Here is a 51,003-nt window from a genome sequence, read left to right on the forward strand (position 1 = left end):
GGTTTGGCGGCAAGGATGGACGCCGATGGCATGAGCAAATAGATCAGGCTCGATGGCGGGCGCAGGAAACTCAACCGCCTCACCCAGGTTTGGAGCGCGGGGTTAACAATGAGGTCTGGCCGGGTCAGAGTAGCGTGTAATAGATTGGTTGTGTGCGTGACCCCGGCCTGCCGCAGAGCCTTCAGCACGTCAAAGGGAGTCAAATAATGGATGTGATGAACGAAGTAGTATGGATCGCGCCCCAGACAGCGCAACAGTTGCTGGCCGATCCACTTGGGCGTGTAAGGCGCCCACGGCAGATGATAATGCGGCTCCATCGGCCAGAGATAATTCGGGCAATTGATCAGGCACAAGCCGCCTGGCTTCAGCACCCGGATCATTTCGCCGACGACCCGTTCCAGATCGTCCACATGCTCGACGACAAAATTTGAGCAGACCAGATCGAAGCTATTGTCTCTGAAGGGAAGCTGTTCGCCTACTGCCTGGTTGACCCGGAATCGTTTCGAGTAACGACCGCCTCTTGCCGCCGCAACCGTCAGCCACGCCTGATCCGGGTCAATCCCTGTCACCTGCGCCGCGCCGGCCTCAAGCAGACTCAGCATCATATCGCCAAAGCCGCATCCCACATCCAGAATATGTTTTCCTCTCAGGTCAACGAAACTCGCCAATCGCTTGACTTGCCCCTCCAGCCCGGTCTGCAAACGCCGCGCAACCGCCGCTTCCCAATCCGGCAGGCCGAGAGTGTCACGATAGTAGGCTTCAAGGATGACCTGCATTGAAGCGTGAATGTCTGTCGTCATATTGCAATCCATTATGGCGCAAACCGGAGCACAAGCGACTGCTCCGGGCCGGGGCCGCTGTCTTTCTGCAAATCAACTCTGAGCGGGTCAGTCCAGGCGGCTGGCAGAGTCAGAGTGCCCTGCCACGACTCGGAGTCGTTCAGGATAATGGGCGTTGTGACCCGGTGGACGCGGTAGGTCGTCGTCTGCCCTTCGTGATTGATCAGGCGCAGGCCGATGCAGATATTCGAGTCACAGGAGGCGACGCTTTCCACGTAGAACTCTGTATAAGGTTCAGCCGCCGCCTGCCTGGATAGCCGATCGGCCAACGGCCCATAACCCAACATCAACACACTCGTCAGCAGGATGATCAACATGATCTTGTTGCTCGCCGACTGCCGCCAAAGACGCCACAGGCTCAACCCGGCCAGTCCGGCTAGCGTCAGCGGTGCCAGCCACCCGGGCGAAGGCGCGCCCAGCAGATTGGCCAGCAGGTATTCCACAAAGACAAGCAGAAGCGCTAACGCGACACCCAGGCCAAGCCCGGCTTCAACGTCGGCTCGCGCCAAAACCGTCAGCCCGGCCCCGCACAGAATCAAAAGAACGATCTGGCCGGTTGCCAACAGCCAGGGCAACACTTGATCGCCGGCGTTGAAAACGGGCAGCGAATCAGAAGCAGAAAGCAGATCGCGCATTTGAAATCCGCGCGACACACTTAACGGCGGGGCGTAAACTTCGGCCCAGCCCGCATCGTAAATGCGGCCTAGCTTGCCAGCCGTGAACGACTCCAGAGAAATGTTGGAAGCGAACTGATACTGATCGCGCTCGCCGACTATCAGGGAGGCCGAGGGCGACGGTATCGCCGGCTCCAGATCGCAGTGCGCGCATCCCGGGTTGTTGCCGGTGAGCGGGCGGATCAGGCGGTAGAGGCCGAGTCCGGCGAAGATGTCGGCCTCGGGGCGGAGTTGCAGAATCAGATCGTATTCCTGCCGCAACAGCAGAGAGCGCGTCTCGCCCTGCGCGAGGTCGGGTTGGCGTTGCGAGTAGAGGTGGGCAGGCACGCGATACAGACTGTTTAGCCCATAGACGACGAACACCAGCCCCAGCGGCCACGACAGCCACCGCCGTCCTTGAAATGAAATCAGCACCGTATAAGCGGCGGCGGGCAACAAAAAGGCATAGCTCAAAATCTCAAAGCGGCTGGGGAGCGAACTGGTTCCCTGAACTCTGCCGAGTGTAACCAGCACACTCCCCAGACCCATCATCCCGCCCCACAACACAAAGATTGTGTGCCAGACTCGCCGGCTTTTGCCGGAAGTGAACGATCCGGCCAGAGCCAGCAGGCCGAACAGGGCAGTGGTCAGCATTTGCAGGTACAACAAAATTGTGTAGCGCGCCGTCTGCGGCAGTTTTAGCGCCGCCACTTCCGGCCCGGCGGTGGCGTCCTGAAACAGCGACTCGGCCAGCCTCAGTGGCGTGTATCGCAGATAAAGCCAGTACATGGAGAGAGCCACAAAAATGAAGAGCCACAGGGTGAAATTGATCTGGCCCACGCTGGAGAAATGGAGTCGATCTTTCAACCAGGAGAGGCGCGCCCCGTAATGCGCCACCAGCGCCAACAGCACAAACATCAACAGCGCCAACGCCATGAGGTGGTGCGCAAAAATAACGCCAACGCTGAGGGCCATTGCCGCCAGCCGGTAAAAACGCCCCGCCGTCTCCTGCGACTTCACAATCGAATAGATGGCCGCCAGAAATAGAGCGAAGGCCAGCGTCTCGCGCACGTAGAGCGAGTGAAACATGAGGTACATGTACGTCAGGCCAAAGCCCAGCGCGCCCAACAGCGCAACCCGTTTCGACTGATAGACTTCCAGGCTGATCGCATAAACCAACTGCAGAGAGATTAGACTGAGGAAGGGCATTGACCAGCGCGCCCAGGTCATCAGCGATAGCTGGACGGGGCCGGTGAGTGACAGGCTGATGGCGGAGAGAAAAGGGTAACTGGTTTGATGCGGCCACAACGACAGCCCTTCATTCCACGGGGAAAGCGCCAACCAGCCCGAGCGCCCGATCTCGGACGTGGCGGCGTAATCGTGGTAGGCATCCGAACCGAAAAAGGGGACGGTTGCCGGGGCAAAGATGGTTTTGAACAGCCAGACCAGAGTCATAATTGCCCACAAGGCCCAGATGAGCGATGGCGCTTCATCGTGGCTAATCAAAATCCACACGACCAGCGCCGTGATCGCCAGCGCACTGCCGCCCCAAAACAGGCTCACGGGCAAATACAGTCCGGCCCGAACGGCGATCAGATAAGCCAGCAAAACGATCAAACTGATCCCAAACAAACTCTGGCAGACCCGTATCGGCAAGCGTGGCGCAATCCCGGTTGAGTTTACGTTCATCTTAGAACCGCATCCGGGCGCGCTTGTGGTTGGCGGCGGGCCAGCGCCTCTTCGCAGATTTGAATCAACTGCGCTCCTGTCGCTTCAACGCTGTAGGCCTGCATGGCCTGACTACGCCGTTCACGCGCCATCTCAGAGTCCGATTCACGGGTGATGAAGTCAATGAGAGCTTCAGCCAGCGCTTCTTCGGCGGCAGGCACGATGCGCCCCATCTCCGGCGAAGCGGAGAGCACCTGCCGCGCATCGCCGATGTCGGTGCTCACGACCGGCGTGCCGCAAGCCAACGCCTCTTTGATCACCGTCGGGCTTCCCTCTTCGAGCGAACACAGGGCCAGCACGTCCGCCGCCGCGTAATAGTGGGCAACTTGATCCGGCAGAACTTCGCCGACGAACGTGATCCGGTCGCTGCATTGGGCCGCCAGCGATTTTAGCATCGCCCCGCTTTCTCCGTGGCCGGCAAGCCAGAGCCGGGCCTCAGGCACTTTTTGGGCTACGAGGGCGAAGGCGCGCAAGAGAAGAGGAATGTTTTTGACGGGGGCCAACCGGCCCATGAATAAAACAAGGCGAGCTTCGGGAGGCAGGTTGAGGGCCGCCCGCGCTTCGCTCTGGCGCAAGCGATGCATGTGGCTAAGATCAACCGCCGATGGCACGCAGGCGGTGAGGCGCGCCTGAGGATAGCGCCGGGTGTAGTACAGGCGCGTCGCCGGGTCCACCGGCACAATCGCGTCACAGCCGTTGACGCAAATGCGTTCGGCCAGCCGGTATAGCCAGCCAAACAACGCAAACAAGTTCGGAAAACTCAAACGCAAAAAGTGGGCGGGAGTCGCGCTGATCATGACTTTGGGCTGGCCGGGCTTAAACAGCACAAAGGCCAACATGCAATCCATGCGGTGGGTGACGACAACGGCGTCCGCCGGAATTTGTAGGAAGGGTAAGCGCAAATAGAGGTTTAGCAAATAGCCCGCCCATCCTGTCCAGTGGGCGGCCTCGTGGCTGATGGCAATGTGAGTCCACGAAGCGGCGGGGTTGGGCGCTCCGGCTTGCGCTCCGATCGCGGTGACACCCCAGCCATGATCGAGCAGGACCCGCAACAAATTCATCAGGTAGCGAATGCCACCGCCGCTGGCCGGGTGAAACGAGTCCATCGGATGGGCGATCACCGCCTGCTTGAGAGTTTGGGTCATGATCCGGTTTGCCGTTTTCTAATCAGAAGCAAATAGGCCGCCGCCGCCGATTGGGCAACTCCCCACACAATGCCCACCATGAACAGCCCGCGCTGAAGACTTAGTTGGGCCAGCAGTAGACTCACCAGCGCGATCAAGCCAAAGGCGATGTTGATCGAGCCTAGCTGTTTGCGAATGCGTTGCGTTGCCGTCAACAAGTACACCAGCGCCGCCGGCAGGGTGGCGACGGCCAGCCACCGCAACGCCGCCGCGCCGCCGGCGGCATAAGCCGGGCCGAAAATGCCCAACAACAAATCGGCGGCCACCATCACGGCCAGGGCCATCGCCGCCGTAATTCCCAATGCTACACCCAATGCCCGTGTTCGCAACTGCGCCAACCGGCCCGCCTCGCGCGATCCCTCCACAAAAAGCGACAGCGAGACCGAAGCCGAAACGGTCGTCAACATACTGAAGATGTTCCAGGCGATGTAAAAGTAGGCGGCGCTCGCCGCGCCAAGTTGATTGGCGATCAGGTGGGGCAACGCTTGATAAGGAAGATCGTGCAGTAGGTTGCCCGCGTAGCTGTTGGCCGAATACCCGCTCACCTGCCGCAATCGCGCTACGTGAAAAGCGGGGCGGGGGGCGTAGCCGGCGATCTGCCGGGGCAGGACGAGAAGGGTCGTCGCCGCAACCGCCAAAACCAGAGGCAGGGCAAAGGCTATCATCACCATCGTCGGCGAGGGCCGAACCGAGGCCAACGCCAACAGCCCGACCCGCCCGAGTCCGGTCAACATATTTTTCCAGAGCAGAACGCGGCTGGCGCGAAGGGCGGTCAGCATTTGATCGAGCAACTGAAACAGGGCCAGCGACACCGTCATCAGGATGAACATGACTCCATAGCCGCCAGACTGTGAGAGCCGCCCCAGCTCTGGCGAGAGATGCGGCCCGGCGACGAGGGCGAGCGCCGCCAGAGTCAAGGCCAACCCGCCGGCGACGGTCAGGACCGAGTTCAACAACATCGCCGCCTCGGCTCCGGCCTCCGGCAGGAATCGGATCACTCCGTAGCCCAGCCCCATCTGCGCCGCCGTCGTGATCAATTGAACAGTGGAGATCGCCACGACCGCCAGACCGATGCTTTCGGGCGGATACAGGCGAGCCGCGCTCCACCAGAACAGCACCCCCAATCCCGTCACGGCAAAAGTGTTGGCGGCGAGATACGAAGAACCGGCGATCAAATGGTCGCTCCGAATCCGGCGATACCAAGCTTGCACAAAGGTGAGCATTGAAGAACTCATGAAATGTTCAGGCGGTTGATCAGGACTCGCGGCGGCTCGTCGGGACGCAATTTGCTCAGGCCGGCTCTGCTGTCCAGAACGTAGATGTCGAGCGGGAAGCGTCGAAAGGTGGCCCGCGTCCGTTCGCGCAAGACCAACAGACAGGCGCGCAGTGCATTCATCACGCCGGGTTGGCGAACCAGCCTTACATCCAAATCCGAGGCCGGAGTCCATTTGCCCCGCGCCGGACTGCCGTACACGGCCAGGTAGGCGATGCTGAGTTCGGCTTGCGCCCGCGCAGTCAAAGCGGCGATGTAGTCTTCGAACTCCTCGCGGCTGTGCCGCACCCGGCCAAAGTGTTTGAGGACGACCCAGGGTTGCCCGTTCAACAAAAAGTTGAACGTGTGCGCCAGGCCGACGGCCAGAACGCACGCCCACGGCCAGCGCCCGCTCCACCCCAACATGATCGGGAACAAGGCAACGGCCAATAGCAAATCAATCCCCAGCTTGAAAAGCCGCTCGGTGCGATCCATGTACGTCATGCCCTGAAAGACCCAGTGAACACTCAGCGCCACAACTGGATTGCTCAATAAAGGTTGGAGCCAAGGCGATCTGGAAACCGCGTATGATTTTCTCTTGTTACCGGAAACGCGCATGACAACTTGTCGGATCTGTTCGCTCACTTCTTCCAAAAGTTGATCACTGCGAATGACAGGCATACCAAGATCGGCGGCCAATTGCCGATACACTTCCAGCCGGGTTTCCAACCGGCGATCCGTTCGCAGGTCTGGCCGCCGCTCGCGGATAGTGGCCGCATCCAAATCCAGAGCCACAATCGCCGCGCCCGTCGGGAGGAGGCGTGGATAAAGTTTCCCCGGCAAACGGCGGCTCAACCCGGGATCGTCAAACGCCACTGCCAGATCGGCAAGCATGTCCAACACAAACCGTTCGCACACAATCGTCTTGCCTAACCAGAGCGGCAAATAGATATTGATCACCGCCGCCAGCGTCGCATCAATCAACAACAGCCAGGGCAACGTTAAACGCAACAGCCGCGAATTGCGAAAATCCCAGTAGCCATGCCGGACGCCGCCCGCGTCTTCATACCAACTGTGTCCGCGCCAGCGGGCATACAACAACACCGGCAAGCTCAACAGGAATGGAAAGCGCAGCCATAAATGCCGGGGCTTGACGTCCGAGGCAGTGAGGCGCGCCAGCAATGCTTTGGCCTGCGTGGATTTGCCCGTGCCATCGCAACCGGTGAGGTAAATAAAGTGCGGCCAGCCTTCATTCATAACTGTTGCAGAAGATACGCCCACCGCGAACCTACCTGCTCCCAGCTCGGCCACTGCGCCCCGAACGCCCGCGCCCACGCGGCCATTTGTTCCCGCCGCTCACGATTCGTCGCCAGAGACACCAACGCATTTGCCAGCGCCGCAACATCTGCCGGCGGCACACAAACGCCGCAATCCGCCGGAACCATCTCCGGCAGGCAAGCCGCCGTCGTCGTCACCACCGGTTTGCCCAGGGCCAGCGCTTCCAAAACGCTCAAGGGCATGTCGGACGGCACCAACTCAAACGGCAGGGCCACGATATCTGAAGCGGCCAGATAACATTTGACGCTTGAACGATCTAGGAAACCGGAGACGACGGTTGCAACTTGAAGCAACCCTTGTTGAGCGATCAAGTTCCGGACGCGCAACTCTGCCGCCGCCATCTCCTCATTGTGACGGCGCGAGAGGATCAACAGTTTGAGCCGGGGCGCGTTCTCTCGCGCCCGCGCCACTGCCCTGACCAGCGCATCAATTCCTCGCAACCGCATTGGCGCTCCGGCGTATGCCACCACTACATCATCCGGCGCAAAGCCCAACTGTTGCCGCGCCGCTGGCAGTTGATCTGCCGGAAACGATTCTTGCCATTCGGCCTCAAGGCCGGGCGGGATACAGGCAACGTGATTCGCCGGCGCCCCTCGCCCGATCAACCGTTGCCTGGCAGTTTCGCTCAACGTGACCAGGCGGCGCAAACCGCTTTGTGCGCTCCGACGGATGGCGATGCCCGGCACGAGCCGCCCCACAAAATGGGCGATGGAGAGTTCCTTCTCCGCAACCAGCGATGGCAGGCCGGGGCGCAACAATTCCCGGAGATCATAAACCGGGCTGGTGAAGACGCCAATGGAGGGCGCAGAGAATCGGCCTGCAATATCAAAATGAAAAAAACTCGTCAGGCCGAGATGCCAGATCAACAACTCCGGCTCAAGCCGGCGAATGGCATTTGCGAGAGCAGGATTGGCTTGCCACCACACCGGGCGAACATCGGGCAGGCGGTGGATATTAACGCCCGCCAGTGACTCTTCGACGGGGCCGCCGTCTTCTGAGGTGGAGAGGATCGTCACCAAATGCCCCGACTGGCCGAGGCCACGCGCCGTCTCGATCAAATATCGCCAGGGTTGCAGTCGCCATCGAGCCGCCGTCAACCCGGCGGCGACTATACAGACCTTCATCCTAACCCGCCCCGAGCAACTGCCGATAAATTTGCAGATAACGCCCGCCGACCTTCTCCCACGAATACCGCGCTTCAATCGTCTGCCGGGCGGCGCGGCCCAAACGTTGGCCTAATGCCGGGTCGGCCAGCAAACGGGCGACAGTCCCGGCCAGCGCCGCCGGGTCTTTGGGCGGAGTCAGCAATCCGTTTTCTTCCGGCTCGACGACATCGAGCGCGCCGCTCACGGCGGTGGCAACCACCGGGCGGCCACAGGCCATCGCTTCCAGCAACACGGTGGGCAGTCCTTCGTAATGCGCCGGATGAACAAAGACCGCCGCCCCCCGGTACAGCGCCGCCATCCGTTGCCGGTCGGCGATGTGGCCGAGCAGTTCAACCCGGCCACTCAACCCGGCTTTCTCAATTTGGGTTCGCAGTGATTGTTCGAGCGGGCCGCTTCCGGCAATCAAGAAGCGAACATCTGAAATTTGCTCAGTCACGATTCGGGCGCACTCGATCAGGTCTTCAAAACCTTTGCGTAATCCCAGTCGCCCGGCGGCCAACACGTAAGGCGCGGCGGTCTGCTCAACCTCAGCGGGCGAAAACATTGTCGTATCCACGCCGTTGCCCAGCACGGCCACCGTTTCGGGTTTCAGTCCATATTCGGCCAATTCGCTGGCCACGCTCCGGGCCACCGCCGCAACTCGCGTTGCCCCCTTGAGCAACTGCTGTTCCACCCGGTAGCTCACTGGAGCCTGCAACCTGACGAGGAGCGCTTGAACGTTGCGAAGCGGGATCGAACGCGCGTCGGCCCGCATCGGCGTGTGGACGGTCAACAGGATTGGACGGCGGGTTTTAATAACAGGCGGCAGGGGCGAGTGCGCGTGGAAAACGTCAACGTCCGAGAGGGAGCGCGATATGAGTTGATTGACGAACAGGCTGTGCAGATGAACGTGCCAGGGGTAGACGGGCGCGAAGGTGGGCCGCCAGATGATGATCCCCTCGCGCTCTTCTCGTTGCGTTCGGCCCCAACTGCCCCGGGTGATGATCTGGACGGTATGCCCTTGCCGCAACAGGAAACGGGACAAATTCCAAACGTAATGCCCAATGCCTTCTTGGGGCGGCACCGGCGTGGATGCAATCAGGCAAATGTTCACGAAGTATTCAAGATCATCAGCGCCTGCTCCACTTCCATTTGATCCAACTGGGCCTTGAGCGCCGTTATCAATTGGCTCTTGTTAGAAGAAGCAACGACTTTGAGCTGCCGCGCCTGATTAATCGCCGCCGCCAATTGATCCATATCCTTTACCATAACCGCTCGCCCGGATTCCTGCAAGGCCGCCGCCAGTTCAAGCTGATGATCGTCAATGATTTCGCCATATTTCTTCAGGCGCGGCGCCAGCACCAGAGGCTTGCCATATTTTTGCGCCAACAGAATTGAACCGGCCCCGGCGTGCGAGACGATGACGCTGGCCGTCTCATACCAATGCTCCATCTCGCTCTGCGGCGCAAACGAGAAAACGTCGGCGTGGGCGGGAGTGTAAACTGTCGAGCCGAGTTGTATCATCACCGTTTCCCCGGCGGTCCCGGCCAATTCATCCATGGCCTTTACCAATCGCAGGAATCCGATCGAGTGTGTGCCGACGGTGACGAAAATCATAGCAAGCCTCCTGCGAACCGCGCTTTCGGGCCGTACACTGGAGCCAACGCCGGCCACTGCACAAAAAATTCGGTGGCGATGGGGTAAACCAGCCGCCCCGTTTGCGAAGGCGTGCTGAGGCGGCACACACTCTCGACGAAGATCGTCTTGATCCCCAACAGCCACGCCAGATAAAAGAATGGTAGCGCAATTTCGGAGCCGGTGCTGACCAGCAGATCGGGGCGCTCACGGTGGAAGATACGGATGGCGATCCATGTCGCCCGGAGCAGCCGCCACGGGCTGACGCCGATATTCTGAAGCTGATAGACTTGTTCCTGCTGGGCCAGAGTCTCCGCCCGCTCAGAAACATAAGTGACGTAGAAAACGCCATGCCCGGCAAAGGCCTCTCGCAACTCCAGCATCTCCGTCAGATGCCCGCCGTGAGAACAGACCAACCCGATTTTCACGATCTGATTTCCTTTCTACCACCACACGACAGCCAGCGTCGCCGCTTTCAACAGAGCGAATAGCGGGCCGAAGGTCAATTTCGCCACCAACGCCACCGGGCCTTTCGCGGCCTGGGCAAAATCAATTGTGAAACCCGCCTGGCGCAGAATTGCCCGGTCGGAGACTTTGCGAAGTTTCTGAGTGGTCTGCCGTTTTCTCAGGATGTGTTGCCAATTCGCGCCGAGCCACTGATAGGCCAGCAATTTATTTTTGATGTTGCGCCGATCAGCCAGCAACACAAATCCCCAGGTGATCACTTCGGCCAGCAGGAGCGCGGGCAGAAGCGCGAACAACGTGGGCCAGCGCAGGTTCTTCAGGAGCATCAAGTAGCGGTTGCGCTCCTGGAAGAACACTTTGAGCGGGGTGATCTTCAGTGTGTAGCTGTGGCGGATGACGCTGTCTGGCGTGTACCAGTTTCGCCAGCCAGCCAGCCGGGCGCGCCACGAGAGATCGGTGTCTTCCATGTAAAGGAAGAAGTCTTCGTCAAACCCGCCGAGGGCGGCGAACGTTTCCCGCCGAATGGCAAAGGCCGCGCCCGAAACGGCGTTGACGGCTTCGGATTTGTCGAAGGTTTCACGCGGCAGGCCGAGGCCCCGGCACAGAGTCAGGCCCGTCAGGTGAATGGCGTTGCCACAGGTGTTGATCCGGTCGGGTTGATCCGTAAGCACAATTTTCGATGTTACCAACCCGATCTGCAGATCGTTTTCAAACGGGGCCAGCATGGCTTCCAGCCAGCCTGCTTCTGCGACGGTGTCCGGGTTGAGAAATATGAGGTATTCGCCTTTCGCCCAGCTTGCGCCGATGTTGTTGCCGCCGCCAAAGCCGACGTTGGTTCGGGAGCGGATCAGCGTCACCTGAGGAAAATCGCGCTCCATAACATCAGCGCTTCCGTCGCCGGAAGCGTTGTCCACTACAACAACTTCACACTCCGGGCCGACAGTTTCCAGAATGGAGGCCAGGCAGGCGGATAGTTTTGCCCCGCTGTTGTAATTGACGATGATGACGCTTGCGTGAGGGGCGACTCGCCAGGCAAGCAGGGTGGGCGCTTTGTTCCGGGTTAGTACCGAATTGAGGGTTGTCATATCCAGCTCCCTTTCCTATGGCGAGGAAGTTCCAGCAAGAGGCCGCCGTTCGAGTGGAGGCCGAGGCGGCTGAGCAAAGCCAAAACGCCGCTGGCGCTGGCCGACCAGCCGCAACATCTCGCTTAACACGGCCAGCCCGTGGATAAATACGTTTCGCTTCGGCCTGCCCTGATAGCGAACGGTGATCGGCACTTCACCCAGCCTCAAATCGTAATCACGGGCCAGAAATTGCATCTCGGACTCCACCGCGAAGCCGCTTGATTGAAATGAGATTGTTTGGAGTGCGCGGGGAGAGAAAGCCCGGAACCCGCTCTGAGAGTCAGTGATCGAAGTGCCGGACACTGCATTGGTGAGGAAATTGAAGAGCAGATGGCCCAGGATGCGGATCAGAGGCACCTCGTTGCGCTTCTCCAGATAGCGTGAGCCGATGACGATGTCGGCTTCACCCTTGAACACCGGGGCGGCCACTTTCGGCATTTCCTCTGGCAGGTGCTGGCCGTCGCCGTCTATAGTGACGACGACGGCTGGCTCAAGCTCGCGCGCCTTGCGGAAGCCGGTGTTGAGCGCCGCGCCTTTGCCCTGATTGCGCTCGTGCCTGACGACGATGGCCCCGGCGGCGCGCGCGATTTCGGCGGTGGCGTCGCTCGACCCGTCGTCAACGACGATCACCACGTCCGCAAAATCACCGGCCTTGAGCACCATGTCGCCAATGAAGCGCTCTTCGTTGAAGGCGGGGATGAGGGTCACCACTCTGGGATGGTTTGCCGGCAAAATGGATTTATTGGCGGCCATATGTTCTCCTTTGCAAAGTAGCGCTCCAGTGACCGGAGCTTTCCAAAATGTTGGGTTGCGCCTTGCCTTCCGGCAAAATAAAACGAGCCTGGTAAATCCAGGCTCGTTGAAGCTAAATTAGGAATGCGAGGGCCTATAATAAAAACTTCGGCGGCCTGGCGGTCATGGCCGACTCAGGCGGCTGTAGACCCATAGCTTTGCGCCCCCGGCTTTCGCCGGGTTTGCCTTTATCAAGTTTTTAAGTTGACAGGTTCTATATTTACTTCTTAGTCTGGCGTTAGTATATGTCAGCATAATGATGATGTCAGTTGGTTTTTGGAGGGAATAGTTAGGAAAAGTAACATAAATTCCAGCGCCGGTGCTTGACATGAAAGATAGCGGGGGCTACACTGCTAGCGCAAGCCGCGCGCCGAGCGATTGGCCGGAGAGATCAACGGTGTTAACGACTACAACTTTCACAGCTACCTCATCTACCCTTGCCGGGTCTCTGGCCGTTGTCGTCACCCTGCTATTGCTGGCTATGCTGATCCAAAAGGAAATGACGAGCGCGGCGAAGGATAGCCGCACCTGGAAGCTGGGCCGGGCCTTGAGCATTGCCATTGTTCCACTCCTTATCGCATTTATCTTAATTGCGGCTGTTAGGTTAATTGAGATTTTGCATTAGCAAGGTGATGACCCAGCCGCTCTGCTTCCATTGCTCGGGCGAGTGCGCCGGGTGGAACAGGATGCATCCTTTTGGGCGACTGCGGCAGAAGACAACGCGAGAGCTTTGTACACTTCGCCTCAGAATTCGGGCGCAACTATCTGGCAAAACATGAATTGACGAACTGTTTTGATCTGGGCTAGACTGTATTATCTCAGCCTGGAGTGTGAGATATTGACTTGGGCCGCGAAGCCCTCGACCTTTCATCGGCGCGGAAGGTTGGGGGCTTTTCATTATTTGCTTCAAACGCTGATTGCCAATGCTTTGCTTATCCGAAACCTCGACGGCGGCCATGCCGCTCACTGCCCCGGACTGGCCGACGGCGCTAGGTATCTTGCGCGACGCCGGCACGACGATCAACCGTCTTGGCCCCGAAACCTCTTTGCCTGAGGCTCTCCAACTCATCGCCCAAACCGCCGCTCGTCTGATCGGTCTTGATCCGGCGGATTGCCCGACGGCGGTGATTTACACCTACGATGCCGCTCGTGGAGCGTTCGATCCGAACTCGCGCGTCTCTGCCGGGGAAGGCGAGTCGCCGCTTCTCGGCGACGCGCCACGACCGGACGGCGCGGGCGCAACGGCCCTCTCCCGCCGCTCGCGGGTGTTGTCGTATGAAGAGAACGGCATCGCCTTCCACCCTCTCAAACGGACAACCGGTCGGCGCGTTGTACATTGATCTACGTTCTGACCGCCGCTTCGCCGACGAAGAGTTGTTGCTGTTGGATACCTTTGTCCATTTGGCCGCCGTCGCCATTTACAACACGCGCCAGTTTGAGGGCATGAACCGCGCTCTGCAACGCAAGGTGGACGAGCTCGAACGCCTCCAGCGCGCCGGACATCTGCTCAGCTCCCGCTTGAATCTGGATGATACGTTGCGCGAAATTCTCAACACCGCACTCGACCTGATCGGTGCCGAACACGGCTCGTTCCGGTTGCTGGACAAACGCGCCGGCCTCCTGCGCCTGAGCGCGATTGCGCCCAGCCCGGCCTTTGGCCGCCCTTCTCCCTCCGCAGGTTTCCCGTCCGAGGGCGAAGGCCTGGAAGTAAGCGAACGCAGTAGTGTGATGGGTTGGGTGGCCCAACATCGCCGACCGATACGGATCGCCGACTTGCGCGAACCGCCCTGGGCCGAAATCTACCGCCCTCTGCATCCACTGCGCGAGATGCGCTCTGAACTGGCCGTGCCATTGTTGGGGCCGGGCGGCGGCCTGGAAGGTGTATTGAACCTCGAAAGCCCGCGCCCGGGCGCATTCGACGCCGAGGATCAACGGGTGCTTGAATCACTCGCCACCCAGGCCGTCATCGCCATTCAGGAAGCCAAACTGCTGGCGGCCATCGAAGCAGTGACCGAGCAGTTGCTCATCCGCTCGCCGGACGAAACCTTCACCCTGTTGATCGAGCGCGCTTGCGACCTGCTCAACGTGCCGCATTCTGCGATCTGGGAGGTGTCGGATGGCGAGCCAAAGGTGTTGACTCTGCGAGCGTCTAACGGGGACTTTCCACCCAGTTACCAGGTGCCGGTGCAGAGCAGTTTATTGGGCGCCGCCGTGCTCACCCGCCGCCCGGTCATCAGCGGCGATCTGCATTCAGATGCTCGCGTCCTGCGCCCGGAGTTGGCGCGGCAAATGGGCTGGACTTCGGCGCTCATCGCGCCGCTGGTCGCGCGCAACGGCACGCCGCGCGGCGCTTTCGGAGTCTACACAACCGGGCCACGTGCCTTTTCGGATTGGGACGTGCGCTTGTTGACTTGCCTGGCCAATCACGCCGCCGCCGCGCTTCAGCAGGCCGAGGCGCTGGCCCAGGTGAAGCTGGCCGAGGAAAGGCAAGCCGTCGCCGAGACGTTCGCCGTGCTGGGCGACGTGGCCGCCAACCTTCTGCACCGCGTCAACAACCGGGTTGGCCTGATCCCGGTGCAGGTGCAGGACATCGCCGACAAGCGCCCGGCCATCCTTGCCGATCCGTACCTGGAAGCGACGTTGCGTGACATCGAAGACAGCGCCCGGGCCGCGATGGAAGCCGCCCGCGAGACGATGACTTATTTGCGCCCGCTCCATCTGCGGCCCATCGCCGTGGCCGCCTGTTACCGGACGGCAGTTGCCTGGTTGGACCTGCCGCCCCACATTCGTCTTTCGGCCTCGGGGTTGGACTCCTTGCCGCCGGTGTGGGCCGGCGAGGAGCAACTGCGATTGGTCTTGTTCAATTTGATCGAAAACGCAATGGATGCCTTCGCCGATCGTTCCGGGCAGATCAGGGTGAGCGGGCGCATCGTCGCCGATTCGTTTGACCGTGACCGGCAGTGGGTGGAGATCACCGTGGCCGACGACGGGCCGGGGGTGCCGCCGGCGACGCGGGGAAAAATATTCGACCCCGACTTTTCGACCAAGCGCTCCATCAACAAACTGGGCTTTGGGTTGTGGTGGGTCAAATCGTGGGTGCAACGTTGCGGCGGCAGTATTGCCCTGGCCGACTCGCCCCATTCGGCGAACTTGACGGCGGAGGAAGGTGCGGGAGGAAGTGGCGGTTGCACCTTTGTCATCCGGCTCCCGCCCGCGCCGCGAGGTGAATGAGTATGGAGATCATCGAACATCTTTATGCTCTGGTGGTCGAAGACGACGCGCGCTGGCGCGTCCTCTACGAAGGAATTCTGATCGAGGCCGGCTATGTATGCCGCTTTGCCGAGAGCTACGGCGAAGCGCGTGGCTGGTTACAGCGGGCAATGTTCAAGCTGGCGATTGTAGATTTGCACCTGGCCAGTTCGGCGGAGCGGCAGGAAAACAAAGACGGTTTCTCTTTTTTGCGGGCGGCGCGTCAGCGGGGCGTGCCGGCCATTGTGGTGAGCGCCCTGGGAGCGCCGGAAGACATTGATCGGGCTTACGAAGAATTCGGCGCGTTCGCTTTCGTGGAGAAAGAGTTGTTCAACCGCCACACCTTTGCCCGCTTGGTCGCCGAAGCTGTGGCAACAGCCAGCCTGTCTGAAGGAGAAGTCAAATCCGCGCCACATTTCGCGGACGAATTGACCGAGCGCGAGCGCGAAGTGTTAGCCCTGCTCACCCGGGGTTGCACCAATCGCCAAATTGCGGAGGCGTTGCTCATCACGCCCAACACCGTCAAGAAGCACGTTGACCACATCCTGCAAAAGCTGAACGTGAGCAACCGGGCGGCGGCAGTGGCGGCGGCCCTGCGCGACGGATTTATAGGAGAAAGCACCCGATGACACTCGAACCGGCCCGGTTCGCCCAATACCGGCCTCGCCCGCTGGAAATTATTGATACCACGCTGCGCGAGGGACAGCAGACCTCTCTTCTGCACGATCACTATAAATATTTTTTCACCCGCGCCGACAAGGAAGAAATTCTGAGCGCGTTGATTACTTACGGAGTCAAATTTGTCGAGTTGTTCGCCCCGGTCGTCAGCGCCCAGGAGCGGGACGATTTCGCGGCGCTCAAGGCCGCGCGCGATGCGCTCATTACCCAGAAGGGCTACACCTTCCTGCTTGCCCACGTCCGCTGTCATCCGCGCGATGTGGAATCCGCAATCCAGGCCGGAGCCGACGGCCTGAACTTCTACATCGGTACTTCAGCCGAGTCGCAGGCCTTCAATCATGGGCGCGATCTTAAGTCCATTGCTACTGAAGCCCGGACGCTGATCGAAGACGTGCGCCGCTGTTATCCCCATCTCATCCTGCGCTTCTCGGGCGAAGACGCCTTCCGCACCCGTGAAGCCGACCTCTTCCGCGTGTACGATGAAATTGCGCCGCTCGTGGATCGCCTGGGACTCCCGGACACGGTCGGGGTTGCCACTCCGGCCAGCGTTGCCCAGCGCGTCGAGGCCCTGCAAACCCGTTACCCGCAGATGGAGTTCGAGGGCCATTTTCACGACGACCGGGGCTTTGCTTTGATCAATGCCCTCGCCGCCGTCGGTCATGGCGCGCGTTACCTCAACACCACCGTCCTCGGCTTCGGCGAGCGGTCGGGCATCACCTCGCTCACCGCCCTGCTGTTCAACTTGTATATTGATCGCGACTACGACAAGCTCGAAGGCTATCACCTGCGCGGCTCTTATCCGCTCAACGTTCTGGTCGCCGACAAGCTCAAGAAGCTTGTCCCATCCAAAGAGCCGGTGAGCCTCACCAACCGAACGCACACCGCGGGCGTGCATCAAAACGCGGTCTTGCGTGATTCGTCGGCTTACGAGGCGCATCCGCTTGATGTCTTCGGGGTGAGCGCGTCCGAGATTCTGCTTGGCCCGCTCTCCGGCTGGAACATCATCCATTACTTTCTCAAAGAGATTCGCTACTACCAACTTGATGAGGCCGTCGCCAAAGAGATCGCCGTCGTCTTCAAGGAGCGCGTCTATCAACTTGCGCCCGACATTTCGCCCGAACAGGTGTTGATCGGTATTGCTGAGAATCAATTCGGCCTGGCCCGTTTGCAACTGCCGGAGACAGCGCGTAGCCAGATCATCCAACGACTCGACTCGCCTGAGGGTGAGCGCGAGGCCGGGGTGGCGGGCGTCCCACTCAACGGGCGCTCGAAGGACGTTCACTGATGGGATACACGTTTGCCGAAAAAGCTCTGGCCCGCGCCGCCGGGCTGTCCCACGCCGTCGCCGGGCAAGTGGTGGACGCCCGCCCCGACATTGTCCTCTCGCACGACAACACGGCGGCCATCGCCAAAATCTTTCGCTCTATCGGGCTGGAGCGCGTGGCTATCCCCGACCGAATGGCGATCACCCTCGACCACGCCGTGCCAGCGCCCACTACCAAACACGCTCAGAACCACGCCGAAGTGCGAGCCTTCGTCAAAGAGCAGGGCATCAAGCATTTCTTTGAAGTCGGGCGCGGCATTTGTCATCAGGTCTTCAGTGAAGAAGCGTTGATCCTGCCCGGCCAACTCATCCTGGGATCGGACTCGCACACGGCGCACTTCGGCTGGCTGGGGGCGTTTGGCGCGGGCGTGGGCCGTACCGAAGTGGCCGCCCTGTGGGCGACCGGCGAACTCTGGTTGCGCGTGCCGGAGAGCATGAAGATTGTGGTCACCGGCGAACTGGGCCGGGGCATCACCGCCAAAGACCTGTCCCTGCATATCATCGGCCAACTCGGCGCAGAGGGCGGGTTGTACATGTCGGTCGAACTCTCCGGCCCGGCCATCGAACAGATGAGTCTGGAGAGCCGCATGGTTATCCCCAATATGATGGCCGAGTTTGGGGCGAAGAATGCCTACCTTGCCCCGGACGAAAAAGTGTTTGAGTATCTGGCCGAGAGGCGGCTCAGACGTGTTGCGTATTCCGTATTGCGTAACGCGGACGCTCGGTCAGCCATCAACGATCAGAAATCAACTATCAAAGAATTGGCTCTGTATCCGGACCCCGACGCAGTTTACGCCGCCGTTCATACCTTTGACGCCTCAGCCATCAGTCTCACCGTCTCTTGCCCCCACACCGTTGACTCAACCCAACCCCTTTCCGCCGTCCGGGGAACGCGCATCCATCAGGCCTTCATCGGGACTTGCACCAACGGGCGCGTGGAAGACCTCGCGGCGGCGGCAGAAATCGTGAGGGGCAGGAAAGTTGCTCCGGGCACCCGCCTGCTCGTCGTCCCGGCCTCCTCTGAAGTTTATGCCGATGCGATTCGCCTGGGCCACGTTCAGACGCTGATGGAGGCAGGCGCGGTGTTCGGCACGCCGGGCTGTGGGCCGTGCATGGGCAACCACATGGGCGTGCTGGCCCCGGGCGAAGTCTGCCTCTCGACGGCCAACCGCAACTTCAAGGGCCGCATGGGACAGCCTGAGGCGGAAATTTATCTGGCCAGCCCGGCGGTGGTAGCGGCGAGCGCGGTGACGGGCGTGATTACCGATCCGAGAGAGTTGTGAGTTTGGGGGTGTGGGTGTGACTCAATCAACAATTATTGGCAGAGTCTGGAAATACGGCGACGGGGTGAATACCGACGTGATCTTCCCCGGCAAGCATACCTACACCTTGCGCGAACCAGATGAGATCGCGGCGCACGCGCTGGAAGACCTCGATCCAGGTTTTGCGGCGCAGGCCCGGCCGGGCGACATCGTCGTCGCCGGGCGCAACTGGGGCAACGGCAGCTCGCGCGAGCAGGCCGTCACCTGCCTGAAGTACAAAGGCATTGCCGCCGTCGTCGCCAAATCGTTCGCCCGCATCTACTTTCGCAACGGCATCAATCAAGGCCTGTTGCTTATCACCTGCCCGGAGGCCGTGGACGCGGCGCAGGTTGGAGACATGATGGAGATTGACCTGGCCGGCAGTCTGATCCGTCTCGCTTCGCGCGGGCGAGAGTACACATTCCCGCCTTTATCCTCCACTGCCCTGAGCATCATCGAAGCGGGCGGCCTGGTGCCGCACCTGCGGCAGAAACTTGGGCTGAGTGGCACGGCGGATGTGCGGATGACGGATTAGGGAACGCGCCTATCACCGCCGCCGCGCTTTTTTGGCCCGCAGTCGTTCCTTTTTGTTCGGCTTGTGTTTCTCCTTAGCCCGCCCTGGCAAGGCAGGCGGCCCCCCGGGCGCGCCGTCGGAATGGATAAATTCCACCAGCGGATATGGATTATCGTCAGTGCCGAGGGGCAAATGCCGCTTTGACTCCGGCACGGCGTCCAAATCTACCAGGCCCAGCGGGGCCCATTCCGAGCCGATATTCCAACCCTGTTTGCCAAAGCCCAGCATCTCGCTCACCCGGTCGCCGTTGATCACTATCGTCGGGCAGGCGGGACAAAACCAGCCAAAGTCTCCGCCCAGCACAAAGCTGTCGGCGATACGCCTCCCCTGCCGGGTGGCGATCATGTACGTCGCGCGTTCTTGCTTCAACGCCGCGCCGCAGTTCGGGCAAGGTTCCGGCCGGCCCGTGAATGAGTGAACGAAACACTTTCTTCGGATAGTCTGGTCAATGGTTGTCATTGGTTTGACTCCCCTCACTGACTGTATCTTACCGCGACCCGAGACTTCCGAAGTCTTAAAGACTTCGGAAGTCTGGGATTCTCGTGAGTGTATAATCTCTGGAGTCAGATGAACAAAACGATTGTCCTCATCCCCGGCGACGGCGTTGGGAAAGAAGTGATTCCGGCGGCGGCGGAGGTGCTGGCGGCGCTTGGCCTGGGGTTCAAATTCGTCGAAGCGCAGGCGGGCTTTGAGCACTTTCAAAAAACAGGCAACGCCATCCCCGACGAAACGCTGGCCGAGGTGGAAGCGGCCGGCGTCGCACTGTTCGGGGCGACTTCCTCCCCTTCCACCAGCGTGCCCGGCTATCGCAGTCCGATCCTGGCTCTGCGGAAGACTTTCGATTTGTACGCCAACCTGCGCCCTACCTTCTCGCTCCCCGGAAAATTTTCCCGGCCCAACGTCAATCTGCTCATCGTCCGCGAGAACACCGAGGGGCTGTACGCCGGGCGCGAACGCCGCGAGGGAGACACGGCGATTGCCGAAAGAGTCGTCACCGTGCGCGGGTCGGAACGAATCGCGCGGGCCGCGTTTGAACTGGCGAGGAAGAAAAAATCCCAAGTGACAATTGTCCACAAGGCTAACGTGCTCAAGCTGACCGACGGCCTGTTTCGCGAGTGTTGCCTGAGGGTAGCGGCGGAATTCCCGGAAGTGAAGGTGAGCGAAATGCTGGTGGACGCCATGGCGATGCGGCTGATGCGCGACCCGGAGAACTTTGAAGTGATCGTGACGACCAACTTGTTTGGCGACATTCTCTCGGATGAGGCGAGCGCGCTGATGGGCGGCCTGGGGGTTGCGCCTTCGGCGAACGTGGGCGCGCGCGTTGCGGTGTTTGAGCCGGTTCACGGCTCCGCGCCGGATATTGCCGGGCAAGGCGTTGCCAACCCCATCGGGGCGATTCTGTCGGCGGGGATGTTGTTGGATCACCTCGGCCACGTCGAGGCGGCGGATCGGGTCAGGAGGGCGGTCATGGCAACCCTGGTGGCCGGAGTCATGACAAAAGACCTGGGTGGTCAGGCGACGACGAAGGAAGTGACGCGCAAGGTTTTGGCCGGTTTGTAAAGCGACTATTCACCCAATACCCCAAACGGGTGAGCAAGGGAAATGGCCCGCTTCGGTGACGACAGAGTGCGGTCCGCTCCGTAAACTGCTAGAGAAATCCCGGCGGAACGGAGCAACCCCTTGCCTCACCCTTCATTCTCTAATTCCTCTCTCTCTCCCTACGCCCCTCGTTTTGATCGCGGCGGTTGCGGCATCGGCTTTGTGGCCGACCAGCATGGCCGCCCAAGCCACGCTCTTCTGCTTCAAGCCCTTGAGGCGCTGAACAACCTTCAACACCGGGGCGCATTGTCTGCCGACGCGCGCACTGGCGACGGGGCAGGCGTGCTCACCCCTCTTCCCCGCAACCTCTTCGCCCGTGAGGCTGAACGGCTCACCGGCCATTCCGTCAATCCCGATCAACTAGCCGTCGGCGTTTTCTTCTTTCAGCCGGACACAGCCGAGCAGTGCATGGCTCTGGCCGAGTCGGCGCTCGCGGCACAGGGCCTCCGCCTCTTGTGTTGGCGCGAAGTCCCCACCCACCCCGACGCTATTGGCGAACGCGCCCGCGCCACCATGCCGCGCATCATGCAGGCAATAATCTATAACCAATTACCAATTACTAATTACCAATTTGAGCGCTCCCTCTACCTCGCCCGCAAACACTTCGAGCGCCACGCCCGCCCCCTCGGCGCGTACGTCCCCTCCTTCTCTTCGCGCACCATCGTCTACAAAGGCTTACTCCTCGCCCCGCAACTTCCGGCTTTCTACGCCGACCTGCAAGACCCCGATTACGAAGCGCCGCTAGCCGTCTTTCATCAACGCTACAGCACGAACACGCTTCCCACCTGGCAGCGCGCCCAACCGTTCCGGGTGCTGTGCCACAACGGCGAGATCAACACTTTGCAGGGCAACATTAACTGGATGAAGACGCGCGAGCCGCAATTAGACCTGTCAGGTCTTCTCCGCCCGGTGATTGATACCGGCGGCAGTGACTCGGCGATGCTCGACAACGCGGCGGAACTGCTGATGATGGGCGGGCGCGACATCCGGCACGCGCTCACCATGCTGGTCCCGCCCGCCTGGGAAAAGCTTCCCGACCTGACCGATGCCGTCCGCGATTTCTACGAATACCACACCTGCCTGACCGAACCCTGGGACGGGCCGGCGGCCCTGGTCTTCACCGACGGTGCAACCGTCGGTGCAACCCTCGACCGCAACGGCCTGCGCCCGTGCCGTTACGTTGTCACCGAGGATGGATTGATCGCGGCGGCGTCCGAGGCCGGAGCGGTGGCCGTAGATGAAGCGCGCGTTCTCGTCAAAGGCAAACTCGGCCCCGGCCAGATGATCGCGGTGGACACGGCGCGCGGCCTGTTCTTCGAGGACGGCCAGATCAAAGCCGAACTCGCCGCGCGAAAGCCCTATGGCGTTTGGGTGCGCGACAATCTGCGAAAACTCCCTGCAACAGCCACGCGAAGCGGCCATCAGCCACGCGAAGCGACCATCAGCCAGCAGGCCGCTTTCGGTTACACCAACGAAGAACTGGTCACGGTGATCCGTCCAATGGTCGAAAACAAAGCCGAGGCCATCGGCTCGATGGGCGACGACACTTCGCCGGCGGTGCTCTCGGACAAGCCCCGTCCGCTGTTCGGCTATTTCCGCCAGCGCTTCGCGGAAGTGACCAACCCGCCGATTGACCCTCTGCGCGAAGAGTTGGTGATGTCGCTCCGTGTCCGGCTCGGCGCGCGCGGCAACTTCGTGGCTGAAACGCCGGAGCAGGCTCGACTGCTCGAACTCGACAGCCCCTTCCTGACCGACGCCCAGTTGGCCGCCCTCAAAGCCGATCCTGAACTCAAGGCGGTGACTCTCTCAACGCTGTTCCGGGCGGCAGAGGGCGCGCCCGGGTTGCAGTTGGCGCTCGACCGGCTGTGCGCCGAAGCCGAACAGGCGGCGCGGGCCGGGGCGCAAGCCATCGTCCTGAGCGACCGGGGCGTGGACGCCGAACACACTTTCATCCCATCGCTCCTCGCTCTCGGCGCGGTTCATCATCATCTTTTGCGGAGTGATTTGCGGGTGCAGGTAGATTTAGTAGTCGAAAGCGGCGAGCCGCGCGAGGTGCATCACTTTGCGGCACTCGTCGGTTATAGCGCGGCGGCCATCAACCCTTACCTGGTGTTGGCGGCCGCCGCCGGGTCGGGCCGGGATCAGGTGTCCCCCGAAGAGGCGGCGGCACGTTATCTTCATGCCGCCGAGCGCGGTCTGTTGAAGATCATGTCCAAGATGGGCATCAGCACCGTAGATGCTTATTGCGGCGCGCAGATTTTTGAGGTCATCGGCTTGAGTAGTGAAGTAGTAGACGTTTATTTTGTCGGGACGGCCTCACACCTGGAAGGCCTCGGCCTGGACGGAATCGCCGACATCGTGCTGGCCTGGCATCGGGCCGCGTTTGGCGTAGACCGGCCTTCCCTCGACAGCCCCGGCTTCTACAAATTCAAGCGCAACGGCGAACAGCACGCTTTCAGCCCGGCGGTTGTCCATGCCTTGCGCGATGCGGTGCGCACCCCCGGCGCGCTCAACGGCCACTGGGCCGAAGGGCACTCGGCTTACAAACGCTACAGCAAGCTCCAACACTCGCGAGCGCCGGTAGACGTGCGCGACCTGCTGGACTTTCACACCAATTACCAATTACCAATTACTACCGATCAGGTGGAGTCCATTCCCACGATCATCCGCCGCTTCTCCACCGCCGCCATGTCGCACGGCGCGCTCTCGAAAGAGGCGCACGAGACCATGGCGATTGCCATGAACCGCCTCGGCGCGTGGAGCAACTCCGGCGAGGGCGGCGAAGACCCGGCGCGTTACTACGGCGAGAGCAACGACCGCATCAAGCAAGTGGCCTCGGCCCGCTTTGGCGTCACCCCGGCCTATCTCGTTTCGGCAGACGAATTGCAGATCAAAATGGCGCAAGGCTCCAAGCCCGGCGAGGGCGGGCAATTGCCGGGCCACAAAGTCACCGCCGAGATCGCCGCCATCCGTCACGCCACGCCCGGCGTGACGCTCATCTCGCCGCCGCCGCACCACGACATTTACAGCATCGAAGACCTGGCGCAGTTGATCTACGACTTGCGGCAGATCAACCCGCGGGCGATCATCTCGGTCAAACTGGTGGCGCAGGCGGGAGTTGGCACGATCGCGGCGGGTGTGGCAAAGGCGGGCGCGGACGCGATCCTCATCAGCGGCAGTTCCGGCGGCACCGGCGCGTCGCCGTTGAGCAGTATCAAATATGCGGGCATCCCCTGGGAACTTGGGCTGGCCGAGACGCAGTACGTTCTGATCGAGAACGGCTTGCGCGAGCGCGTTCGTTTACGAGCCGACGGCGGCCTGCGCACCGGGCGCGATGTGGTCGTGGCCGCCCTGCTCGGCGCGGACGAATACTCTTTCGGCACGGCGGCGGTGGTGGCCGAAGGTTGCCTCATGGCCCGCGCCTGCCACCTCAACACCTGCCCGGCCGGAATCGCCACCCAACGCCCGGAACTGCGGGCCAAGTTCGACGGCACGCCCGAACAAATCATGGCCTTCTTCATGCACGCCGCTGAAGAAGTGCGTGAGATTCTGGCGAGCCTCGGGCTGGAGTCGCTCGACGAAGCGATTGGCCGGGTGGAATTGTTGAAGCAGATGGCCGCTCCGCGTGAGCGGCCTCTGGACCTCAGCCGCCTCTTGCTCGCGCCGCCGGGTGATGGCTCCCGGCGTTACACGGGTGAGCCGAATCGCGTTCCTTCGGACTCGCCGCTCAACGAGCAACTTCTGGCAGATTGCGAGCAACACTCAATCCTTGACCACCCCTGGCGGCCTCTGCGCCGGGAAAGTTTTGTGTACCACATCACCAACCGCGACCGCGCCTTTGGGGCGCGGCTGGCCGGCGAGATTGCCATGCGCTACGGCGACGCCGGCCTGCCTGAGGGCACGATCAAAGTCACGCTCCGGGGCAGTGCCGGGCAATCGTTCGGCGCATTTGGCGTGCCGGGGCTAAATCTAACATTGATGGGCGAAGCGAACGACGACGTGGGCAAGGGTCTGGCTGGAGGGAGGATCGTTATCAAACAGACTTCCGAAGTCTCGCCGGTCTTTGGCGCTTCGGAAGTCTGGGGTTCGGAAGTCTGGGCGGAATCCCCCGTGCTTGCCGGGAACACGGTGCTATATGGCGCAACCGGCGGCGAAGTCTTCATCGCCGGGCGGGCCGGTGAACGATTCGCCGTCCGCAACAGCGGCGCGACGGCGATTGTCGAAGGCGTGGGCGACCACGGCTGTGAGTATATGACCGGCGGGCTTGCCATCATCTTAGGCTCCATTGGCTACAACTTCGCGGCGGGGATGACGGGCGGCGTCGCCTTTTTGCTCGACGAGGACGGGCGAGCGCCAGCGCGAATCAACGGGCAGTTGGTTCAGGTCGAAGCGCCCAGCGACGAAGACCTGGAAATGTTGCGAGTCTGGATCGCCCAACATGCGCAACTGGCCGCCAGCAACAAGGCTCAAGCGTTGCTGGACAATTGGGCAGAGGCGTCGAAGCAGTTCTTGAAGGTCGCCCCAAAAGATCAACCGGCGGCTGGCCTCATTCCGGTAATATCGCCTGGGTTGGCTGTGCCTGTGCCGGGATAAGGCAGTAACCCCATCTAAAGTATACGTTGCCCAAAAAGGGACGTTGCCAACTCCACTCCAAGTTTAGCCGTCCGGTTGCGGTCATCCAGAACAGGGTTGACTTCGACGATGTCGAGCGAAGAAACTTTGCCAGAGTCGGAGAGGATTTCCATGAGCAAGTGGGCTTCGCGGTAGGTGAGGCCGCCAGGAACGGGCGTGCCAACGCCGGGCGCTTCGTTCGGGTCGAGAGAGTCCATATCGAGGCTGATGTGGAGTTTGTTCATCCGGCCCAGGCGTTCCAGCGCCTGGCGGGCCGCCGCCGCCATTCCCATTTCGTCAATGTCGCGCATGGTGATCACTAGAATACCTGACTCGCGCAAAGCGACCCGCTCCTGAGCATCAAGGTCGCGCGCGCCAATGATGACGGCCTCCGAGGGTTTGAGTTTTGCGCCGGGGCGGCCAATGTCGGTCAGTTCTGCCGGGCCGCGCCCCAACAACGCCGCCAGGGCCATGCCATGCACGTTGCCTGACGGGGTTATATCGGGCGTGTTGAAATCGCCGTGAGCATCTACCCAGATCACGCCCACATTTTCGCCATGCGTGTCCATCGCCGACACCGTGCCGATGCTGATCGAATGGTCGCCGCCGAGAAAGACGGCAGTCTCGTGCTGTTCGAGGCAGGCCAGAGCGTTGGCGTAAACGTCGCGGCACACGCTGGCGATGCTGTGCAAGTGGCGGGCGCGCGAGTTGTCGGGTGGCTCGTTTTCGGGCAAGGGCACGATGAGGTTGCCATTGTCGGTGATGGTGTGGCCGATCTTGCGAAGCTGATCGTTCAGTCCGGCATAGCGCAGGGCGCTGGGGCCCATGTCTACTCCGCGCCGCCGCTGGCCTAAATCCATAGGAACGCCGAAGATGCGGATGTTTCGCATGATGGGTAGTCAGGTGGTCGAGTGGTCAGGTAGTTTGGTGGTCATCGTGCATGAAGATTTGACTACTCGACTACAAGACAACGCGACTACTCGACTTTAGTCAGCCTTCCAATCAAGTTGTAGAAAATCAAAAAGTTCGGAATCTGAGGCACGCCGGCGGTGGCCCAGTTGAACCAGCCGCCTTCTTTTTTCACCGAGATCGTGCCTCGATGAATCTTGATTCCTTTGATCTCGTCCCAGCGCAGTGATTTGTTGCCAGAGTAGATGCCGTTGGGGTCAATGGCGAGCGGGCCAAAGGTAAGACGCTGGCCCTGTTGCAAAGCCTGGAGGTAGCGGGGGAAAAGGGCGGTGGCCGAGCCGCTGATGATGGCGTTGCCCAGGTCTTCAATCTTTTTGAATTTGTTGTCCAGCACGATCCGCTGTTTGTCTTTGGTCTGGACGGTGTAGAGGTAAGTGGTGCCGGTGTAGATGCCGTTGCGATAGTGTTTGGTGATGTTTTGCCAGACGGCGTCAATATTATCCCAGCGCACTTGTTTGAAGCCGTTGCGATCGTTGTAGGCAAAGCCGTTGTCGTAAAGCGCCGCCGCCAGCGGCCAGTTGCGCCAGGCGCTGTAGAGGCCGTAGAGGCCGAGCGGAACGGCAATGACGCCGCAAATCAGCGGAAGAATGAATCCGGAATCATCTACCTTGCTAATGCCATAGCGAGTGTAGGCGTTGTAAGCCATGAAGGCCGCGACCAGCAGGAGCACCGGCCCGGCGACGACAATCAGCCCACTGAAGATGACGTTGATCCAGCGGCCCGATTTTGCCGGGCTGTGATCGCTTTTGAACGCGCCCAGTCCGACGACGGAAGCAAAAGGTGAAGACGGATCAGGTTGCATTTGCGCCTCCTAATTCAATCTGCAATCTAAAATCCAAAATCAACACTCGGCCACAATTTGCCCGTCAGCCGTCACCCAGGCGCGAGCCAGGCGCGGGGTGTTGAAAGCGTGGCCGACCCGGCCTTGGGTGTCAATGACGATGATGCCGCCGAGTCCTTTCACGCGCTCGGCGAGTTGTTTGATGACGGCGTCGGCGGCTTGTTGGGCGGTGTGCCCGCTGGCGATCAAGTCGCAGGCGGCTTTGCTGATGACGATCTTCATGAGCGATTCGCCCCAGCCGGTGGCCGAGGCCGCGCCGCTGAAATCGTCGGCGTAAGCGCCGCTGCCGATGAGGGGGCTGTCGCCGACCCGGCCCGGGAGCTTGAAGGCGGTTCCCCCGGTGGATGTCGCCACTGCTAAATGGCCGTTCGCGTCGCGGGCGACGGCTCCCACCGTGTCGTGGGCAAATTCCACATCGGCCAAATCTTCGCCGGATTCTTGAATCTTCTGCCAGCGTTCCAGTTCGCGAGAGGTGATCAAATTCTCTTCGGGCCAGTCTGGCACGCCATGCCGCCGGGCGAAGGCCTCGGCGCCCGCGCCCACCAGCAGGTTATGCTTGCTTTTTTCCATCACCAGCCGGGCCAGGCTGACGGGGTTCTGCACCCGTTGCACGGCGGCAATTGCGCCGTTGTTGAGCGTCACGCCATCCATGATGATGGCGTCCATTTCGACGTAACCGGCGGCGTTGAGGCACGAGCCGCGCCCGGCGTCGAAGGCCGGGTCATCTTCGAGAACTTTCACCGCCGCTTCGACCGCGTCCAACGCCGAGCCGCCTTTTTGCAGAACTTCCCAGCCGGTTTGGGCCGCGACGCGGCAACCGTGAATGTAATCCGGCACTTCGGCGTCGGGGATGTTGCCTGCGCCGCCATGAACGATGAGGGAAGGGGTTATCATGGGTTTGGATTATACTCTGAGTGAACAATTGGCAAATCCCAATTCTCAACTCCCAAAATCCCAAATCCCAACTTCCAACAATGCCTGTCATCGAATCCCAACTCAACCCAAACGACGAACGCTTCAAAGAGAACGCCGAACACAACCGGGCGCTGGCCGAAGAATTGCGGACGCGGCTGGCGCAAGCCCGGCAGGGTGGCGGCGAGAAGTATCAGCGGCGGCACGAGGCGCAGGGCAAGTTGTTTGTGCGCGAGCGCATTGACAAACTGCTCGATCCCAATTCTCCATTTCTCGAATTCTCCCCATTGGCGGCCTGGCACATGTATCACAACGAAGCGCCGGGCGCGGGCCTCGTCACCGGCATTGGCCGCGTGAGCGGGCGCGAGTGCCTGATTGTGGCCAACGACGCGACGGTAAAAGGCGGCTCCTACCTGCCGATGACGGTGAAGAAGCATTTGCGGGCGCAGGAGATCGCGCAAGAGAATCGACTGCCGTGCATTTATCTGGTGGACTCTGGCGGCGCGTTTTTGCCATTGCAGGCCGAGGTCTTTCCCGACCACGATCACTTTGGCCGCATCTTCTACAACCAGGCGCGGATGAGCGCGCTGGGCATCCCGCAGATTGCGGCGGTGATGGGCAGTTGCACGGCAGGCGGGGCCTACGTTCCGGCGATGAGCGACGAGACAGTGATTGTTCAAGGGACGGGCACGATCTTTCTGGCCGGGCCGCCGCTGGTGAAGGCGGCGACGGGTGAAGAAGTGACCGCCGAGGAGTTGGGCGGCGCGTGGGTTCACACTCACAAGTCCGGCGTGGCCGACCATTTTGCCGAGGACGATGAGCAGGCGCTGGAGATGGTGAGAGAAATCGTTGCGACACTGGGAGACGAAGGACGAAGGACGATGGACGGTAGACAACAATCGTCGGTCGTCGGTCGTCCGTCGTCGGTGGAAGAACCGCTGTATCCTGCTGAGGAGTTGTATGGGATTATTCCAAAGTCGTTCCGCGAGTCTTATGATGCGCGGGAGGTGATTGCGCGGCTGGTGGACGGGAGCGAACTGCGCGAGTTCAAGGCCAACTACGGCACGACGCTGGTGACGGGCTTTGCCCGCATTGACGGTTTCCCCGTCGGCATCATTGCCAACAACGGGGTACTGTTCAGCGAGAGCGCCTTGAAGGGCGCGCACTTTGTCGAACTTTGCGCGGCGCGGGACATCCCGCTATTGTTTTTGCAGAACATCACCGGCTTCATGGTCGGGCGCGAATACGAGGCGGGCGGCATCGCCAAAGACGGGGCCAAGATGGTGCATGCCGTCGCCAACGCCCGCGTGCCCAAGTTTACAATCATCATCGGCGGCAGTTTTGGCGCGGGCAACTACGGCATGTGCGGGCGGGCCTACCAGCCGCGCTTCCTGTGGATGTGGCCCAACGCTCGCATCAGCGTGATGGGCGCTGAGCAGGCGGCCAACGTTCTACTGACGGTGAAGCAGGATCAACTGGCCCGCGAGGGCAAGCCGCCGATGTCGCCCGAAGAGGCAACCGCTTTCAAACAGCCCACGCTCGACAAGTACGAAGCCGAAGGCAGTCCCTATTACTCGACGGCGCGGCTTTGGGATGATGGGATTCTTGATCCGGTGGAGACGCGGCGTGCCCTGGGGTTGGCGATTGCGGCGGCTTACAATGCGCCGGTGGAGGAGACGAAGTATGGCGTGTTCAGAATGTGAGGAGGGAGAAGATGACGGATATTCAACCGATTGAATCATGCCTGAAGTTCTCTAAAATTCTCATCGCCAACCGCGGCGAAATCGCCGTCCGCATCATCCGCGCTTGCAGGGAAATGGACATTCGCACTGTTGCCGTTTACTCCGAAGCTGATGCCAACGCACTCCACACTCGGCTGGCCGACGAAGCTGTGCCCATCGGCCCGCCCGCGCCGCGCGAGTCCTACTTAAAAATTGATCGCCTGCTCGAAGCCGCCCGGAACACAAACGCCGACGCCATTCATCCGGGCTACGGCTTCCTGTCCGAGAACGCCGACTTCGCCGAGGCGGTTGCGGCGGCAGGCATTGTGTTCATTGGCCCGCCTGCCGAAGCCATTCGCAAAATGGGAAGCAAGACCGGAGCGCGAACCATGATGGAACAGGCTGGGGTGCCTGTGGCGTCGGGCTTCTCGCCGATGAACAATGAAATAATGAACAATGAACAATGGGCTGGAGCGGCAAAAAAGATTGGCTATCCGGTGCTGGTGAAGGCGGCGGCGGGCGGCGGCGGCAAAGGGATGCGGATCGTTCGCGCGCCGGATGAACTGGACGAGGCAGTGGCGGCGGCCCGGCGCGAGGCGGCCAATGCCTTTAGCGACGATAGCATCTTTCTCGAAAAGTACATTGAGAGTCCGCGCCACATTGAGTTTCAGGTGTTGGCCGACTCGTTCGGAGAGACCGTTCACTTGTTTGAGCGTGAGTGTTCCATTCAGCGTCGTCATCAGAAAATTATTGAAGAGACGCCGTCGCCGTTCCTCACAAGGGAAATAAGAGAAAAGATGGGAAATGCGGCGGTGGCGGCGGCCCGGGCCGTCGGCTATGCCAGCGTAGGCACGGTTGAGTTCATCGTTGAACCGTCCGGCAATTTCTACTTTTTGGAAATGAACACCCGCCTGCAAGTGGAGCACCCGATCACTGAAATGATGACCGGCGTGGATTTGGTGAAGGCCCAAATTCGAATCGCGGCGGGCGAGCGCCTCTGGTTCGGGCAACGTGATCTTTCGCAACGCGGCCACGCCATTGAGTGCCGGGTCTACGCCGAAGACCCGGCCAATAATTTTTTTCCGTCGGTCGGGAAGATCGAGGAGGCCATTGAACCAGTCCGCCCCGGCGTGCGCGTGGATGCCGGCGTGGCGGCGGGCGACGAGGTCTCGATCCACTACGATCCGATGATCGCCAAAGTGATTGCCCACGCCGAGACTCGCGCCGACGCAATCCGCAAGATGGATGCGGCGCTGGCTGACTACAAGTTGACAGGCATCACCACCAATATTTCATTTTTGCGTGCCGTGCTGGCTCACCCGGCTTTTGGGCGGGGCGAGACGACGACGCATTTTATTGAAGAGCATTTGAGGGATTGGCAACCAGAGGCACAGGAGTCAGAAGTCAGGAGTCAGAAGCCAGAATTGAGAGCAATGGCGGCAGACCCCTGGGAACGCGCGGATGGTTTCAGGCTGGGGACGGGCGCGGCGGCAGGTAGTGGGCGGCAGGCGAGCGGGGGCGTGAAGCGAGAAGCGGCCAAACGACAAACGACACGGGCGGGCGGCCACGAGGCGCTGGAGGCGGCAATGCCGGGCCTGGTGCGAAACGTGCTGGTAAAAGAAGGCGATTTGGTGGAAAAAGGCCAGGCGCTGGTGCTGTTGGAGGCGATGAAGATGGAGATTCGGGTGGCCGCACCGCACGCCGGGAAGGTCGTCAAAGTGCTGGTTTCACCCGGCGAGACGGTTGACCGGGGCCAGCGGCTGATTGAACTCGGCCATTGACGAGAGTCGCCGGGCGGGGTATCATCTCGCCGCTTTGAAGTTCACGGCGAAGGAGGTGATTATTGATGACTGTTGTCAATTTACGACCGAATGAATCGCAGGACCAACTGCTCAAGCGCTTCAAGAAGAAAGTGATGAAGAGCGGGCTGTTGACTACTCTGCGCAACAAACGCTGGTTCGTTTCCAAGAGCGAGACTCGCCGCATGGAAAAGAAGAAAGCGATTCGCCGCCTGCGCCGCAAACGCCGCCCTTCGTTCGACGAATAGAAACATGGCCCCTCGTTTGAGGGGCCATGTTTTTTAACTTGCAGTAGGCGTCTTGCTATTAGTGGTTGATCCCCGCCCGCGCCAGCACGTTGTGGGCGGCGCGAATGACGGGCATGTCTACCATGCGGCCCTCGAAGGCGAAAGCGCCCGCGCCTTTGGCCTGATGCTCTTCGTGAGCCTGCACCAGCCGCCGGGCGCGCTCCACTTCCTCAGGCGAGGGGCAGAAGGCTTCGAGGATGGGCGCGATCTGCTTGGGGTGAATGGCGAGTTTGCCGCTGTAGCCAAGCTCGACGATGGCGCGAGTCTCGTCGCGCAGCCAGGCCTCATTTTGCAAATTGACGAACGGCGTATCAATTGCCTGCAGGTCGAAGGCGGCGGCGTACGCGGCGATGGCGCTTCGGGCGTAGAGCAGGTTGGCGCTATCGCGGTCGCGGGTTCTCGCGCCGCCCACGCTGGCAGTGTAGTCGTCGGCCCCAAAACACAAGGCGGCTACACCGGGCACGGCGGCGATTTCCTTCAAGTTGATCAGCCCTTTGGCGGTTTCGATCATCAGCAACAGCGGCAGGTCGGTTTGGCGGTGAAGCCAGTCTATTTGTTCAGCCGACTCGGCTTTGGGGAGCATGATGGCTTCGGGGCGGGCGGGGAGGGCGATGGTCAAATCGTCGGCTTCCAGCCCGGAGCCGATTGGGTTGATGCGGACGACTCTTTCGACGGAGCCAAAGTCCAACTCGGTCAGGGCGGCGGCGATGACAACGCGGGCTTCGGCCTTGCGGTTGAGAGCCACGCCGTCTTCCAGGTCCATGATGACCGAGTCGGGTTGGGCGGCAATGCCCTTTTCAATTTTGCGGCGGTCGTCGCCAGGCATGAAGAGGAGGGCGCGGCGGAGGCGGGTCATTCGCGGAACTGCTGGAGGTAAACTACTGCGTTATAAAGTTCATCGGCGGTTAGTTTGTCCAAGAGGGTCAATGTCCAGTGAAGCAGAATGGCGTATTGATCCAATGACAACTCCGGCGAGATAATAACACCCCAATGATCTTGTCCGCTTTCGATCCGTTCGTCTGCGGCGAGCTTGAACCTGTGATCAAAAGTCAGCACCGCCATTTGGTGTTCTGCGGCGTAAGCCAGATGAACTGAGTCGTCCCAGTTGAAATGTCGCAAAGCCTGCGCGCTTTCTGCCTGATAACCCTTTTCCCTCAAGTCTTCTGCAAGCTTGGCTGATATATGCTCGTCGGTGTATAGCGCAATAAACAAACGCAGGCCGTCGCTCATTTGGCGCTAGCTTTCAGCCTTTCATTCTTGCGTTTATTTCCGTTGTGGGAAGGGCTATGTTTTTTAGGCTCTTGCCGCAAGATATAGAAGCCGCTCTTATCCAACTTGAAACCCATTTTCTCCAAATTGTTGGGGGCGGCTCGTTGCTCGGCCAGCTCTTTGTTGATTTCATCCGAGTGGTCAAGATAATAGCTAATCGCGTCATGAACCCAGGCGGCTCTGAGGTGCGGGTAATGATGCAAAATATCGTTCACGCTATTCCCTGCCCGATGAAATCGCGCGATCAACCAGACAGGGATTCCTGTTCCGCGAATGTGCGGACTGCCTGACCGATTATTTGGCGGATTTTGCACAATATGTGGGTGCTCGGTCGGAGTGTCCTTTTGGCGTTTAGATCGGGTTCGAGTTACCGTCTTCATGTTGCCAATTATACCCCCGGCCTTCTGAGAAACATCACAGTCCGTTCCACTTCCACTACCACTGTCCCATCCTGCTTGCGCCCGATATGCTTTAGGCGGATGATGCCTCGATCCGGTTTGGAGGCCGACTCGCGCTTCTCCAACACATCGGTTTCGACGTAGATCGTGTCGCCGTGAAAGACAGGGTTGGGGTGGACGACGCGCTCGTAGCCCAGGTTGGCGACGATGGTGCCCTCGGTCAGGTCGGGCACAGTGAGGCCGATGACCAGGCCAAAGGTATAGATGCCGTTGACAATGCGCTGGCCGAATTGAGTTTTGGCGGCGAAGTCCTCGTTGAGGTGCAGAGGCTGGGTGTTCATCGTCAGGGCGCAGAACAGCACGTTGTCGGCCTCGGTGACGGTGCGCCCCAGGCTATGTTGGATGTGGTCGCCCACGTTCAGGTCGTCGAAGTATTTGCCGGGCATAAGAGAACGAAGGACGATAGACGAAAGACGACGGATGGTCGTCATTTGTCATTCGTCATTTGTCATTTCTTCTCCCCAAACTTCGCCGTCAACAACTCCGTCAGCGTCGGCTGGCCGATCTCTTGCAGTTCGTAACGCACGCGCTGAGCCGGCTTGTCGAACTTGATCAGGCGGCTGAGGTCAATTGGGGTGGCGACAACGACCACGTCTGCCGGAGTGTTGTTGATCGTCTGCCGCAGTTCTTCGGTCTGCTTCGCGCCGTAGCCCATCGCCGGCAGCACCGCGCCGGTCGTTGGATACTTTTTGTAAGTGGCGATGATACTGCCGACGGCATACGGTTTCGGATCAATAATCTCCGCCGCCCCGAAACGTTTGGCCGCCACCACGCCGGCCCCGTAAGCCATCTCGCCGTGAGTGAGGGTGGGGCCGTCTTCGACCACCAGCACCCGCTTGCCGCGAATGGCCTCCGGGTCGTCCACAAAGATCGGGGAAGCCGCCTCGACGATAGCGGCTTTGGGATTCAGGCCGCGCAGACTCTCGCGCACACTCATCACCGCGCTGGAGTCCGCCGTGTCCACTTTGTTGATCACCAGCGCATCGGCCAGCCGCACGTTGGCCTCGCCTGGGTGATAGCTGGACTCGTGGCCGGGGCGGTGCGGGTCGGCCACCACAATGTGATAATCGCTGACGTAAAACGGCAGGTCGTTGTTGCCGCCGTCCCACAACACAATGTCCACTTCCTTCTCGGCCTCGCGCACAATCTTCTCGTAGTCCACCCCGGCGAACACCACCACGCCCCGATCAATGTGCGGCTCGTACTCTTCGCGCTCTTCGATGGTGCAGTTGTATTCTTCGAGATCGTCGTATTCGGCAAAACGTTGGACGTTCTGGGCGATGAGGTTGCCGTAAGGCATAGGGTGGCGAATGGCGGCCACGTTGTAGCCCAGCCCGCGCAAAATGCTGGCCACGTGGCGCGAGGTCTGGCTCTTGCCCGCGCCGGTTCGCACCGCGCCGATGGAAACGACGGGCTTGGTGGATTTGACCTGCGTGTGCCGCAGGCCGAGCAGGCTGAAATCGGCGCCGGCGGCCAACACCTGAGAAGCCTTGTGCATCACATAGTTGTGCGAAATGTCGCTGTAGCTGAACACAACTTCGTCTACTTTCAGATCGGCGATCAGTTTGAGCAGTTCTTCTTCGCCATAAATGGGAATGCCTTTGGGATAGTTCGGCCCGGCCAGTTCAGGCGGGTAAGCCCGCCCGGCGATGTCGGGAATCTGGGTGGCAGTGAAGGCTACCACTTCCACTTGATCGTTCTGGCGATAATACGTGTTGAAATTGTGGAAGTCGCGCCCGGCGGCTCCCATGATCAAAATGCGTTTTTTGGACATAGGTCTCCTGGAATTTTCTACCGGCTCTGGCGAGCGCGATAGGTGATGGCGGTGAGGAGGATGCTGAGGAAGTACAGGGCGATGAGCGGCCCCATGACCAGCATCATGTTGAAGGGGTCAACTGTGGGCGTGATGGCGGCGGCGATGATGGCGATGGCGACGATGGCAATTCGCCAGGCTCTGAGCAAAATTCGCGGGCTGACGATACCCAATCTTCCCAGAAAGGCAAACACCAATGGCATCTCGAACGAGATGCCGACCCACAGCGTGAGCGAGAGCACGAACGGCACGAAGCGTTCAGCCGTCCATCCGATCTGAAACAGCTCAACGCCAAAGTTAGCCAGAAAGTCTATGGCCGCTGGAATCATAATGAACCAGGCGAAGCTTGCGCCGATCAGAAATAGAATGAGCGCGCCCGGAATGATAAAGAAGCGAAGCAGATTCGCTAGCCGTTTCTCCTGTTGCGTTTCAAAGGCGGGAATGGCAAAGCCAATTAACTGGTAAATGACAAATGGCGAAGCGGCGGCAGACCCCAGAGTCAAGCCCACCCGGATCAAGGTTGAAATGCCCTCGGTCGGGCTGAGAATTTGCAGTTTTTCACCGTAAGGTTCGATCAAGAACTTCAGCACCGGTTCGGCGAAGAGCAGACCGGCTGTGCAAAAGACCAGCAGGATGATGGCCGCATTGCGAATGGTGATAGCTAAGTCTTCGAGATGCTCCAGGAAGCTGGTTGCTTCCTTGCGTGCTCTGGTTCGTGTTGCCATAGTTAACTTTTGGGCTTGCTCACCCAGGCTGAATAGGACGGCTTGGGCGGAGCGGAGGTGGTCGACTCGGGCGCGGCCTCAGGCTTGGATTCGTCGGCGGTTGAGGCGGCGGATGTTGACGGGGTAACCGTCGTGGGTTGGGGGGACGGCGTTTGCCCCGAACCATTCGGCGGCAACGGGGAAGCGATGGTGAAATTTTCCTGAAGCGACTGCACACTCTTCGTCACTTCGTCTTTGAGCGCGTCAAGCTCTTTCACCAGGCCGCCCGAGTCGTCCTCGATCTCGTCAAGCTGGTCTTTGATCTCCGCCGAGGCCTTTTGCCACATCTGATTCAGAATTCGCAAATACTCGCCCGCCTTGCGCGAGAGAATGATCATCTGCCTGGGGCCGAGCACCACCAGCGCGATGACGGCGATCATCAGCAATTCCCAGAGGCCAATCCCAAAAAATTGATCCATGCGTTTACCCGACCTGTTTGGCTGATATTTCGTTGACGAGTTGATTCTCTTTGGCCGCCAGCGCCCCCAGCACCCCGTTGATAAACCTGGAGGCCGAGTCGCTGCCATAGTCCTTTGCCAGTTCCACTGCCTCATTGATGGCAACCTTGATCGGGTTCGTGCGGCTCACGGCAAATTCCCAGATCGCCATCCGCAGAATGTTGCGGTCTATGATCGCCATCTGGTCGAGCGGCCACTCCGGCGCGTGCCGGTGGATGAGGCTGTCCAGTTCGGCGGCATTGCGCAAGACGCCGTCAATCATCTGGCGGGCGAAGACTTCCACGTCAACGTTGACAGGCGTGTCTTCCAGGCGGGAGCGGATCACATCCTCAACCGGGTGAGTTGTGCAATCCACTTCGTAAAGAACTTGCAACGCTAAACTGCGCGCCTTGCGGCGATCCTTCATCATGGCCGGAAAGCGCTACTCGGCGAACTCCACATTCTCTATGTGAACATTGACGGTGCGGGCTGTCATGCCCACCATCTCCGACATGGCCCGGGCCACCTCGCTTTGCACTTTCTCGCTCACCGCCCGGGCGTTGGCGTCGCCGGTGATGACGATATGCAGGTCGGCGGCCAGGTCGTGATTGAACACCTGAATGCGGACGCCGTCGGCGGCGCCGCGTTTGAAGTAGCGATCAATGCCGCCCGGCACGGGGGCCATGTGAGCCACGCCCGGCACACCCAGGGTGGCGAGTTTGGCGATCGTGATCAGCACCTCAGGCGCGATCACGATTTTACTGTCGTAAGAAGCTTCTTGTCCCATATTCTAACTCTCTGCTCTAACTCATCGCCATCCCGCCGTCCACGTTCAGCGTTTGGCCGGTGATGTAGCCCGCCTCGTCGGAGGCAAAAAAGGCGACGGCGTGCGCGACTTCCTCCGCCGCGCCCCAGCGTCCTAACGGGATCACCTTCATCGTTTCGCTCTTCAACTCATCCGACAATGACGACGTGAGATCGGTGGGGATGAAACCGGGCGCTACGGCGTTGACGGTGATGTTGCGGGCCGACACTTCGCGGGCCAGGGCCTTGGTGAAACCGATCAGCCCGGCTTTTGAGGCCGAGTAATTGGTCTGCCCGCCGTTGCCCATCACTCCCGACACCGACGAGATGTTGATAATGCGGCCATTGCGCTGGCGCATCATCGTCTTCACGGCGGCCTTGGAGCAGTTAAAGGCGCTCTTCAAGTTGGTGCGGATCACCACATCCCAATCATCTTCAGACATCATCGCCAGCAAAGTGTCGCGGGTCGTCCCGGCGTTGTTGACAAGGATGTCGAGCCGGCCAAATGCGTCGGTGGCGGCTTTGATCAGCGCGGCGGCGGCCTTGGCGTCGGTCACATCGGCCTGAACGGCAACCGCCTCGCCGCCGGAGGCCTTGATCGTGTTCACGGCCTCTTCCGCGCCCTCAACGCTCTTGGAATAATTGACCACAACTTTTGCCCCGCGCTTGCCAAGCTCAACGGCAATGGCTTTGCCAATGCCGCGCGAGGCGCCGGTGACTACGGCGACTTTACCTTGAAGAGTCATACAGGCTCCTGGTGAACATAGTTTGCGGAGGTGATTATACCGCGAACGATGTAACCCCGGATTACACAATGCCTTCTGCTACAGGACTTTCCCAAAGTCGCTTGGCGATTGGAAATCGCGGCAATACAAGGCAAAGTCCACCTTCGTGGACTGCGGTTTTAGCCGACGCAGGTCGGCTTCGCCTTATGTTGGTGCACGCTTCGCATCAACTTTGTTATTATATGGCCGACGGGTTTATTGTGCAGTGGCCCGTTTTTGTTTGAAGATCATCCACGCAAATACTGCCAGGCTCATCGTCCAGGCAACATGCACGAGATAATGTTCGGCTGACTGCTCCGGCTTCCACGGCCAGAATGCCAGCGGCAACACCGAGGCCAGGCCGCCGCCGGTGAGCGCCAACATCACAAACGCAAGGAGTGTTATTCGGGCGGCACGGGCCAGACGCGGCCATCGCCGCCAGACGAATAACAAAGCTCCGGCCAGAATGAAGAACGGGATGGTGTTTTGGATCGAGGGCGCGCCAAATTCCGCCACATCGTGCAAGGCCGTGCCGCCAACTGCAATGACGTATCCTGCCATTAGCCGGCTAAAAGTGTTTGGTGACATGGGTTAATTCTTTCGAAGTTTTGTCATCAAATACACCGCCTCGCCGCCGATGAAGCCGGAGGAGAAGACGCGCTCGGCGAGTTTCTCGATGGTGAAATGTGGGCCGAAGTCGGCTTCCACTTCGCCGGGCGACATGGGTTGCATCCCGAACCCGCGATAGAGCGGCCGCTCCCACCAGCGCAAGGGCCATTGATGGACGTAGATCAGGAAGCGGCTGTGAGCGTGGGTCAGTAGCAGGACGTTGCGGAGATATGCCCGCCGGTGGGGCAAGCTCAAGTCGTCGTACACGCCCCAATCCACCAGGAAATCGAATGGGCCGTGCACGCGCTGTAAATGCGTCAGGTCGTCTTCAATCCAGTTGACCGTGACGCCCGCGTCCGCGCCGCGCCGTTGGCAGAGGGCAATAGCGGCTGGTGAGTAGTCCGTCCCGGTTACGTCGAAACCGTGTTGGGCCAGGAAGATGGCGTTGCTTGCCGTGCCGCAGCCGAGGTCAATGGCCTTGCAGGGTTGGATGCGCCCACTCTCCACCACTTCCACTAGTTCCTTGCGCGGGCCGATGTCCCACGGGGCGCGGAAACGGCCATAGACGAGTTCGTAAAACCATTTCATTTCTCCACACTCCCTTCAGTTCCTTCGAGTTGCCGTCCAACGGTCGGGTTCATCCGCGTTGCGCCCTGTATCATAATGACGCTTCTATGATTTTCATTGGCGATGGAGTGGGAATGACCCGGTTCAGTTTCAAGCCCGCTTTTTGCAACAGCAGACTGAATTCGCTCTCCGTTCTTTCCTTGCCATTCATCAATACCTGCATGTGCAAGTCGTAGAACGCCCCCGCAAAATCCGTTGGGGAGGCGATGACCCTCTCAACGATGAGCAGGCGCGAAGATGGCTGCATGGCTTGCCGGCAATGGTTTAGGATGACCTGACATTTCTCGTCGCTCCAATCATGAAGCACGGTCTTCATCAGCAACACCTCGGCGGCAGGCACGCGCTCAAAGAAATTTCCAGCTTGAATTTCCACGCGCCCGGCCAGGTCGGCGAGCACATGCTCTTTCACCACGTTCTCCTGGTCGTAGAGGATGCCGCGCAGGCGCGGGTTGGCAGTCAGGATGCCCTTGAGCAGGATGCCTTGCCCGCCGCCGATGTCGCAGACTGTCCCGAACGGGGTGAAGTCGTAAGCCTCGGCGATGGCGCGGGCGGCCAGGGTGGTCAGGATGGTCTGCCACTGGTTGAAGGGCGCGCCGTATTCGGGGTGCTGGTCGAGGTACTCGAAGAAGCTCGCGCCCATCACTGGCTCGAACGCATTCTCCCCGGTGGCCAGGGTATGAGAGAAATTGTTCCAGGCACTCTGCCAGGGCTTACTGCCTATCAATATCAAGCCCATGTAGATACTGCCGGGCACATCCTTGAGCAGCAACCGGCCCACGTCGGTCAGGGCGTATTGTTCCCCTTCCTGAGTCACTACATCATTCACTGCGGCAAAGCGCAGGGTGCGGTAGAGCACGTCGGCGTTCAGATTGCAAGCCTGCGCCAGTTCCGGCAAGCGCCTGGGTTGTTCGCGCAATTGCTCGATCACCCCAGCCTTGACCAGGGCATGAAGCACGGTGGTGGTGGCAAACCCTAAACCGATTTGCCAAATGCGAAGTTGAGGAGGTACTTGTATTTGATTCATGGTTATTCCTTTATGAGGCCTCCGCTTTTGCCGTCATCGTCCTCGGCGCGGTTTGCAGGCGAAGCGTGTAAGTGACGATGGCGATTAAGATCGCCGCGCCCATGATGGGCGAGAACACTTCTTTGATGATGGCCGATTTCTGGGCCAGCCCGACGACGAAGCCCACCACGCCGACGTTCATCCCCCAGAAGAGCGCGTGATCGGCCCACGGCCAGAAGGAGCGCCGCTCGCTCGTCGCCTCGGACACCAGCCCGAACAGCCCGTTGGTCATCACGCCGATGAACATGGCGTGATCCATTGCGAAGATCAGCCACGAGGGAATCAGCGCGAAGTCCGGCGGGTCGCCGTATGCGCCGCTGACGAAGTTGACGATCAGATACGTGATCAGCCCGACGTTGGCGACGAGGAAGACGGCGCTAATGGCGTAGTGCCGCTCCGGGCCGCCCGCCAGCCACGGGGCGGCCAGCATCTTCGGCCCCAGCCGCACCAGGTAGATGATGACGCCGATGACCTGAAGCGGGATGTACATTCCGATGACCATCTGGTTGTTGGTCAGCGCGCCGGCCGTGAGCACCAGTCCGCCGATGAAAGGCAGGGCCACCTGCGCCCACCCGGCCTTGCTGGCCGGTTTCCCCGCCGACTCCGGGGCCAGCCGCCACTCGCTGAGGGCCATGCCGGCCAGCACCAGATAGCCCACCACCATCGTCGTCGGATGGGTGACGAAGATTCCGCGAGGCAGGGATTGCAGGCCGCCTTTGAGCCAGATGCCCAGCATCACCCCCAGCACCGAGCCGATGGTCAGCGTGGTGGCGGCGGCGAACATGCCCAGGCGCGGCGTGCTGAGAGTCGCGCCCCGCATCTGAACCACGATCCACACGTAGAAGCCCACGATGGCGGCCAGCGTCAGGCTTCCACCGGCCAGCCGCAAGTCCAGATTGCCGGTGTAGAAAGCGTAAGCGTAGAAGGCGATGGACACGGCGGCGGCGACTCCCAGCCAGCGCGGCGCGGCGGCCCGCCATCCAGTGACGGCTTGCCCGTCGGAAAAAATCCACAGGCAGGCGGCGATGAAGCCGAGCGTGATCCAACCCAGCGTCCCGGCGTGGACGTGGGCCATGAGCATTTTGCGATCAAAGTCAACGACATCGAGGCCGTTGAGGATGCCGACGCCGACGGTGAAGGTGAAGATCAACAGCCCGGCTTGCAGGAGGAGTTTGATCTCATTGCGGAATTGAGTTGTGGACATCTTGTGCCTCCCAAGACCCTTAGGGTTTGCTTGCTGTCTGTGCGCCCTGCCGCCGAAGCGCCATTGCCAGCGCCACGCCCGCCAGCAGGCCGAGAATCAGATTCGACAAGTTGGCGATATTGACGGCGAAATTGGAGCACCAGCCGGGGCAGTAGAAGAATAGCGTGCCGACGGAAATACCAAGCCAGAACAGCGCGTTGAGTGCGAAGGTCACAATCAGGCCGCCGCGATTGCCGCCCGAGGCAGAATACATGGCATAAGCCCATGCCGCGAGAAAGGCCGTGTAGACCAACGTGAATGTCACGAGCGAACTGCCGGCTGTGGCGTTTGAATAAAAGCCTTGTGTGGCGTCAATCAGCGCCCGCCACAATTGGCTGAGCCAGGCCAAGGCGGCGAGCGCCAAAGCGCCGTTGAGGGATGTGAACCAGGTTTTCATGAGAGTTCTCCTTTCGTCTAAACATTTCGCAGACCTCACAGGTCTGCTTCGCAAGACCTGTGAGGTCTACGCCGCTACTTCGTCGCCGTCTCCAACTTGGGCAGAGATTGCAAGTACAGCCAGACGGTTTTCAGTTCATCATCCGTCATCTTGCCCAGCCCTTTCCACGGCATGGCGTCGCCGAGTTGGCGGCCGCCGGGCGTGACGCCCTCACGCAGGGCTTTGAAGAAATCGGCCTCCGACCAGCCGACGAGTTCGCCGCCGGGCGTGAGGTTGGGCGCAAAGGGGGCGCCCGGTTCGGAAGGTTGCGCGCCGTTGAGTTGCGGGCCGTGGCAACTGGGACAGCCATTCGCGTTGGACAGATACTCGCCGTAGTCCACCGTCACCCCGACCGGCGGCGCGGGCGGGCGCACGTCGTGCTGAATCGTCTCGGCATAGAGCAGGTTGCCAAACGCGCCGAGGGAATACAGCACTTTGGCGAACGGCGCTAACGACCGTGGGCGAGTTTCGCGATCTACCGGCGGAACGGATTTCACGTAGGCGATGACGCCGCCCAGGTCTGCATCGCTGAGGTAGTAGTAATCGCTGGACGGCATGATGAAGACCGACGTGCCATCATGCTTGATCCCGTGCCGGATCGCCCGTACCCAGTTGGCGTCGGTGTTCGCGCCGCCGAGGCCGCCCTTGCCCGCCGTGAGGTTTGGCGCGTCCACGTAGCCAAGCGACGGATCATCAAAGAACGGGCCGCCGCCCAAATCTTCGCCATGGCAGGTCTGGCAGTGCATTTCAGCCCAGTGTTTGCCGATTGCCAGACTGGCCGCGTCGGTGGGAACAGTGACTGGCTCGGGTGTAATGTCGTAGGTTTTGTTGAACCGGAATTCGGCGCTGAGGTACAACCCGGCCAGCGCCAGAACAATGAGGCCGACGAGCGCGCCCACCACAATGCCGATCCATTTGAGTATTTTCTTCATGGTAGTCTTCCTTTGGTTTTTTTGTTTTTATCTTCCGCGCTATGGCTCTCGGCTTCCTGCGGAATTTGAATCCATCGTTCGAGAAAAGCGACGAGTTCATCAAGATTTTTGAATCCAATACGTTCCTCCTTCTGCGAGTCCTGCAAACTGAACCGCCACGCCGCGTGCTGTCCCTCCGCGTCGCGCTCCTCCCACACCAGCAAAACAAAGTGGTGATAACGGGGCGGGCGCGCTTGTAAAAATTCAGGCATAGGCTCTGGCAGTCCGTTCATGAATGTGTTATTCTTGCGCCCATTGTATAAAGCCATCATTTAGAAATCATTTATATTCAGACTCTAAGGGTCTCCTTCCCAAACGCAACAACTCCTTTTGCGGGAAAAACCTTTAGAGTCCTGGCACAACTGGAGAGCGGTGGCAGGACTTAAAATTCATCTCCTCGGCGGATTGCAGATCTCGCGCGCCGACGCCCCCATCACCGATTTCATCTCCAACAAGGTTCCAGCCTTGCTGGCCTATCTCGCCGTCACGCACCGTGCACACTCGCGCGATAAACTGGCGTCCCTGTTGTGGGGCGAGATGTCCGAAGCCGACGCGAAAAACAACCTGCGGCAAGCCCTCGCCAACTTGCGCCGCGTCGCCGATGACCACCTGACCGTCACCCGCGACTCTGTCGAATTTTCCGGGGACGGCTTTCTGGACTCTGCCCAATTTGAATCTGACGTAAAATCTGCTTCTTCTTTAGGCCCCGAGCCTGCTTCTGTTATCCTGATAGAGTCCCTGCGCCTCTACCGCGGCGACTTTCTCGAAGGCTTCCACGTCCGCGACGCGCCCGACTTCGAAGACTGGATGCTCACTGAGCGCGCCCGTCTGCGTGAACTTGCGCTCGAGGCCTTGCACACGCTGACCCACTTCCACACTTCGCTCGGCAACTTCGCCGAGGCCATGGCCACCGCCTCGCGCCTGCTGACCTTCGACCCCTGGCGCGAGGAAGCGCACCGCCAACTCATGTTGTTGCAAGCGCGCACCGGCCAATTCAGCGCGGCGCTTGCCCAATATGAGACTTGCAAAAAGATTCTGGAAAAGGAACTCGGCGTCCAACCCTCACTCGAAACGACCGCCCTGTACGAAAGAATCCGCGCCGCGCGGCAATCGGCGCGACACAACCTCCCCGCTCTCACAACCGAATTCATCGGACGCGAAAAAGAACTCGGAAACCTGCGTCAACGCTTGGCCGACCCACAATGCCGTCTTGTCACGGTGACGGGCCTGGGCGGCTGTGGCAAAACGCGCCTGGCGCAGGAAACCGCGCGCGCCTGCGCCGACATGTTCATCAACGGCGCTTGGTTCGCCCCGCTGGCGGCTGTAGAGGCGGAGGGGATTGTCCCTGCGGTAGGGAATGTGTTCAACTTCCCCTTTTCAACGGGTGACCACAAGAAGCAACTGCTCAACTTCCTTCGACAAAAAGAACTCTTGCTCGTGCTGGACAACTTCGAGCATTTGCTGGAGTCGTCCGCGCTGCTCTCCGATATTTTGAAAACCGCGCCGGAGGTAAAACTCCTCGTCACCTCGCGTGAACGGCTGGACATTGATGGCGAGTGGGTGGTGGAACTCTCAGGGCTGGATGTCGGCTCATCGAGCGCGGCCCAACTCTTCGCCCAGAGCGCGAAGCGGGCGGGGGCGGAAATCCGGTTTAGTGAGCAGGACCAGGCCGCCATCGCTGAAATCTGCCAAATGGTCGGCGGTCTCCCGCTTGGAATTGAAATTGCCGCCGGGCGGATCCGTTCGATGGACTACGCGTCAATCGCCGATGAAATCCGCAAGGGTTTGGATTTTCTCGCGTCCACGCGCCGGGACGTGCCAGAGCGCCAGCGCAGTTTGCGGGCGGTGTTTGAATCGTCGTGGGAGAAATTATCGGAGGCGGAACAAAAAGCATTCGCGGCCTTGTCCGTTTTTCGCGGTGGGTTCACGCGCGAGGCGGCGGAGCAAGTGGCGGGCGCGGTCATCGCGTCGCTGGTGGATAAATCGCTTGTGCAAAGAAACGACGCGCGTTTTGAATTGCATGAAGTAATGCGGCAATTTGCGGAAGAAAAATTGAGCGCCAGGAAAAAACTGGCGCAACAGGCGCGGGCCGCGCACGCGTCCTATTTTGCAGAATGGGCGAAGAAATACGGAACGGCTGACGAGCGCGACTCGTTTCCGGCGATGCACCGCGAATTGGAAAACGTGCGCGCCGCGTGGAATTGGGCGAGCGAACAAGCCGATGTGGCCGCGCTGGCCAGCCTGGCGCCGTTCACCAAACGCTATCTGGACTTGCAAGGACGCTATCGCGAAGGCATTGAGATATTTCAGCGCGCGCTCGCCGGACTCGGCGCGCCTGCCAATGTGGACGATCTGCCGCTCGACGAGCGCGGGCATTTGATTGCGCGCCTGCTGATGTACAAAGCCATTTTGATTGCGGACGCCGGCGAACCCGATGCGTCATTTCAATCGTTGAAATCCTGTCTCGATTATTTTCGCCGGACGGAGGAAGATGCTCAGCTTGCCACCTGTTTGAATGGGCTGGGGAATGCGTGCCGTTTTCTCGGGCAGGAGGCAGAGGCCGTTGATTACTATCGGGAGGAATTGGAGCTGGCCCGTTCGATGGGGAACAGGAACGAGGAAGGCATGGCGCTGAACAACCTCGCGCTTTCCATTAATACCCTGGGGCGATTTGAAGAGGCTGAACGCCTGCACCGGGAATGTCTCGCCCTGCGACGCGAGTTGAATGATTACTCGGGGTTATCGTCCAGCCTGATTAATTTGAGCGTCGTCTTATTTGACCAACACCGATCGGACGAAGCAAAGCCGTTGCTTTACGAAGCGATAGAAATTTCCCGCCAGTTGAACCAAACCCGCCAACAGGCCGCCGCGCTTGGCAACCTGGGCGGCATCTTGTTGGAAGAAGGCCGGCACGAAGAGGCATTAAGATTATTCCTGCAAGGATTGGAAATCCACCGCAACACCGGCTATCGTTTTGGCATGGCGATTGCGTTGGATAACGTCGGCACGGCGCACTATCGTCTGGGCAACGAACAGGACGCGCTCTATTATTTGAAACAGTCCCTCCGCGAAGCGCGCGACATCCGCTCCGACCTCGTCGCGCTGGATGCGCTGGTGTCCATTGCTGGTTTGCGAGCCAGAAACAGGGATAAGGAAAGCGCGCTGGAATTATTTGGCCTCATCCGCCATCATCCAAAAGCTGATCCTGAAACGGTGCATAACGTCGAGAAACTGTTGCCGCAGGTTGTGGAAGGGATGAGCGCGGATGCCGCCCGCGCGGCGGAGGAGCGAGGCAAGACGCGTGAACTGGCAGACGTGGTCGCCGCGATCCTCTCGGCCTATTGATGCCTTCGTACAGGATGGCAAATCGTTAAAGTGGGGAGGGCAGGCGGCCAGCCTGCCCTCCCTCGATTCTCTGTTCGTGGAACGAAAGTGAGGGGTAGGGTGGGTGACTCGTCTCAACTGTTTGGTTGAGGAGCCGACCCGCCGCTGGCCCCGTTGCCATTCATTTGGCTTCGCAAGATCATCCCCAGCAAGGCATCGGTCATGCTCGCCCCGCTGGCGCCCGCGCCGTTAACGATCAGGTCAGGGATGATACGCACCCTCTGATCGCCGATGATCTGCATGAGTTGGATGGCGGTGTAGCCTTGCGGGCCGAGGGCCTGCATACCGGCGCGATACGCTTCGGCCTTGGCCATACCAATAGCGCGGATGCCTTCGGCCTCGCCCAGGCCGCGTAGTTTGATAGCCTCGGCTTCGCCCGCGCCGCGCAGGCGGATGACTTCGGCCTCACCGTTAGCACGCTTGATCACTGCCTTCGACTCAATGTCGGCGATGTTCACGCCCTGCTCGGCCTTGACCATGTTCTGCTGGATGTCGGCCAGCGACGTTTCGCGCACAAGTTGCTGGCGCTGGGTTTGGGCCGCCTGTTGTACTTCGTAAGTCTTCCTCTGCTCCTCGGCGATCTTCCGGTCAGTCTGCGTCTGCATCAATTCAGCCGGCGGGGTGATGTCGCCAATGAGGGTGTCTATGGCCTGCACATCGTAGGTTTGCAAAGCCTTGTAGATGTGCGAGGCGGCCTCGTGCTGACGCTCACTGCGGTTGCTCAAAAAGTCCAACACTGTGTACGCTTGCGCGGAGTTGCGGAAGTAGTTGCCGACGATCGGTTGTAAAACGTGATCCACCAGATTTTGCATCGAGCCGACGCGCGAGATCACCTTGGGAGCGTCGGGCGCGCCGACGTGGATGATTTGAGCCACGTCGAGGTTGAACGAGAAGCCGTCTTTGGAGCGCACGGTGATGGATGAGAGTCGAGCGTCGTAGCTGTGCGCTTCAGTGCGGGCCGCCCAGTTGAGGACGATATTGGTAGTGGGCACCAGTTCAGTCTTCATTACCCGGGTGTTGATGGGGTGTTTGCCGGGGTAGAGCGGCGTTACCCACACGCCCTTGTGGCCGGTGTTTACCAGGTCGCCATGTTTGAATTCGGCGCCGCTCACGTCTTCGTGAGCTTTGCCGACGTAGGAGATGACGACGCCCACATAACCGATCGGGATTTCGGTCATCGGCGACTGTTCCACCACCACAAACCAGGGGTTGAGGTTCCACGAGCCGGACAGTAGAACCTGTTCCTGCAAACCACGGCGGCCACCCCGTTCAATAAAGTGCTGGGCGCTCTGGAAGTTGTCGTGGCCGGGCACGATCACGCCGGCGATCTCGCCTTCGTCAATGGGCTTGCCGTCGAGCGTGGTTACAATGCCCACCTTGTCGGGCTGAACCGAGTAGACGAGCAGTTGCCTCGGCGTCATGCCGTGCTTCTCGGCGTTGGCGGCTGTGATGACCGTGAAGAGGGCGGTGTTGATGCGATAGGTGCCAGTGGTGAGGAGGCCAAGTTGACGACCTTTCTCGCCGCCATTCAACAGAAACTTGCGCGCGTTCTGGAAGTTGTCACACTCCACCAGCTTGCCCAGGATGTGTTCGGGCGGGATGGGTGAGCCGTCGTTGGCGACGAGAAGCGCGATCTCGCCCTGAGGGATGGTGATGACTTGAGCTTTGGTGATAGTGTATTGCCAGAACCAATAGCCGAAGTGCCAACCAGGAGCCAGCGTGTCGGCCTGGTAGCCGGCCTCGCCATTGAGGGCCACGAGTCGGCCAGCAGATAACGACTTGGTGCTGAACTTCTTAATGACGATGCCTACCTGTCGCTCGCCAATAATTACCAGCCCAACTGTGGCCGCCACCAACAGAAGACCCAGAGCGGCTACCCCCAATGCTGACAGCCAACTTAAGGCCGTTCCCAGCCCCAAAGCCGGGCCGAGCCAGGGCATAACGATGCCAATGAACAGCAAAAATATACCAAGCAACAAAAAGAAACTTTCCATGTTGTCCTCCTAAATTGATAAGGTGTGCCGCGCTGTTGCGCTGGCACGCGTCAAGGCATGCGCCAGAGTGTGGCGCAGTATTTCGCTTCATGCTTGCGGCGATTCAAACCGCCTTTCCTCATCAAGCCAGACAGCACAAAACAACCTCCGCCGCTATTTGGAACGACGAGGCTGGCAGGCTGTTTGGATGCCGATGAAGAGTTGAAGGGGAAAGGGTTAGGTGGGGAGCATGTTAGCGCCTTTTCGAGACGCACTGCTTTGACGAATGCCGATCATAACAGTCGGCCTATATTGGTTCCGCGTCTGAACCGTGAAGCATCTTAGCACTTAAGGGCATTACAATCTTGACCGGAATTCGACGATCACCTGACGACGATGTTTCAATGTATCAAAGAGCCGCCAGGCGATTTTGGAAACACTTTGCGTCTCCTTGAACGGACAAAAAGCGCCGTTGACAAGCCTTTTTGGGCGTGATAACATGCCGCCGAAAGTTCAATAGCCTACACGGCAACTCTTATCCAGAGAGGCGGAGGGACCAGCCCGATGAAGCCTCGGCAACCGTCTGGATGTTAGAGGTTAGAGGTTAGAAATTGGAGAACTTCCAAAATCTAACATCCAACTTCCAACCTCCAAAATTGGTGCCAATTCCGGCAGGTATCTGGAAGATGAGAGGGAGCCACGAGTTAAATCGCCATGCCCCTTCTCCGCCAGAAGGGGCTTTTATTTACACGACGACTGACCGACGACGAAAGACGAGCGACAAGCCTTCGTCTTTCGCCTATCGTCCTCCGTCATTCACACAAGGAGAAATTTTACAATGAGCATTACCTTTATGAGTGAACCGAGCATTGTGTTCACTTCCGAGTCGGTCACCGAGGGCCACCCGGATAAACTTTGCGACCAGGTGAGCGATGCGGTGTTGGATGCCTGCCTGGAGCAAGACCCCATGAGCCGCGTGGCTTGCGAGACGGCGACCAAGACCGGCTTTGTTATGGTGCTGGGCGAGATCACCACCAGCGCCTTCGTCAACTTCGACGAACTCGTCCGCCGGGTCGTGCGCGAGATCGGCTACGACTCCAGCGACAAAGGCTTCGACGCCAACACTTGCGCCGTGCAGGTGGCTATTGCCAGCCAGAGTCCCGACATCGCCCTGGGCGTGGATCACGCGCTGGAAGAAAAAGCGGGCGAGATGACTGATGCCGAGATCGAAAAAGTCGGCGCGGGCGATCAGGGCATGATGTTCGGCTTTGCCTGCAATGAAACCGAGGCTCTGATGCCCATGCCAATCTACCTCGCCCACAACCTGTCGCGCCGCTTGGCAGAAGTGCGAAAGAATGGTGAACTGCCCTGGTTGCGGCCCGACGGCAAGACGCAGGTGACGGTTGAATATTCGCACGGCAAACCCAAACGTGTGGATACGGTGCTCATCAGCGCCCAGCACGCGCCGGAGATTGGGCAGGCTCAGATTCGCGATGCGATCATTGACGCTGTTATTAAGCCGGTGATCCCTCACGAGATGCTTAACGGCGCCTCGGAAAGCGGTATGAAAATCTACGTCAACCCCACCGGTCGTTTTGTCATTGGCGGGCCAATGGGCGACTCGGGCCTGACGGGGCGCAAGATCATCGTAGACACTTACGGCGGCATGGGCCGCCACGGCGGGGGAGCGTTCTCTGGCAAAGACCCGACGAAAGTGGATCGTTCGGCGGCTTACGCCGCGCGCTGGGTGGCCAAAAACATTGTGGCCGCCGGGTTGGCCGACCGCTGTGAGATTCAGGTGGCTTACGCCATCGGTATCGCTCATCCTTTGAGCGTCAACGTCGAAACTTTTGGCACTGGCAAACTGCCCGATCGCCAGATCGCCCAACTGGTTAATGAGCACTTTGACTTGCGGCCCGGCGCTATTATCCGTGACCTGAACCTGCGCCGCCCGATCTATCGCAAGACGGCGGCTTACGGCCACTTTGGCCGCACCGACATTGACGCGCCCTGGGAGAACACCGATAGGGCCGAAATGTTGAAGAAAGCAGTTGAGAAGCTGTCGTGAACTAACCCACAAAAAACTCCGCAGTATTTCAAGATACTGCGGAGTTTTGCATTAAAGATCGGCTTGGAACTTTAGCCGCCAACGGGCAAAGTAGGAGAAGAAGTAAGAGTAGGGGCCACAGGCGTATCTGTTGGCGGCGGGATAGGCGTGTCAGTAGGCGGCGGCACCGGCGTGTCGGTATCTGGTGGGATGGGCGTGTTAGTAGGCGGCACAGGGGTATCCGTATTTGTTGGTGGAATGGGCGTGTCGGTGGGGAGCGGCGTGGCGGTCGGCACGGGCGGGTGGGTGGTGGTGGGAGTT

General features: G+C 60.0%; 48 protein-coding genes and 2 riboswitches (1 of these 50 cut by a window edge). Of the genes, 13 read left to right on the plus strand and 35 right to left on the minus strand.

Annotated elements, in window-relative coordinates; translation table 11 throughout:
- From HYZ49_09880 to HYZ49_09935, 12 genes are all read right to left on the minus strand, one after another.
- Positions 1 to 800 carry the 5' portion of a methyltransferase domain-containing protein gene (locus HYZ49_09880; protein MBI3242587.1) on the minus strand. Its footprint begins 22 nt before the window's first position, so the window shows 800 of its 822 coding nt (coding positions 1-800); the start codon lies at positions 798 to 800; the stop codon falls past the left edge of the window.
- Between the two features lie 11 nt (positions 801 to 811).
- Positions 812 to 3,181: a hypothetical protein gene (locus HYZ49_09885; GenBank protein ID MBI3242588.1), complete on the minus strand. Its 2,370-nt coding sequence runs from the start codon at positions 3,179 to 3,181 to the stop codon at positions 812 to 814.
- On the minus strand, positions 3,178 to 4,365 hold the full coding sequence (locus tag HYZ49_09890) for a glycosyltransferase family 4 protein (GenBank protein ID MBI3242589.1): 1,188 nt from the start codon (positions 4,363 to 4,365) through the stop codon (positions 3,178 to 3,180). The genes HYZ49_09885 and HYZ49_09890 overlap by 4 nt, the downstream gene beginning before the upstream one ends.
- On the minus strand, positions 4,362 to 5,627 hold the full coding sequence (locus tag HYZ49_09895) for a hypothetical protein (GenBank protein ID MBI3242590.1): 1,266 nt from the start codon (positions 5,625 to 5,627) through the stop codon (positions 4,362 to 4,364). Before HYZ49_09895 ends, HYZ49_09890 begins: the two co-directional genes overlap by 4 nt.
- Before the next feature lie 8 nt (positions 5,628 to 5,635).
- Complete coding sequence (locus tag HYZ49_09900; protein ID MBI3242591.1) at positions 5,636 to 6,913, minus strand: hypothetical protein; 1,278 nt, start codon at positions 6,911 to 6,913, stop codon at positions 5,636 to 5,638.
- Entirely contained in the window at positions 6,910 to 8,118 is a 1,209-nt protein-coding gene (locus tag HYZ49_09905) for a glycosyltransferase family 4 protein (GenBank protein MBI3242592.1), read from the minus strand. The genes HYZ49_09900 and HYZ49_09905 overlap by 4 nt, the downstream gene beginning before the upstream one ends.
- 1 nt (position 8,119) lies before the next feature.
- The gene (locus tag HYZ49_09910) at positions 8,120 to 9,253 is read right to left on the minus strand and encodes a glycosyltransferase family 4 protein (protein MBI3242593.1); all 1,134 of its coding nucleotides are present in this window, start codon (positions 9,251 to 9,253) and stop codon (positions 8,120 to 8,122) included.
- Positions 9,250 to 9,756, minus strand: coding sequence for a beta-1,4-galactosyltransferase (locus HYZ49_09915; GenBank protein MBI3242594.1), 507 nt, complete (start codon positions 9,754 to 9,756; stop codon positions 9,250 to 9,252). Before HYZ49_09915 ends, HYZ49_09910 begins: the two co-directional genes overlap by 4 nt.
- Positions 9,753 to 10,202: a hypothetical protein gene (locus tag HYZ49_09920; GenBank protein ID MBI3242595.1), complete on the minus strand. Its 450-nt coding sequence runs from the start codon at positions 10,200 to 10,202 to the stop codon at positions 9,753 to 9,755. Before HYZ49_09920 ends, HYZ49_09915 begins: the two co-directional genes overlap by 4 nt.
- Positions 10,203 to 10,217: 15 nt before the next feature.
- Entirely contained in the window at positions 10,218 to 11,324 is a 1,107-nt protein-coding gene (locus tag HYZ49_09925; GenBank protein ID MBI3242596.1) for a glycosyltransferase family 2 protein, read from the minus strand.
- 15 nt (positions 11,325 to 11,339) lie between these two features.
- Complete coding sequence (locus tag HYZ49_09930) at positions 11,340 to 12,116, minus strand: glycosyltransferase family 2 protein (GenBank protein MBI3242597.1); 777 nt, start codon at positions 12,114 to 12,116, stop codon at positions 11,340 to 11,342.
- Positions 12,117 to 12,262: 146 nt separating this feature from the next.
- Positions 12,263 to 12,352, minus strand: a riboswitch (cyclic di-GMP riboswitch).
- 148 nt (positions 12,353 to 12,500) lie between these two features.
- The gene (locus HYZ49_09935) at positions 12,501 to 12,716 is read right to left on the minus strand and encodes a hypothetical protein (protein MBI3242598.1); all 216 of its coding nucleotides are present in this window, start codon (positions 12,714 to 12,716) and stop codon (positions 12,501 to 12,503) included.
- 362 nt (positions 12,717 to 13,078) lie between these two features.
- Here HYZ49_09935 and HYZ49_09940 point away from each other — a divergent pair, with 362 nt between their 5' ends.
- From HYZ49_09940 to HYZ49_09965, 6 genes are all read left to right on the plus strand, one after another.
- Entirely contained in the window at positions 13,079 to 13,495 is a 417-nt protein-coding gene (locus HYZ49_09940) for a hypothetical protein (GenBank protein MBI3242599.1), read from the plus strand.
- Entirely contained in the window at positions 13,431 to 15,386 is a 1,956-nt protein-coding gene (locus HYZ49_09945) for a GAF domain-containing protein (protein MBI3242600.1), read from the plus strand. Before HYZ49_09940 ends, HYZ49_09945 begins: the two co-directional genes overlap by 65 nt.
- Positions 15,387 to 15,613: 227 nt before the next feature.
- Complete coding sequence (locus HYZ49_09950) at positions 15,614 to 16,033, plus strand: response regulator transcription factor (protein MBI3242601.1); 420 nt, start codon at positions 15,614 to 15,616, stop codon at positions 16,031 to 16,033.
- Positions 16,030 to 17,367: a pyruvate carboxyltransferase gene (locus HYZ49_09955; GenBank protein MBI3242602.1), complete on the plus strand. Its 1,338-nt coding sequence runs from the start codon at positions 16,030 to 16,032 to the stop codon at positions 17,365 to 17,367. The genes HYZ49_09950 and HYZ49_09955 overlap by 4 nt, the downstream gene beginning before the upstream one ends.
- Entirely contained in the window at positions 17,367 to 18,689 is a 1,323-nt protein-coding gene (locus HYZ49_09960; GenBank protein ID MBI3242603.1) for a 3-isopropylmalate dehydratase large subunit, read from the plus strand. Before HYZ49_09955 ends, HYZ49_09960 begins: the two co-directional genes overlap by 1 nt.
- A 16-nt stretch (positions 18,690 to 18,705) precedes the next feature.
- The gene (locus HYZ49_09965; GenBank protein MBI3242604.1) at positions 18,706 to 19,242 is read left to right on the plus strand and encodes a 3-isopropylmalate dehydratase; all 537 of its coding nucleotides are present in this window, start codon (positions 18,706 to 18,708) and stop codon (positions 19,240 to 19,242) included.
- A 12-nt stretch (positions 19,243 to 19,254) separates the two neighbouring features.
- On the opposite strand, the gene HYZ49_09970 is transcribed toward HYZ49_09965, so the two are convergent.
- On the minus strand, positions 19,255 to 19,650 hold the full coding sequence (locus tag HYZ49_09970; protein ID MBI3242605.1) for a hypothetical protein: 396 nt from the start codon (positions 19,648 to 19,650) through the stop codon (positions 19,255 to 19,257).
- Positions 19,651 to 19,848: 198 nt separating this feature from the next.
- Here HYZ49_09970 and HYZ49_09975 point away from each other — a divergent pair, with 198 nt between their 5' ends.
- Together HYZ49_09975 and gltB are read left to right on the plus strand one after the other, a co-directional pair.
- Entirely contained in the window at positions 19,849 to 20,841 is a 993-nt protein-coding gene (locus tag HYZ49_09975) for an isocitrate/isopropylmalate dehydrogenase family protein (protein ID MBI3242606.1), read from the plus strand.
- A gap of 120 nt (positions 20,842 to 20,961) precedes the next feature.
- Positions 20,962 to 25,473, plus strand: a complete 4,512-nt coding sequence (gene gltB / locus HYZ49_09980) for a glutamate synthase large subunit (GenBank protein ID MBI3242607.1) — start codon at positions 20,962 to 20,964, stop codon at positions 25,471 to 25,473.
- Positions 25,474 to 25,487: 14 nt separating this feature from the next.
- Here the strand turns inward: gltB and rocF are convergent, their stop codons facing one another.
- The 3 genes from rocF to HYZ49_09995 all read right to left on the minus strand — a co-directional run bounded on the left by rocF (position 25,488) and on the right by HYZ49_09995 (position 28,195).
- On the minus strand, positions 25,488 to 26,381 hold the full coding sequence (gene rocF / locus HYZ49_09985) for an arginase (GenBank protein ID MBI3242608.1): 894 nt from the start codon (positions 26,379 to 26,381) through the stop codon (positions 25,488 to 25,490).
- Between the two features lie 86 nt (positions 26,382 to 26,467).
- On the minus strand, positions 26,468 to 27,262 hold the full coding sequence (locus HYZ49_09990) for a hypothetical protein (protein ID MBI3242609.1): 795 nt from the start codon (positions 27,260 to 27,262) through the stop codon (positions 26,468 to 26,470).
- A gap of 39 nt (positions 27,263 to 27,301) precedes the next feature.
- On the minus strand, positions 27,302 to 28,195 hold the full coding sequence (locus HYZ49_09995; GenBank protein MBI3242610.1) for an isoaspartyl peptidase/L-asparaginase: 894 nt from the start codon (positions 28,193 to 28,195) through the stop codon (positions 27,302 to 27,304).
- An 80-nt stretch (positions 28,196 to 28,275) separates the two neighbouring features.
- Here HYZ49_09995 and HYZ49_10000 point away from each other — a divergent pair, with 80 nt between their 5' ends.
- The 3 genes from HYZ49_10000 (at position 28,276) to rpsU (ending at position 31,981) form a co-directional block, all read left to right on the plus strand.
- Positions 28,276 to 29,916, plus strand: coding sequence for a methylcrotonoyl-CoA carboxylase (locus HYZ49_10000; protein MBI3242611.1), 1,641 nt, complete (start codon positions 28,276 to 28,278; stop codon positions 29,914 to 29,916).
- Between the two features lie 11 nt (positions 29,917 to 29,927).
- Positions 29,928 to 31,715: an acetyl-CoA carboxylase biotin carboxylase subunit gene (accC, locus tag HYZ49_10005; protein MBI3242612.1), complete on the plus strand. Its 1,788-nt coding sequence runs from the start codon at positions 29,928 to 29,930 to the stop codon at positions 31,713 to 31,715.
- Between the two features lie 65 nt (positions 31,716 to 31,780).
- Entirely contained in the window at positions 31,781 to 31,981 is a 201-nt protein-coding gene (gene rpsU / locus HYZ49_10010) for a 30S ribosomal protein S21 (protein ID MBI3242613.1), read from the plus strand.
- A gap of 58 nt (positions 31,982 to 32,039) precedes the next feature.
- Here rpsU and HYZ49_10015 read toward each other — a convergent pair whose 3' ends face one another.
- The 17 genes from HYZ49_10015 to HYZ49_10095 all read right to left on the minus strand — a co-directional run bounded on the left by HYZ49_10015 (position 32,040) and on the right by HYZ49_10095 (position 43,550).
- Positions 32,040 to 32,876: a CoA ester lyase gene (locus tag HYZ49_10015; protein ID MBI3242614.1), complete on the minus strand. Its 837-nt coding sequence runs from the start codon at positions 32,874 to 32,876 to the stop codon at positions 32,040 to 32,042.
- Positions 32,873 to 33,250, minus strand: a complete 378-nt coding sequence (locus HYZ49_10020) for a DUF5615 family PIN-like protein (GenBank protein MBI3242615.1) — start codon at positions 33,248 to 33,250, stop codon at positions 32,873 to 32,875. Before HYZ49_10020 ends, HYZ49_10015 begins: the two co-directional genes overlap by 4 nt.
- Positions 33,247 to 33,669 carry a DUF433 domain-containing protein gene (locus HYZ49_10025; protein MBI3242616.1) on the minus strand — a complete coding sequence of 141 codons (423 nt, stop codon included), beginning with the start codon at positions 33,667 to 33,669 and terminating at the stop codon, positions 33,247 to 33,249. The genes HYZ49_10020 and HYZ49_10025 overlap by 4 nt, the downstream gene beginning before the upstream one ends.
- 8 nt (positions 33,670 to 33,677) lie before the next feature.
- The gene (locus HYZ49_10030) at positions 33,678 to 34,133 is read right to left on the minus strand and encodes a MaoC family dehydratase (GenBank protein ID MBI3242617.1); all 456 of its coding nucleotides are present in this window, start codon (positions 34,131 to 34,133) and stop codon (positions 33,678 to 33,680) included.
- 62 nt (positions 34,134 to 34,195) lie between these two features.
- The gene (locus tag HYZ49_10035) at positions 34,196 to 35,521 is read right to left on the minus strand and encodes a GTPase (GenBank protein ID MBI3242618.1); all 1,326 of its coding nucleotides are present in this window, start codon (positions 35,519 to 35,521) and stop codon (positions 34,196 to 34,198) included.
- A gap of 17 nt (positions 35,522 to 35,538) precedes the next feature.
- Positions 35,539 to 36,285 carry a twin-arginine translocase subunit TatC gene (gene tatC, locus HYZ49_10040; GenBank protein MBI3242619.1) on the minus strand — a complete coding sequence of 249 codons (747 nt, stop codon included), beginning with the start codon at positions 36,283 to 36,285 and terminating at the stop codon, positions 35,539 to 35,541.
- A gap of 2 nt (positions 36,286 to 36,287) precedes the next feature.
- Positions 36,288 to 36,743 carry a twin-arginine translocase TatA/TatE family subunit gene (locus HYZ49_10045; protein MBI3242620.1) on the minus strand — a complete coding sequence of 152 codons (456 nt, stop codon included), beginning with the start codon at positions 36,741 to 36,743 and terminating at the stop codon, positions 36,288 to 36,290.
- Positions 36,744 to 36,747: 4 nt separating this feature from the next.
- Positions 36,748 to 37,191 (minus strand): transcription antitermination factor NusB, encoded by a 444-nt coding sequence (nusB, locus tag HYZ49_10050; GenBank protein MBI3242621.1) that lies wholly within the window; start codon positions 37,189 to 37,191, stop codon positions 36,748 to 36,750.
- Between the two features lie 12 nt (positions 37,192 to 37,203).
- A complete protein-coding gene (locus tag HYZ49_10055; GenBank protein MBI3242622.1) occupies positions 37,204 to 37,548 on the minus strand; it encodes an Asp23/Gls24 family envelope stress response protein in 345 nt (114 codons plus the stop codon).
- Between the two features lie 16 nt (positions 37,549 to 37,564).
- A complete protein-coding gene (gene fabG, locus HYZ49_10060) occupies positions 37,565 to 38,311 on the minus strand; it encodes a 3-oxoacyl-[acyl-carrier-protein] reductase (GenBank protein ID MBI3242623.1) in 747 nt (248 codons plus the stop codon).
- Positions 38,312 to 38,545: 234 nt separating this feature from the next.
- Positions 38,546 to 38,917 carry a hypothetical protein gene (locus tag HYZ49_10065; protein MBI3242624.1) on the minus strand — a complete coding sequence of 124 codons (372 nt, stop codon included), beginning with the start codon at positions 38,915 to 38,917 and terminating at the stop codon, positions 38,546 to 38,548.
- Between the two features lie 3 nt (positions 38,918 to 38,920).
- Positions 38,921 to 39,526 (minus strand): class I SAM-dependent methyltransferase, encoded by a 606-nt coding sequence (locus tag HYZ49_10070; protein ID MBI3242625.1) that lies wholly within the window; start codon positions 39,524 to 39,526, stop codon positions 38,921 to 38,923.
- Between the two features lie 70 nt (positions 39,527 to 39,596).
- A complete protein-coding gene (locus HYZ49_10075) occupies positions 39,597 to 40,589 on the minus strand; it encodes a hypothetical protein (GenBank protein ID MBI3242626.1) in 993 nt (330 codons plus the stop codon).
- 10 nt (positions 40,590 to 40,599) lie between these two features.
- Positions 40,600 to 41,832, minus strand: coding sequence for a hypothetical protein (locus HYZ49_10080; GenBank protein ID MBI3242627.1), 1,233 nt, complete (start codon positions 41,830 to 41,832; stop codon positions 40,600 to 40,602).
- Positions 41,833 to 41,851: 19 nt separating this feature from the next.
- A complete protein-coding gene (locus tag HYZ49_10085; GenBank protein ID MBI3242628.1) occupies positions 41,852 to 42,268 on the minus strand; it encodes a hypothetical protein in 417 nt (138 codons plus the stop codon).
- Positions 42,269 to 42,342: 74 nt separating this feature from the next.
- A complete protein-coding gene (locus HYZ49_10090) occupies positions 42,343 to 43,239 on the minus strand; it encodes a c-type cytochrome (GenBank protein MBI3242629.1) in 897 nt (298 codons plus the stop codon).
- Positions 43,236 to 43,550: a hypothetical protein gene (locus HYZ49_10095; protein ID MBI3242630.1), complete on the minus strand. Its 315-nt coding sequence runs from the start codon at positions 43,548 to 43,550 to the stop codon at positions 43,236 to 43,238. The genes HYZ49_10090 and HYZ49_10095 overlap by 4 nt, the downstream gene beginning before the upstream one ends.
- A 100-nt stretch (positions 43,551 to 43,650) precedes the next feature.
- Here HYZ49_10095 and HYZ49_10100 point away from each other — a divergent pair, with 100 nt between their 5' ends.
- Positions 43,651 to 46,623, plus strand: coding sequence for a tetratricopeptide repeat protein (locus tag HYZ49_10100; GenBank protein ID MBI3242631.1), 2,973 nt, complete (start codon positions 43,651 to 43,653; stop codon positions 46,621 to 46,623).
- A 113-nt stretch (positions 46,624 to 46,736) separates the two neighbouring features.
- Here HYZ49_10100 and HYZ49_10105 read toward each other — a convergent pair whose 3' ends face one another.
- Positions 46,737 to 48,656, minus strand: a complete 1,920-nt coding sequence (locus HYZ49_10105) for a flotillin family protein (protein MBI3242632.1) — start codon at positions 48,654 to 48,656, stop codon at positions 46,737 to 46,739.
- 511 nt (positions 48,657 to 49,167) lie between these two features.
- Positions 49,168 to 49,328: riboswitch (SAM riboswitch) on the plus strand.
- 160 nt (positions 49,329 to 49,488) lie between these two features.
- On the opposite strand from HYZ49_10105, the gene HYZ49_10110 reads away from it, so the two are divergent.
- Positions 49,489 to 50,703 carry a methionine adenosyltransferase gene (locus HYZ49_10110; protein MBI3242633.1) on the plus strand — a complete coding sequence of 405 codons (1,215 nt, stop codon included), beginning with the start codon at positions 49,489 to 49,491 and terminating at the stop codon, positions 50,701 to 50,703.
- A 71-nt stretch (positions 50,704 to 50,774) separates the two neighbouring features.
- Here the strand turns inward: HYZ49_10110 and HYZ49_10115 are convergent.
- On the minus strand, positions 50,775 to 51,003 hold a 229-nt coding region (locus HYZ49_10115; GenBank protein MBI3242634.1), incomplete at its 5' end, for a hypothetical protein.

Source organism: Chloroflexota bacterium, from assembly GCA_016197225.1.
Lineage (GTDB): Bacteria > Chloroflexota > Anaerolineae > Anaerolineales > VGOW01 > VGOW01.

Excerpts from the sequence above, each read along its gene's own strand:
- HYZ49_09930 (MBI3242597.1), bottom strand. The coding sequence starts at position 12,116 with ATGGCCGCCAATAAATCCATTTTGCCGGCAAACCATCCCAGAGTGGTG.
- HYZ49_10095 (MBI3242630.1), bottom strand. The coding sequence starts at position 43,550 with ATGATGGCTTTATACAATGGGCGCAAGAATAACACATTCATGAACGGA.
- HYZ49_10105 (MBI3242632.1), bottom strand. The coding sequence starts at position 48,656 with ATGGAAAGTTTCTTTTTGTTGCTTGGTATATTTTTGCTGTTCATTGGC.
- HYZ49_10045 (MBI3242620.1), bottom strand. The coding sequence starts at position 36,743 with ATGGATCAATTTTTTGGGATTGGCCTCTGGGAATTGCTGATGATCGCC.
- HYZ49_10090 (MBI3242629.1), bottom strand. The coding sequence starts at position 43,239 with ATGAAGAAAATACTCAAATGGATCGGCATTGTGGTGGGCGCGCTCGTC.
- nusB (MBI3242621.1), bottom strand. The coding sequence starts at position 37,191 with ATGATGAAGGATCGCCGCAAGGCGCGCAGTTTAGCGTTGCAAGTTCTT.
- HYZ49_09885 (MBI3242588.1), bottom strand. The coding sequence starts at position 3,181 with ATGAACGTAAACTCAACCGGGATTGCGCCACGCTTGCCGATACGGGTC.
- fabG (MBI3242623.1), bottom strand. The coding sequence starts at position 38,311 with ATGACTCTTCAAGGTAAAGTCGCCGTAGTCACCGGCGCCTCGCGCGGC.
- HYZ49_10000 (MBI3242611.1), top strand. The coding sequence starts at position 28,276 with ATGCCTGTCATCGAATCCCAACTCAACCCAAACGACGAACGCTTCAAA.
- accC (MBI3242612.1), top strand. The coding sequence starts at position 29,928 with ATGACGGATATTCAACCGATTGAATCATGCCTGAAGTTCTCTAAAATT.
- HYZ49_10110 (MBI3242633.1), top strand. The coding sequence starts at position 49,489 with ATGAGTGAACCGAGCATTGTGTTCACTTCCGAGTCGGTCACCGAGGGC.
- HYZ49_09955 (MBI3242602.1), top strand. The coding sequence starts at position 16,030 with ATGACACTCGAACCGGCCCGGTTCGCCCAATACCGGCCTCGCCCGCTG.
- rocF (MBI3242608.1), bottom strand. The coding sequence starts at position 26,381 with ATGCGAAACATCCGCATCTTCGGCGTTCCTATGGATTTAGGCCAGCGG.
- HYZ49_10015 (MBI3242614.1), bottom strand. The coding sequence starts at position 32,876 with ATGACCCGCCTCCGCCGCGCCCTCCTCTTCATGCCTGGCGACGACCGC.
- tatC (MBI3242619.1), bottom strand. The coding sequence starts at position 36,285 with ATGGCAACACGAACCAGAGCACGCAAGGAAGCAACCAGCTTCCTGGAG.
- HYZ49_09975 (MBI3242606.1), top strand. The coding sequence starts at position 19,849 with ATGAACAAAACGATTGTCCTCATCCCCGGCGACGGCGTTGGGAAAGAA.
- HYZ49_10055 (MBI3242622.1), bottom strand. The coding sequence starts at position 37,548 with ATGGGACAAGAAGCTTCTTACGACAGTAAAATCGTGATCGCGCCTGAG.
- HYZ49_09905 (MBI3242592.1), bottom strand. The coding sequence starts at position 8,118 with ATGAAGGTCTGTATAGTCGCCGCCGGGTTGACGGCGGCTCGATGGCGA.
- HYZ49_09940 (MBI3242599.1), top strand. The coding sequence starts at position 13,079 with ATGCTTTGCTTATCCGAAACCTCGACGGCGGCCATGCCGCTCACTGCC.
- HYZ49_10030 (MBI3242617.1), bottom strand. The coding sequence starts at position 34,133 with ATGCCCGGCAAATACTTCGACGACCTGAACGTGGGCGACCACATCCAA.
- HYZ49_09900 (MBI3242591.1), bottom strand. The coding sequence starts at position 6,913 with ATGAATGAAGGCTGGCCGCACTTTATTTACCTCACCGGTTGCGATGGC.
- HYZ49_10035 (MBI3242618.1), bottom strand. The coding sequence starts at position 35,521 with ATGTCCAAAAAACGCATTTTGATCATGGGAGCCGCCGGGCGCGACTTC.
- HYZ49_10085 (MBI3242628.1), bottom strand. The coding sequence starts at position 42,268 with ATGAAAACCTGGTTCACATCCCTCAACGGCGCTTTGGCGCTCGCCGCC.
- HYZ49_10070 (MBI3242625.1), bottom strand. The coding sequence starts at position 39,526 with ATGAAATGGTTTTACGAACTCGTCTATGGCCGTTTCCGCGCCCCGTGG.
- HYZ49_10025 (MBI3242616.1), bottom strand. The coding sequence starts at position 33,669 with ATGAAGACGGTAACTCGAACCCGATCTAAACGCCAAAAGGACACTCCG.
- HYZ49_09945 (MBI3242600.1), top strand. The coding sequence starts at position 13,431 with ATGAAGAGAACGGCATCGCCTTCCACCCTCTCAAACGGACAACCGGTC.
- HYZ49_09995 (MBI3242610.1), bottom strand. The coding sequence starts at position 28,195 with ATGATAACCCCTTCCCTCATCGTTCATGGCGGCGCAGGCAACATCCCC.
- HYZ49_09895 (MBI3242590.1), bottom strand. The coding sequence starts at position 5,627 with ATGCTCACCTTTGTGCAAGCTTGGTATCGCCGGATTCGGAGCGACCAT.
- rpsU (MBI3242613.1), top strand. The coding sequence starts at position 31,781 with ATGACTGTTGTCAATTTACGACCGAATGAATCGCAGGACCAACTGCTC.
- HYZ49_09915 (MBI3242594.1), bottom strand. The coding sequence starts at position 9,756 with ATGATTTTCGTCACCGTCGGCACACACTCGATCGGATTCCTGCGATTG.
- HYZ49_09960 (MBI3242603.1), top strand. The coding sequence starts at position 17,367 with ATGGGATACACGTTTGCCGAAAAAGCTCTGGCCCGCGCCGCCGGGCTG.
- HYZ49_10065 (MBI3242624.1), bottom strand. The coding sequence starts at position 38,917 with ATGTCACCAAACACTTTTAGCCGGCTAATGGCAGGATACGTCATTGCA.
- HYZ49_09990 (MBI3242609.1), bottom strand. The coding sequence starts at position 27,262 with ATGCAACCTGATCCGTCTTCACCTTTTGCTTCCGTCGTCGGACTGGGC.
- HYZ49_10080 (MBI3242627.1), bottom strand. The coding sequence starts at position 41,832 with ATGTCCACAACTCAATTCCGCAATGAGATCAAACTCCTCCTGCAAGCC.
- HYZ49_09925 (MBI3242596.1), bottom strand. The coding sequence starts at position 11,324 with ATGACAACCCTCAATTCGGTACTAACCCGGAACAAAGCGCCCACCCTG.
- HYZ49_09935 (MBI3242598.1), bottom strand. The coding sequence starts at position 12,716 with ATGGCAATGCTCAAGGCCCGGCCCAGCTTCCAGGTGCGGCTATCCTTC.
- HYZ49_09890 (MBI3242589.1), bottom strand. The coding sequence starts at position 4,365 with ATGACCCAAACTCTCAAGCAGGCGGTGATCGCCCATCCGATGGACTCG.
- HYZ49_10075 (MBI3242626.1), bottom strand. The coding sequence starts at position 40,589 with ATGAATCAAATACAAGTACCTCCTCAACTTCGCATTTGGCAAATCGGT.
- HYZ49_10020 (MBI3242615.1), bottom strand. The coding sequence starts at position 33,250 with ATGAGCGACGGCCTGCGTTTGTTTATTGCGCTATACACCGACGAGCAT.